The organism is Haladaptatus sp. SPP-AMP-3, assembly GCF_049568665.1.
Classification (GTDB): Archaea; Halobacteriota; Halobacteria; order Halobacteriales; family Haladaptataceae; genus Haladaptatus; species Haladaptatus paucihalophilus.
In genome coordinates this window covers 57,672-115,342 of the sequence record NZ_CP145901.1, presented here as the reverse complement: position 1 = coordinate 115,342, position 57,671 = coordinate 57,672, and the positions used below count along the sequence as shown (strand labels likewise).

Annotated in this window: 45 protein-coding genes; 16 read left to right on the top strand and 29 right to left on the bottom strand. The window is 58.3% G+C overall.

Features of this window, described 5'->3' with window-relative positions; genetic code table 11:
* Positions 1-378 precede the first annotated feature (378 nt).
* The 3 genes from V5735_RS20760 to V5735_RS20750 all read left to right on the top strand — a co-directional run bounded on the left by V5735_RS20760 (position 379) and on the right by V5735_RS20750 (position 3,533).
* On the top strand, positions 379-1,194 hold the full coding sequence (locus tag V5735_RS20760; protein WP_423747053.1) for an IclR family transcriptional regulator: 816 nt from the start codon (positions 379-381) through the stop codon (positions 1,192-1,194).
* Between the two features lie 353 nt (positions 1,195-1,547).
* A complete protein-coding gene (locus V5735_RS20755) occupies positions 1,548-2,135 on the top strand; it encodes a zinc-binding dehydrogenase (RefSeq protein ID WP_423747052.1) in 588 nt (195 codons plus the stop codon).
* Positions 2,136-2,537: 402 nt separating this feature from the next.
* Positions 2,538-3,533: a PhoU domain-containing protein gene (locus tag V5735_RS20750; RefSeq protein WP_423747051.1), complete on the top strand. Its 996-nt coding sequence runs from the start codon at positions 2,538-2,540 to the stop codon at positions 3,531-3,533.
* A gap of 53 nt (positions 3,534-3,586) precedes the next feature.
* On the opposite strand, the gene V5735_RS20745 is transcribed toward V5735_RS20750, so the two are convergent.
* Both V5735_RS20745 and V5735_RS20740 read right to left on the bottom strand, forming a co-directional pair.
* Positions 3,587-4,015, bottom strand: a complete 429-nt coding sequence (locus tag V5735_RS20745; protein WP_423747050.1) for a GlcG/HbpS family heme-binding protein — start codon at positions 4,013-4,015, stop codon at positions 3,587-3,589.
* Between the two features lie 199 nt (positions 4,016-4,214).
* Positions 4,215-5,381 (bottom strand): glutathione-independent formaldehyde dehydrogenase, encoded by a 1,167-nt coding sequence (locus tag V5735_RS20740; RefSeq protein WP_423747049.1) that lies wholly within the window; start codon positions 5,379-5,381, stop codon positions 4,215-4,217.
* Positions 5,382-5,682: 301 nt separating this feature from the next.
* On the opposite strand from V5735_RS20740, the gene glyA reads away from it, so the two are divergent.
* A complete protein-coding gene (gene glyA, locus V5735_RS20735) occupies positions 5,683-6,927 on the top strand; it encodes a serine hydroxymethyltransferase (RefSeq protein WP_423747048.1) in 1,245 nt (414 codons plus the stop codon).
* 54 nt (positions 6,928-6,981) lie between these two features.
* Here the strand turns inward: glyA and V5735_RS20730 are convergent, their stop codons facing one another.
* The 4 genes from V5735_RS20730 to solA all read right to left on the bottom strand — a co-directional run bounded on the left by V5735_RS20730 (position 6,982) and on the right by solA (position 14,227).
* Positions 6,982-8,712, bottom strand: a complete 1,731-nt coding sequence (locus V5735_RS20730) for a BCCT family transporter (protein ID WP_423747047.1) — start codon at positions 8,710-8,712, stop codon at positions 6,982-6,984.
* 424 nt (positions 8,713-9,136) lie between these two features.
* Positions 9,137-10,375, bottom strand: a complete 1,239-nt coding sequence (ilvA, locus tag V5735_RS20725; RefSeq protein WP_423747046.1) for a threonine ammonia-lyase — start codon at positions 10,373-10,375, stop codon at positions 9,137-9,139.
* 99 nt (positions 10,376-10,474) lie between these two features.
* Positions 10,475-12,985 carry a GcvT family protein gene (locus V5735_RS20720; protein ID WP_423747045.1) on the bottom strand — a complete coding sequence of 837 codons (2,511 nt, stop codon included), beginning with the start codon at positions 12,983-12,985 and terminating at the stop codon, positions 10,475-10,477.
* Positions 12,986-13,084: 99 nt separating this feature from the next.
* On the bottom strand, positions 13,085-14,227 hold the full coding sequence (gene solA / locus V5735_RS20715; RefSeq protein ID WP_423747044.1) for an N-methyl-L-tryptophan oxidase: 1,143 nt from the start codon (positions 14,225-14,227) through the stop codon (positions 13,085-13,087).
* A 180-nt stretch (positions 14,228-14,407) separates the two neighbouring features.
* Between solA and V5735_RS20710 the strand changes: the two genes are divergently transcribed.
* The 4 genes from V5735_RS20710 (at position 14,408) to V5735_RS20695 (ending at position 17,646) form a co-directional block, all read left to right on the top strand.
* On the top strand, positions 14,408-15,547 hold the full coding sequence (locus tag V5735_RS20710; protein WP_423747043.1) for an aromatic ring-hydroxylating oxygenase subunit alpha: 1,140 nt from the start codon (positions 14,408-14,410) through the stop codon (positions 15,545-15,547).
* 6 nt (positions 15,548-15,553) lie between these two features.
* Complete coding sequence (locus V5735_RS20705; RefSeq protein ID WP_423747042.1) at positions 15,554-15,916, top strand: hypothetical protein; 363 nt, start codon at positions 15,554-15,556, stop codon at positions 15,914-15,916.
* Between the two features lie 187 nt (positions 15,917-16,103).
* On the top strand, positions 16,104-16,757 hold the full coding sequence (locus V5735_RS20700) for a helix-turn-helix domain-containing protein (protein WP_423747041.1): 654 nt from the start codon (positions 16,104-16,106) through the stop codon (positions 16,755-16,757).
* Positions 16,758-16,845: 88 nt separating this feature from the next.
* Positions 16,846-17,646, top strand: a complete 801-nt coding sequence (locus tag V5735_RS20695; protein WP_423747040.1) for an aldo/keto reductase — start codon at positions 16,846-16,848, stop codon at positions 17,644-17,646.
* A gap of 111 nt (positions 17,647-17,757) precedes the next feature.
* On the opposite strand, the gene V5735_RS20690 is transcribed toward V5735_RS20695, so the two are convergent.
* The gene (locus V5735_RS20690) at positions 17,758-18,477 is read right to left on the bottom strand and encodes a DUF4386 domain-containing protein (RefSeq protein WP_423747039.1); all 720 of its coding nucleotides are present in this window, start codon (positions 18,475-18,477) and stop codon (positions 17,758-17,760) included.
* 228 nt (positions 18,478-18,705) lie between these two features.
* On the opposite strand from V5735_RS20690, the gene V5735_RS20685 reads away from it, so the two are divergent.
* A complete protein-coding gene (locus V5735_RS20685; protein ID WP_423747038.1) occupies positions 18,706-19,089 on the top strand; it encodes a nuclear transport factor 2 family protein in 384 nt (127 codons plus the stop codon).
* A 22-nt stretch (positions 19,090-19,111) separates the two neighbouring features.
* On the opposite strand, the gene V5735_RS20680 is transcribed toward V5735_RS20685, so the two are convergent.
* The 6 genes from V5735_RS20680 to aglF all read right to left on the bottom strand — a co-directional run bounded on the left by V5735_RS20680 (position 19,112) and on the right by aglF (position 24,648).
* Entirely contained in the window at positions 19,112-19,471 is a 360-nt protein-coding gene (locus V5735_RS20680) for a DUF7344 domain-containing protein (RefSeq protein WP_423747037.1), read from the bottom strand.
* A 448-nt stretch (positions 19,472-19,919) separates the two neighbouring features.
* Positions 19,920-21,146, bottom strand: coding sequence for an AI-2E family transporter (locus tag V5735_RS20675; RefSeq protein WP_423747036.1), 1,227 nt, complete (start codon positions 21,144-21,146; stop codon positions 19,920-19,922).
* Positions 21,147-21,228: 82 nt separating this feature from the next.
* Positions 21,229-21,426, bottom strand: coding sequence for a hypothetical protein (locus tag V5735_RS20670; RefSeq protein WP_423747035.1), 198 nt, complete (start codon positions 21,424-21,426; stop codon positions 21,229-21,231).
* Between the two features lie 142 nt (positions 21,427-21,568).
* Positions 21,569-22,492: an NAD-dependent epimerase/dehydratase family protein gene (locus V5735_RS20665; protein ID WP_423747034.1), complete on the bottom strand. Its 924-nt coding sequence runs from the start codon at positions 22,490-22,492 to the stop codon at positions 21,569-21,571.
* Between the two features lie 377 nt (positions 22,493-22,869).
* Positions 22,870-23,781, bottom strand: coding sequence for an NAD-dependent epimerase/dehydratase family protein (locus V5735_RS20660; RefSeq protein ID WP_423747033.1), 912 nt, complete (start codon positions 23,779-23,781; stop codon positions 22,870-22,872).
* A gap of 132 nt (positions 23,782-23,913) precedes the next feature.
* A complete protein-coding gene (gene aglF / locus V5735_RS20655; RefSeq protein ID WP_423747032.1) occupies positions 23,914-24,648 on the bottom strand; it encodes a UTP--glucose-1-phosphate uridylyltransferase AglF in 735 nt (244 codons plus the stop codon).
* 87 nt (positions 24,649-24,735) lie between these two features.
* Here aglF and aglM point away from each other — a divergent pair, with 87 nt between their 5' ends.
* The 5 genes from aglM (at position 24,736) to V5735_RS20630 (ending at position 31,285) form a co-directional block, all read left to right on the top strand.
* Positions 24,736-26,028, top strand: a complete 1,293-nt coding sequence (gene aglM / locus V5735_RS20650) for a UDP-glucose 6-dehydrogenase AglM (RefSeq protein ID WP_423747031.1) — start codon at positions 24,736-24,738, stop codon at positions 26,026-26,028.
* A gap of 219 nt (positions 26,029-26,247) precedes the next feature.
* The gene (locus tag V5735_RS20645) at positions 26,248-27,522 is read left to right on the top strand and encodes an O-antigen ligase family protein (protein ID WP_423747030.1); all 1,275 of its coding nucleotides are present in this window, start codon (positions 26,248-26,250) and stop codon (positions 27,520-27,522) included.
* Between the two features lie 96 nt (positions 27,523-27,618).
* Positions 27,619-29,067, top strand: a complete 1,449-nt coding sequence (locus V5735_RS20640) for an oligosaccharide flippase family protein (protein WP_423747029.1) — start codon at positions 27,619-27,621, stop codon at positions 29,065-29,067.
* 77 nt (positions 29,068-29,144) lie between these two features.
* A complete protein-coding gene (locus V5735_RS20635; RefSeq protein ID WP_423747028.1) occupies positions 29,145-30,272 on the top strand; it encodes a glycosyltransferase in 1,128 nt (375 codons plus the stop codon).
* Between the two features lie 209 nt (positions 30,273-30,481).
* Complete coding sequence (locus tag V5735_RS20630) at positions 30,482-31,285, top strand: hypothetical protein (RefSeq protein WP_423747027.1); 804 nt, start codon at positions 30,482-30,484, stop codon at positions 31,283-31,285.
* Between the two features lie 35 nt (positions 31,286-31,320).
* Here the strand turns inward: V5735_RS20630 and V5735_RS20625 are convergent, their stop codons facing one another.
* The 8 genes from V5735_RS20625 to V5735_RS20590 all read right to left on the bottom strand — a co-directional run bounded on the left by V5735_RS20625 (position 31,321) and on the right by V5735_RS20590 (position 43,094).
* A complete protein-coding gene (locus V5735_RS20625) occupies positions 31,321-32,481 on the bottom strand; it encodes a glycosyltransferase family 2 protein (protein ID WP_423747026.1) in 1,161 nt (386 codons plus the stop codon).
* 245 nt (positions 32,482-32,726) lie between these two features.
* Positions 32,727-34,172, bottom strand: a complete 1,446-nt coding sequence (locus V5735_RS20620; RefSeq protein WP_423747025.1) for a sugar transferase — start codon at positions 34,170-34,172, stop codon at positions 32,727-32,729.
* 751 nt (positions 34,173-34,923) lie between these two features.
* Positions 34,924-35,748: an undecaprenyl-diphosphate phosphatase gene (locus tag V5735_RS20615; protein ID WP_423747024.1), complete on the bottom strand. Its 825-nt coding sequence runs from the start codon at positions 35,746-35,748 to the stop codon at positions 34,924-34,926.
* 457 nt (positions 35,749-36,205) lie between these two features.
* Positions 36,206-37,441 carry an O-antigen ligase family protein gene (locus V5735_RS20610; RefSeq protein ID WP_423747023.1) on the bottom strand — a complete coding sequence of 412 codons (1,236 nt, stop codon included), beginning with the start codon at positions 37,439-37,441 and terminating at the stop codon, positions 36,206-36,208.
* Between the two features lie 428 nt (positions 37,442-37,869).
* A complete protein-coding gene (locus V5735_RS20605) occupies positions 37,870-38,532 on the bottom strand; it encodes an AIM24 family protein (RefSeq protein ID WP_423747022.1) in 663 nt (220 codons plus the stop codon).
* A gap of 162 nt (positions 38,533-38,694) precedes the next feature.
* Positions 38,695-40,398 (bottom strand): L-lactate permease, encoded by a 1,704-nt coding sequence (locus V5735_RS20600; RefSeq protein WP_423747021.1) that lies wholly within the window; start codon positions 40,396-40,398, stop codon positions 38,695-38,697.
* Between the two features lie 809 nt (positions 40,399-41,207).
* Positions 41,208-41,468 (bottom strand): hypothetical protein, encoded by a 261-nt coding sequence (locus V5735_RS20595; RefSeq protein WP_423747020.1) that lies wholly within the window; start codon positions 41,466-41,468, stop codon positions 41,208-41,210.
* A 192-nt stretch (positions 41,469-41,660) separates the two neighbouring features.
* Positions 41,661-43,094, bottom strand: coding sequence for a PQQ-binding-like beta-propeller repeat protein (locus V5735_RS20590; RefSeq protein WP_423747019.1), 1,434 nt, complete (start codon positions 43,092-43,094; stop codon positions 41,661-41,663).
* Positions 43,095-43,473: 379 nt separating this feature from the next.
* On the opposite strand from V5735_RS20590, the gene V5735_RS20585 reads away from it, so the two are divergent.
* Positions 43,474-44,889, top strand: a complete 1,416-nt coding sequence (locus tag V5735_RS20585; protein WP_423747018.1) for an acyl-CoA thioester hydrolase/BAAT C-terminal domain-containing protein — start codon at positions 43,474-43,476, stop codon at positions 44,887-44,889.
* Between the two features lie 85 nt (positions 44,890-44,974).
* On the opposite strand, the gene V5735_RS20580 is transcribed toward V5735_RS20585, so the two are convergent.
* The 8 genes from V5735_RS20580 to V5735_RS20545 form a co-directional block, all read right to left on the bottom strand.
* Positions 44,975-45,748 carry an alpha/beta hydrolase gene (locus tag V5735_RS20580; RefSeq protein ID WP_423747017.1) on the bottom strand — a complete coding sequence of 258 codons (774 nt, stop codon included), beginning with the start codon at positions 45,746-45,748 and terminating at the stop codon, positions 44,975-44,977.
* A gap of 182 nt (positions 45,749-45,930) precedes the next feature.
* Positions 45,931-48,171, bottom strand: coding sequence for a TrmB family transcriptional regulator (locus V5735_RS20575; protein WP_423747016.1), 2,241 nt, complete (start codon positions 48,169-48,171; stop codon positions 45,931-45,933).
* 216 nt (positions 48,172-48,387) lie between these two features.
* Positions 48,388-49,038, bottom strand: a complete 651-nt coding sequence (locus V5735_RS20570) for a hypothetical protein (protein ID WP_423747015.1) — start codon at positions 49,036-49,038, stop codon at positions 48,388-48,390.
* Positions 49,039-49,041: 3 nt separating this feature from the next.
* Entirely contained in the window at positions 49,042-49,914 is an 873-nt protein-coding gene (locus V5735_RS20565) for a carbohydrate ABC transporter permease (protein ID WP_423747014.1), read from the bottom strand.
* Entirely contained in the window at positions 49,907-50,833 is a 927-nt protein-coding gene (locus V5735_RS20560; protein ID WP_423747013.1) for a carbohydrate ABC transporter permease, read from the bottom strand. The genes V5735_RS20565 and V5735_RS20560 overlap by 8 nt, the downstream gene beginning before the upstream one ends.
* A 10-nt stretch (positions 50,834-50,843) precedes the next feature.
* Positions 50,844-52,214, bottom strand: a complete 1,371-nt coding sequence (locus V5735_RS20555) for an extracellular solute-binding protein (RefSeq protein WP_423747012.1) — start codon at positions 52,212-52,214, stop codon at positions 50,844-50,846.
* Between the two features lie 98 nt (positions 52,215-52,312).
* On the bottom strand, positions 52,313-53,452 hold the full coding sequence (locus V5735_RS20550; RefSeq protein WP_423747011.1) for an ABC transporter ATP-binding protein: 1,140 nt from the start codon (positions 53,450-53,452) through the stop codon (positions 52,313-52,315).
* Positions 53,453-53,565: 113 nt separating this feature from the next.
* Positions 53,566-55,722 carry a GH32 C-terminal domain-containing protein gene (locus tag V5735_RS20545; protein WP_423747010.1) on the bottom strand — a complete coding sequence of 719 codons (2,157 nt, stop codon included), beginning with the start codon at positions 55,720-55,722 and terminating at the stop codon, positions 53,566-53,568.
* Positions 55,723-56,319: 597 nt separating this feature from the next.
* Here V5735_RS20545 and V5735_RS20540 point away from each other — a divergent pair.
* Positions 56,320-57,279, top strand: coding sequence for a DsbA family protein (locus V5735_RS20540; RefSeq protein WP_423747009.1), 960 nt, complete (start codon positions 56,320-56,322; stop codon positions 57,277-57,279).
* Positions 57,280-57,671 lie beyond the last annotated feature (392 nt).

Here is a 57,671-nt window from a genome sequence, read left to right as displayed (position 1 = left end):
TTCGACCGATTTCAGTCCGTTCTCTCGTCGCTTCGGTCGTTATTCCTATCGAGAACAGTGGATGGATTCGGAATCAACCACACAGGGCGTGAAACGCTTGTTTTCCACGGGATAGCAGTATCCGTTTCAGATAACGGGTAACACAACTCGCAGACGGACTAAATGTCCTCAGTCAGTTTGCACGTATTTTGAACGGAAGCCCAAAAATGATGAACTGCTGTGACTCCAATATCGGCCGTTCGAGCCGAAATCGAGGACTTCGAGAATCGGCCCGGTCGTCTATCGGTTTCGACCCCGATAGCCGCTATCGATTCTTGATTTCGGAAATCTTTGCTCCATATACAAACGCTTTTATCGCTCTATTTGGTATCGGTTAGCATGGCAAATTCGACCGAAACCGGCTCGTCGCGGACCCTAAAGACGGTCACGCGGGCGTTCGACGTGATTCAGGCGCTGGAGGAATTGGACGGCGCGCGCGTCACGGAACTCGCCGACCATCTCGGGATGTCGAAAAGCGCCGTCTACAATCACCTCACGACGCTTCGGGAGAACAAGTTCGTCGTCCAGGAGGGAACCACCTACTCGCTGTCGTTGCAGTTCCTCCTCCTCGGCGAGTACGTTCGCAACCAGAACAAACTGTACAGCATCGGAAAGCCCGAAATAGAAAGCTTGGCCGACGAAACGGGGGAGTACGCCCACCTCGCAACCGAACAGCACGGTCTCAGCGTGAACCTGTACAAGGTGCGAGGCGAGAAAGCGGTCGGGAGCAACTATCAGACGAGCAAACTGCAGAAGCCGGACTATCTCCACTTCTCGGCGACCGGGAAGTCGATTCTCGCATCGCTCCCGCCCGAACGCGTGGACGCCATCATCGACCGCTACGGACTGGTTCGTAAGACGGAAAACACCATCACCGACCGAGAGGAACTGGATTCGGAACTCGAACAGATCCGAGAGCGGGGGTACGCGTACAACGACGAGGAGGAGATAGAGGGCCTCAAAGCCATCGGCGCGCCGGTGCTCGACAGGAACGGTCGCGTCCTCGGGTCGGTGAGCGTTTCCGGACCGACCAACCGGATGAACGAAACGGAGTATCACGACATGATCGTCGAGAAAGTGACGAACGCGGCGAACGTCATCGAGGTGAACATCAACATGGCGGAGCGAGAGGCGGACCATCCGAAGTTCATCTGACGATACCCGTCTCCGTTCGCGCCGAGAGCGATGTCCGTAATAGAACCATTACAGAATTACGGCTGTAATGGTGGGTACACCGCGGTGGCTCCGGACGACATCGTACAAGATCAATGAACCACATTTGGCTATGCCAACTAATGAGTCGGAAGAGGGTCCCGACTGTCGGAGCGCGATACGGTCGGCGTGCTGTCAGCCCCGAAAAGTAAAGCGGTGAAAAACGGAGTTTTCGGAGCACCTATCAACGAAACGCCGAAAAGGTCCGTCGGAAACGTGACCGCGGAACGTTCGCAATCGGGACGCTCGAACGCGGTCATCGACGAGACGACTGCGGTCGTCGCACGGGAGATATCTTGAAAGCCGTTACAGCGACCGAATTCGGTGGTGTCGACTCGCTCCGTATAGAATCCGCTCCGAAGACGGAACCCGCAGCGGACGAAGTGTTGGTCCGTGTCCGTGCGTCCGGTGGTGGCGGCCACATCGCGGTCCAACTCGCGCGGTGGAACGACGCTCACGTCATCGGAACCGCGTCCGGACCCAACGCAGAGTTCGTGAACGGAACAGGTGTCGACGAGCACGTCAACTACAAGGAAGAACGGTTCGAGGACGTCGTCGACACCGTCAATGTCGTCGTCGTCGATGCAGTTGGCGGGGACGCACTCCGGCGGTCACTAGAGGTGCTCCGGCCGGGCGGGTACGTCGCCAAGCTTCCCTGTCCGCTCACCGGGGAGGAGACGACGCTGTTCGACGAACACGGGTCCGACGGGTCGTATCCGGTCGTGGGGTGGAAACCGGAGCAGCTACGCACCCTCTCCCGACTCATCGATGCGGGAATCGTGGACCGTTCGCGTCGGCCACGTGTTCCCGCTGGACGCGGTGAGGGAGGCACACGAACTGAGCCGGTCACGCCACGCCAAGGGAAAATCGTTCTCGAACTATAACTGTGCTGCCCAATCGAATATTTTTACCAAACACTTATAGGAATATATTGTGGTACGATGGGGTTGCCGTTTCTACGGACGGAACGGGTCGAGTACCGCGAAGCCGTTCGAAAGGGCTTCGCTAACTCGAGATTACGAGGTGTCGGTGTCGTCTCGGTCCACGTGGCTAGCGGCGGTTCACCGCAACTCATTTTGGATTTATATCATCGAAGAAAGTATTATGTGTGGGGGGAAGAAACGGTTCGCGTCGCAACGCGCGCTGTCGGGGATTGGCGAGATGTGACGGAAAACCGAACCGAAGACGTCTCCTAATATCGCACCCAACATAGCCACACATCTATATATTTGAATATAATATATAGTTTAGGAAGTTTTTATAGTCTCCACTGGAAATATGGGGATATGGAGACACGGAAAGTGCAGATCACGGGTGGGTCGACGTACACCGTTTCCCTTCCGAAGGGATGGGCGACGGAGAACGAGGTATCTGAAGGCAGTGCGCTCGGTATCTACCCGGACGAGTACACCCTCATCCTCACGCCGAATCATCGCAACGAAGCCCTCGAAGGGCACCTCGACGGCACCGGTCGTAGCGGTGACGAACTCGTTCGCACTGTAATCGCCATGTACGTGAGCGGGTTCGACGTCATCACGATCGAAACGAGCCGTATCACGGCCGACGACCGACGCGCCATCCGTACGGCCACGCGGACGCTCGCAGGTTTCGAGGTGATCAAAGAGGGGGACAGAACGTTCGTCGTGCAAGTTCTCTTCGACTCCTCCCAGTTTTCTCTCACCAACGCGGTCGAGCGGATGCACGTCATCGCCCTCGAAATGTTGAAAGACGCGATACGTGCACTCACCGACCCCGACGACGCGCTCGCACAGGACGTCATCGACCGCGACGACGACGTCGATAGACTGTGGTTCGTCGTCTCACGGCTGTTCCGAAAGACGCTCCGAACGCCCGCCGCGGTCGAGGAACTCGGCATCCCACGGGAGGTCTGTTTCGACCTCTTCACCGGCGCCCGCCAACTCGAACGCATCGCCGACCACGCGGCGAAGATCGGTCGCGTCGTCGTCGAACTCGATTCAGTCCCCGAACCCGTATCGGCATCGGTCGTGGAACTCCTCGAAGAAGCAGAACGCATCATCGAGACCGCCACGGAGGCCCTCCTCGCCGACGACCGTGAAAACGCCGTTCGACTGGCGAACGAGGCTCGCCACGCGGTTTCGGAAGTTGACCGGCACGGCCGCGCTATCGATGACCACCTCCGCGACCTCGGTCCCCGCCAAGCCCAGCAACTCCGACTGAGCATCGACTCCCTGTCGCGGTGTGCCGACTACGGTGGGAACATCGCCGAGGCGGCGCTGCAAAAGGCCGCTCCGCGGCCGTAGCTCACGGGTATCAAATAGTACAATTTCTGTTCCGACGCCTCGGCGGTTGCCCGTCAGTTATTCCGGTTCCACTCCTCGACGCCTGCCTCGGCGACTTCGCGGTCCTGTTCGACCGCGCCGCCGGAAACGCCGAACGCACCGACGACCTCGCCGTCGCGTTCGAGGGGATAGCCGCCGCCGAAGACGACGATTCGGTTGTCGTCCGTCGTCTGGAGTCCGTAGAGCGAGTTCCCCGGTTCCGACGCTTCGGCCAGTTCGTGCGTCGGCATCTCCAGCGCGGCGGCCGTGTAGGCCTTGTTCCGCGAGATGTTTACCGACGCGAGCCACGCGCCGTCCATCCGATGTTGGGCGACGAGGTTTCCTTCGTCGTTCGCAACCGTGATCACCATCGGATTCTCTATCTCGTTCGCTTTCTGTTCTGCGGCTTCGATGAGCGTCTTGGCTTCGGAAAGTGAAATCGATTCCATCGTGAATAATTCCATGGAGGAAGGGAATAACGATTCACCACGGTATAGAAACACCATTAAATGCGGTTACGTAAATCGGATAGTCGGGGAGAATGTAACCTATCTCGGTTACATCGCGTCGTCGAGCGCGATGGGAGAAACGCGGTTGGAGAACGCGATTGATGCGGAAAACGGTCGGATAAGAGGCGATTTGACGACGGAATCGAACGCCGGTTCAGGGTTCGAGCAGCACTTTCGTGAACCCTTCCTCGCGGTCGTCGAATCGGTCGTACATCTCGGGGGCTTGTTCCAACCCGACGCGGTGAGAGACCACGAAGCTGGGGTCGGCACGGCCGGAGATGATGAGGTCGCGGAGTTCCCGGTTGTACTCCTTGACGTTACATTGGCCGGTACCCAGGCGTTGGCCCTTCTCGAAGAGCTTTCCGAAGTCGATACCGAGACGGCCCTGTGCGGCCATCTCGTCCGGTGCGCCGGGGTCTTCCGGAACGTACAACCCGATGATTCCGAGCTTTCCGGTGGGGCGGACGGTCCTGATCAGCTGATTGAGAACGACCGCGGGGTTCTCTCGTGCCGGGTCGTACGCATCGTCGGCCTGTTTGTCCGGGTCGACCGCCTGATAGCCGACCGCATCGACGCCTTTGTCCACTTCGCCGCCGTGTTCGTCGATTATCTGTTCGACGGGGTTGCCCGCTTCGAAGTTGATGGGCGTCGCATCGCAGTGCTCCTCGGCGAGGTCGAGGCGGCTCTCCACGCGGTCGACGACGTAAATCTCCGATGCACCTTTGATTTTGGCGCTGTAGGCGGCCATCAGCCCGACCGGGCCGCCGCCGAAGATGGCGACCGACTCGCCGGGTTGAAGGTTCGCCAGTTCCGTCCCGTGCCATCCCGTCGGGAAGATGTCCGCGAGCAGCGCGAAGGAGTCCTCGTGTTCGTCGCCGTCGGGGAGTTTCAGCGCATTAAAGTCCGCGAACGGTACGCGCATGCGGTCCGCCTGCCCGCCCTTGTACGGCCCCATGCCGACGTATCCGTACGCGCCACCCGCCGGTACGCTCCCGGTGTCGTTCACGGTCTGGCAAAAGCCCGTGTACCCGTTCTCGCAGTTCTCGCAGAACCCACACGCGACGTTGAACGGAATCGAAACGCGGTCGCCGACCGAGAGGGATTCGACGCCCTCCCCAACCTCGTCGACGATGCCCATCGGTTCGTGCCCGAAGACGAGGCCGGAGTCGGCCGCCGTCCGCCCCTCGTACATGTGGAGGTCGGAGCCGCAGATACAGGTCGTCGTGACGTCGATGATGACGTCGTTGGGGTTCTCTAGCTTCGGTTCCTCGACTTCCTCCACGGCGACCTCGTGTTCGCCCTTGTAAACTACGGCGTCCATTGACATTTGGTATACAACCTCCCGTTAACCACGAACGCAAAGCCACATATAATCGCGTCTGTGGACAGTAACATGTTTAAAAGGAATTTAGAAATAATCCGGCCGGAATCCGTCTTCGAGACGATCGTTTCGTTCCGCGTTCTCGGCGGGCGACGAGGTGATGAAGACGGGTGGGAACGTTGCGGAACGCGAATGTCCACAGCAGAGACGGAAGAGTCCATTCGTCTCGCCGACCTTCAAAAACATCCGGCGTGAGACACCCGAAAAACTACGCCGGACAGCGTATGTAATCTGTTCACACATGTCGGAGCAACTCGAAGGGAGAAATTCGACGGTCGAAGCGGCGATCGAAAACGAGCGCGACAGACAGGAATCGACGCTGGGGATGATCGCCTCGGAGAATCACGTCTCCGAGGCGGTGATGAACGCACAGGGAAGCGTCTTCACGAACAAGTACGCGGAAGGCTACCCCGGCGGCCGGTACTACGGCGGTTGTGAGCACGCGAACACCGTCGAGGAGTTGGCGGTCGAACGCGCCAAACGGCTCTGGGGTGCCGAGCACGTCAACGTGCAACCCCACTCCGGGACACAGGCGAACATGGGCGTCTACTTCGCAATGTTGGACCCCGGCGACCGAATCCTATCCCTCTCGCTGAGTCACGGCGGCCACCTCTCCCACGGCCACTCGGTGAACTTCTCCGGGCAGTTGTACGAGGTCGAACAGTACGAAGTCGACCCCGAAACCGGCTATATAGATTACGAGGAGTTCGCTGCCCACGCACGGGAATTCGACCCCGACCTCATCGTCAGCGGGTCGTCGGCGTATCCGCGGGAGTTCGACTTCGAACGGTTCGCCGCCGTCGCCGAGGAGGTGGATGCCTACCATCTCGCGGACATCGCCCATATCACGGGACTGGTCGCGGCGGGCGAACACGCGAATCCCGTTCCGCACGCCGATTTCGTCACCGGGTCGACGCACAAGACGATTCGTGCGGGACGGGGCGGAATCATCATGTGCGACGAGGAGCACGCCGATGCCGTCGATTCGGCGGTCTTCCCGGGCGCACAGGGCGGTCCGCTCGTGCACAACATCGCGGGCAAAGCGGCCGGATTCGGCGAGGCGCTCGAACCCGAGTTCGGGGAGTACGCGACGCGGGTCGTCGAGAACGCCAAAACGCTGGCGTCGGTGCTTCGAGAGCGCGGATTCTCGCTCGTCTCCGGCGGGACGGACAAACATCTCGTCCTCGTCGATCTTCGTGACTCGCACCTGGATCTCACCGGAAAGGAGGCCGAAACCGCACTCGACCGCGTCGGCATCGTCGTCAACAAGAACACCGTTCCCGGGGAGAGTCGGTCGCCGATGGTGACGAGCGGCATCCGAATCGGCACGCCCGCCGTTACCACTCGCGGGTTCGACGAGGAGGCGATGCGAACCGTCGCAGAAACGATTGCGGACGTGTTGGATGCGCCCGACGACGAGGCCGTCCTCGAACGGGCGCGCGGAGACGTTAACCGTCTCTGTCAGGAGTTCCCGATTTACGAGTGAAAGAACGAGGATTGGAAAACGGAATTTTTCTGTTCGGCTCGAAAGGAATGGACGTCAGTCGTCCTCGTCGCTCTCGGCGGGACGGACGGACGCCGCACCGCTCGTCCCGCCGCCACTGCTACTCCGACCGCCGAGTAGCGTATCGTCGTCTCGGATGGACGCCCCCTCCTGAACGAGGACGCGTCCTTTGAAACTGCTGAACTCTTTCACCATGCCGTACACGCCGATGAGACCGATGATGGCGACCGGTCCGCCGGTGATGATGGCGGCCTGTTGGAGCGCGTTCGTGCCGCCGATGACGATGAGGACGGCGGCGACGAGCCCCTGAAGGACGCCCCAGATGAGGCGGTTGAGTTCCGAGGGGTTCTCCTCGCCGCCGGTGGTCAGCATCGCGATGCCGAGCGTCGAGGAGTCGGCCGACGTGACGAAGAACGTGATGACCAGCAGGAAGAACAAGCCCGACAGCAGGGCACCCGCTGGAAGCGCTCCGAACAACGGATAGCCGGAGACTGCTTCGTTTCCACCGTAGTTCGTGAGGACGCCGAGGATGTCCGCTTGACCGAGTTGTTGCATCCGCATCGACATCCCGCCGATGACGAGGAACCACGGAACCGTGGCCAGCGTCGTGGCGATGACACCGACGAACGTCACTTCGCGGATGGTTCGCCCGTACGAAATCCGCGCGAGGAAGATGCCCGAGAAGGGAGCCCACGAGAACCACCACGCCCAGTAGAAGATAGTCCAACTTCCGAGGAACGACGAATCGGTCGCCGCTCCGGTGAACAGGCTCATCTTGACGAACTGGTCGAAGTACTGGCCGATGGCTTGCGTTCCCAGGTTGAGCACGAACGATGCCATCCCGTTGTAGATGCCGATGAAGAAGACCAGCACCCCGAGTAGGACGAACACGATGACGTTCAGTTGGGAGAGCCGCTTGATACCCTTCTCGACGCCGCTGATAACGGAGAGCGTGAACACCGTGGTCACGCCGATGATGACGAGGATGATGCCGAGGTCGCCGAGTTGGACGCCGAAGATGTCGAGCGGGAGTGCCGACGCCGACGCCGACGGCGTTCGGACCGACCCGAACTGGTAGTCCATCCCCATCAGCAACTGCTGGCCGATGAATCCAAGCGACGTGGCGATGCCGCCCATCGTCCCGAACACCGCGATGAGGTCGACGAGTCGCGCGAAGTAGCTGTCGTCGAGGTTATCGACGCCGACGAGCGGCGCGATGACCGTCGAGAATTTGAACGGCGCACCCTTCTTGTGCGCGAAGTAGCCGATGGGCACGCCGACGATGAGGTAGGCCGCCCACGCCGAGATTCCCCAGTGGAAGAACGTGTACTGGAGCGACCCCAGCATGCGCTGTTTCGCCGGGGCGTCAGTACCCGCGAGTGGGGTTCCGCTCCCGTAGTGGAAGATGGCTTCGGCGGGACCCCAGAACACGATTCCGGCGGCGATTCCGGCGGAGAAGAACATCGCAAAATAAGAGAGGAAGTCGTGTCTCGGTTCCGCGTCGGGGGGACCGAGTTTGATCTTTCCCCACGGGCCGAAGATGAGGAACGTCGTGAAGCCGACGAATATCAGCATCGCCCAGAGGTAGAACCACGAGAAGTTGGTCCACAACCAGTCGTTGATGGCTTCCATGGTGGTTCCTGCTTGGTCCGGGCCGACGAGTAAGACGTATCCGAGGAACGTTACCGCGGTTAGAATCCCGAATCCGAACACAAGCGGATCTATTTCGTCTACGAACTCGCGTACGATTCCTTGTTCTTGGCTCATGTTTCGCTCATATGATCTCCTGCTAGTGTTTTCTGTACCGCACGGAACAGCGAAGCGGCCGTCCGTTCGAGCAGTTGACGACGAAATCTCCGACGCTCGACGACGTGTCGTTTGAACTCGACGGTGATTTCCCAACCCGTTGTTGTCTCGTTGTCGTTCGATGTCCCGACGTCGTGAGTCGAGGATGCGGATTCGAATTCAAATTCAGCACCAGATCCGTGTTCCGAGACACCATGACACAATACCACATACTTCTCTCTTGAGAATCGATAATAATAGCTCGTGTTTCTATGCTGTGGTGTATTTAATGGACGGACAAAAATTTAATCACCGAAGTATTTTACAGCAACGTCATCGAACGCACTACGAACGAAAGCGAGAACTCCTCGATTTCGACGATGGCGGGCACGCGTCCGAAACCGACTCAGGAGTTGACGTGGATGACCTCGTAGGAGTGACTGCGGATCGAACGGATGATGTTCCCCGCCTGCCCGGCACCGCTCGTCTCCACCTGGAAGACGAGGTAGGCCTCGCCGACGTCCAGTTCCGGTGCCGAGCGGTCGTGCCGGACGTTGCGAATGTTCGCCCCGTGGTCCGCGATGATGCCGGACACCTCCTGCATCTCCCCGGGTTGGTCGTGGATGCGCACCCGAAGCCGAAGGAGTTGCTCGCGGTTCGTCAACGCGTGCACCAACACGGTTTGCAGCATCGTCATATCGAGGTTTCCACCACAGAGCAGCGGCATCACCGTCTCCCCCTCGACGTCGAGGGCCTCGCCCATGACGGCCGCGACCGAGGCCGCACCGGCACCTTCGACCACCTGTTTCGCCCGTTCGAGGAGGAAGAGAACCGCACGCGCGATTTGGCTGTCGGTCACGGTGACGATTTCGTCGACGTGCTGTTCGATGAGCGAGAGGGTCAACTCGGAGATGCCGCCGGTCGCGATGCCGTCCGCGATGGTGTCCACCGAATCGAGCGTTTTCGGAATCCCTTTGTCAAGACTGTCGGGGACGGTCGCCGCGCCCGTCGCCTGGACGCCGACGATACGCGTCTCGGGGGACAGTTCGGCGAAAGCCATCGCGATACCCGAGATGAGGCCGCCGCCGCCGATGGGAACGACCACGGTATCGACGGTCGAGAGGTCCTCGTACATCTCGACGCCGAGCGTGCCCTGTCCGGCGATGATGGCCGGGTCGTCGTACGCGTGGATGAGTTCCGCGGAGCCGTCCTCGGCGAGGGACTGTGCGTGATTCATCGCCTCGCGGAAGTCCTGTCCGACGAGTTCCACCTCGCCGCCGTAGCCCCTCGTCGCGTCGATTTTCGTCTGCGGGGCGGTTTTGGGCATCACGATGGTCGAATCGATGCCGAGTTTCGTCGCCGCGAGCGCGACGCCCTGCGCGTGATTACCGGCGCTCGCGGCGACGACGCGCTCGGTGTCCGTCCCCACCACGTCGCGCTCGATTTTGTTGTACGCGCCGCGGGTTTTGAACGACCCCGTCCACTGGAGATGCTCCATCTTCAGGTGCACCTCGCCGCCGGTTCGGTCGTCGAGCGACGTGCTCCGTTCGACTGGCGTCCGCTTCACGACGGACGGGTCGTCGAGTCGTTCGATGGCCTGTTCGATGTCCGAAAAGGAGAGTCGTTCCGTCGTGTTGGTAGTCATCTGTGTGGTCGTCGTCGTGCACCGCAATGACAGGTACGGTTTGGCGCGAGGGTCCGCCCCGAACGGTTCGATATCTGTGTCGTCATCGTGACACTCGAATCAGCGCAAAATCTTCTCCCGGTCGGGGTCGAACAGCGGTTCGTTCCGCACCGTCGCCGGGAACCGCTCGCCTTCGTACTCCACCTCGACGGACTGCCCGGCGTCGGTGTAGTCGGTCGGCAGATAGGCGTACGCGATACCGGCGTCGATGGTGTAGCCGTAGTCGGCGCGGGTGGTGTAGCCCAGAATCTCGTCGCCGTCGACGATGGGGTGGCCCGTATCGACAACCGCGCCCGGTTCGTCGAGGGTCACGGGAACGAGCCGTCGTTCGATGCCCGACTCTTTGGCTTCGGCCAACGCTTCCTTTCCGATGAAGTCGGTCTCCATGTCCACCGCAAAGGAGAGGTTCGCCTCGTAGGGGTTGTACTCGGGCGAGATGTCGGTTCCCCACAACCGGAACCCTTTCTCCATGCTCATCGAGTTGAGCGTCGCATCGCCCATCGCGAGGACGCCGTGCTCCTCGCCAGCGTCCCAGACCGCGTCCCACAGTTGCGCACCGTACTCCTGCGGGGCGTACAGCTCCCAGCCGAGTTCGCCGACGAACGAGACGCGGAGCATCGTCACCGGAACGCCCCCGACGTGCGTCTCCTGACAGGAGAAGAAGGGGAAGGCGTCGTGCGAAATGTCCGTCTCGACCAACCCTTCGAGGGTCTTGCGCGCGTTGGGTCCCCAGACGCCGAGGCCGCACCGAGCGGAGGTCCGGTCGATGACCTCGACGGTGCCGTCGTCGGGGGCGTGGTCGCGAATCCAGCGGCCCTGCGTCGTCCCCGAACTGCCGCCGCCGGTCAGAATCAGGAACCGGTCCCCGCCGAGCCGGGAGACGGTCAGGTCGGCCAGTATGCCCCCGTCCTCGTTGAGCATCGTCGTATAGCGCACCCGCCCCGGCGACACGTCGATGTCGTTCGAGAGGAGTCCCTGCAGGAACCGCTCCGAACCGGACCCGCGCACTTCGATGGCGGTGAAGGAGGTGAGGTCGTACAGCCCAACCCGGTCGCGGACCGCTTGGTGTTCCGCCCCGTGTGCCTTCGACCAGTTGCGACCGATCCACCCCGGTCTGTCGGGGACGTCGTACTCGTCGAGCAGCGCCTCGTTCGCTTCGTACCACTGCGGCGACTCCCAGCCGTCGCTCGCGTAGAACTCCGCGTCGAGGTCCTGCTGACGCGGATAGTACGGACTTCGACGCAAGCCGCGTCGTTTCTTCGGCTGGTTACGGGGATGGGTGAGCTGATAGACCTCGCGATACTGCTGTGCGGCCCGGTCGCGGACGAATCCGTCGGCACCGTGGTGGCCTTGGAACCGGTCGATGGACGCGCCGGTCGCGTCCACGCGCTCGCCGTCGAGTCGCGGCGTGCCGTTTTCCATCCACTCGGCGATGACGTTCCCGACGCCGCCCGATTGGGTCACCCAGACGGCGAGCGCCCACCAGAGGCCGTCGATGTCCTCGGTTTCGCCGAGAATCGGCATCCCGTCGGTGGTGAAACAGAACATCCCGTTCATTTCGGTTTCCCAGTCGCACTCCTCGAACGCGGGAATCAGTTCGCTCGCGGCGTCGAACGCCGGTTGCTCGTGGTCGGGATGCGTGTTCTCGACGAAGTGTTCGGCCGTGAACTCGCGGAGCGACGGGTACTCCAGTCCGAGGTCGTCCAGTTTGTCCGGGCCGTAGATGTCCTCGGGTTCGACGAGGAGGGGGTCGTGGTTGTACGACCCGATGCCGTAGGCGTCGCCGTGCTGGCGGAAGTACAGCGAGCGGTCCTGATGGCGGAGTATCGGCTGTTCGATTTCGCGCTCGGCACCGGCCAGTTCGTCGATGGAATCCGAGACGAGATACTGGTGGGCGCAGGGTTTGAGGGGCACGTCGACGTCGACCATCTCGCCGAACAGCGGCCCCCAGATGTTCGTGGCCAGGAGCACCTCGTCGGCCTCGATGCGGCCGTGTTCGGTCACGACGGAATCGATTTCCCCGTCGTCTGTTTCGAGGTCGACGACCTTCGTGTTCCCGTAGAACTCGGCTCCGCGTTCGCGCGCCAGATTCGCCATCGCCTCCGAGGCCTCGACCGCGTGGGCCTTCCCGTCGGAGGGGACGTGGAACCCGCCGTGGATGACGTCCGCGTTCATCTGGGGGACGCGCTCTGCGACCGCCGACGGGGAGAGCAGTTCCCCGTCCTCGACGCCGAACGAGCGGGACCACTCGCGCTTGCGTTTGAGGAACTCCCACCGGTCTTCCGTGTAGGCCACCTCGATACCGCCGCACTTCCGGAAGCCGCCGAGGTCGTCGTAGAGTTCCCGCGTGTACTGGGCCATCTCGGACATCAACTTGTTACCGGCGGTCTGAAACACCAGACCGGGGGCGTGCGAGGTCGAGCCACCCGTTTCGAACAGCGGCCCTTGGTCGACGACGACGACGTCCTCGCGGCCGAGTTCGGTCAAGTGGTACGCCGCGCTACAGCCGACACACCCGGCACCCACGACGAGCGTCCCGGCTTCGTCGGGAAGTATGCTACTTGTACTCATTTACCACATTAACATCGACGGGAACGTGTGAAAAGGGTCATTGTGAGATAGCACAGGTATTGAAAAAAGGTCACCCCTCGATTCGGCGGGGACGCCTCTTCAATCGAACCGGTCCAACTCGAACATGTCTATCGGATGGTCGGTCTCTCCCTCGACGGCGAGGTCTGCGAGGATTTCGCCGATGACGCTCGCGAACTTGAATCCGTGACCCGAGAACCCGGCCCCGACCGCGACCTGCGGATGGTCCGGAAGGGTATCGAGGATGAAGTGTTCGTCCGGCGAGTTGGTGAACATGCACGTCGCCAGTCGCATGGTCTGGCCCGCCGCCTCCGGGAAGTACCTCTCCGTGAAATCGCGCAAGAGCCGTTCGTCGGCGGGACCCGGTTCGGTGTTCCATTCGTCGGGGTCGACCTGTTCGTCGAGGTGATGGTACTTGCCGAGTTTGAACCCGGGAACGCCGTAGATGGGAAGGCCGTAGAACCGCCCCTCCGGCGAACTGATGTTCCACACGGGAAGCGAGTCGGGTTCGAACAGCGACGGCGTTTCGGGTTGGAACCACGCGAGGACCTGCCGTTCGGGGATGGCGAGGCCCTCCAGCGCGTCCGCGAGTTTGTAGTTCCACGCACCGGCGGCGAGCACGAGGCTGTCGGCTTCGTAGGACGCGTTCGCGGTTTCGACTCGCACGCCGCCGTCCGGCGTCTCCGTCCAGTCGAGGACCTGCTGTCGGGCGCGAACGTCAGCGCCCTCTTGCTGTGCGGCTTCGACGTGGCCGATGATGGACTCCTCGGGGACGATGAACCCGCCGTCCGGTTGGTACAGCGCCTTGTACTCGTCCGGGAGTCGATAACCGGGGAACCGCTCGTTCAGTTCCGCGCCGGTGAGGATTTCGTGTGGGATATCGTGTTCCTCACAGGAGCGCAGCGAGCCCTCGAAGACGATGTTCCCCTCGGGAGCGGCGTCGATTGACCCGGTCCGGTGGATGACGGGCCTGCCCGTCCGCTCGGCCAAATCGTCCCACAGCTCGTAGGCCCGCTCGATGAGCGGGATGTAGGACGGGTGTTCGTAGTACGCGCGGCGGATGATACGCGTGATGCCGTGCGACGAGCCATGCGTGTGCGGAATATCGAACCGTTCCAATCCGAGGACGTCGAAACCGCGTCGGGCCAGGTGGTACGTGGCCGCACTCCCCATTCCACCGACGCCGATGACGATGACGTCCCTTCGATTGTTACTGTCACTCATACCCACCAACGATGTTTCGAATCGACCATCTTCAGAGTTTTCCCCGGAAAAAACGAGCGAATTGGCGGGGGTATCGACAGGAACTGGCGTCCCCGAACCGGAGCGCGAACACCGGTACACTTGAATGGGGGAGCTATCTGTGGTTCATTTTTATACCCCAAGGACGAGACAAGTTGTCACATGACACGATGGAACGACGGAACGGATCAGGTCGAAGCGGTCAGCCCGGACATCACCGACGAAACGAACGCCCTCCCGGCGGAGTACTTCACCAGCCCGGACGTCTTCGAGATGGAGAAGGAGAAGGTGTTCTCGCGGTACTGGGTGTACGCGGGCCACGCCAACAGCATTCCCGAGGTCGGGGACTTCTTCACCCGGACGGTGGGCGATAAGCAGGTCATCGTCCTTCGAGACGACGAGGACGACGTTCGCGCGTTTTACAACGTCTGTGCCCACCGCGGGTCGAAGATAGTCGACGACACGCCGATGACCGACCCCGGCAACATGAGTCGGATTCAGTGTCCGTACCACCTCTGGACGTACGACCTCGACGGGGACCTCTCGACGACGCCGAAGAGCTTCGAGGAGGCCAGTCTCAATCCCGACTTGGGCGACGAGGACGTGTCGGAACTGGACGCCGAGAGGAACGGTCTCATGGAGGTCTCGACCGACCGCATCGGACCGCTGGTGTTCGTCAACTTCGACGCCGACCCGATGCCGCTGTCCGAACAGGCCGGAAAGATGGCGACGGAACTCGAAGCGCTCCCGCTCGACGAGTACGAACACGCCGCACGATTCGTCTCGGAGGTCGAGTGCAACTGGAAGACGTTCGGGGGGAACTACTCCGAGTGTGACCACTGCCAGGCGAACCACCAGGACTGGATAACGGGAATCCAGCTCAACGACTCCGAACTCGAAGTGAACGACTACCACTGGGTGCTCCACTACACCCACGAGGAGGACGTGGACGACGACCTTCGAATTCACGACGAGCACGAGGCGAAGTTCTACTACATGTGGCCGAACTTCACGGTGAACATGTACGGCACCGCGGACGGCTACGGCACGTACATTATCGACCCCATCGACGAGGAGCGTTTCCAGCTCATCGCCGATTACTTCTTCAGGGACGCGGAGATGACCGACGAGGAGTTGGAGTTCGTGCGAACGAGTCGCCAACTGCAGGAGGAGGACTTCGAACTGGTCGAGCGACAGTACGAAGGGCTGCAATCGGGTGCGCTCGCGCAGGCCCAACTCGGACCGAACGAGCACACGCTGCACAAATTCCACCGACTGGCCCAAGAGGCCTACAACGCCTAACCACCGATGACAGAACAGGAACGAACACCCTTCGTCGCCAGCTGTCCCAACTGTGGGGAACGAACGGAAACGGAAACGCCCAACGAAGTGATAGCGTTCTACAGACGCCACCGGGCACTCACGGGCCACGACGTCGAGTGGGAGATCGTCGACGACGAGTCGGTTCGGAAAACGACGGAAGGCGCCGACCTCAAAGCCGTCGTGCTCGAACTCGGCGAGGACTACGAGGATGGAGTTCCGCTCGGCCTCGTAACGGCGGCGATGGGCGAGCAGGGCCGAACCGTCGGCGAAACGCTCGACGACCTCCGCGAGCTACGGATGACTGGTCACGTGTGGGAGCCAAAAGACGACCACGTGAGCGCGTTTTGAACAGGGAGTGAACGCCGCCGCGGTTCGGCCGCGACTGAACCGGATTCAGGGTTCGCTCAAATCGAGTACGGGAGGACGGTGCGAAGACCGGATGGTTTCCACTGCGAAAACCACCGTGGTACCGAATGTTTAACATGGATGCCAACGAGAGTGGGACACGTAGCAAATCAACGCATTACAACCCACTATGACGTTTATTTCACACGTCACGGTTCAACACCCGGACCTCGCGCTGGCACCCACGATAGAGGCGGTATCGAACGTCGCTATCAAAGTCGTCCCGACGACGGGAACCGACCCCGAGACGGGGATGTTCTTCTTCCTCGTCGAGGCGGACAATGGGGACTTCGAGCCGTTCGAGAACGAATTGGGGGACGACTCGACGGTCGACCGATGGGAGATGGTCGCCGACCACGGGGACACCCGCATCTATCGCCTCTGTTATACGCCCGGCACGAAACTGGTCACGCCGAAGACCACCGAGGTGGGCGGGATGATGCTCGAAGCGCGGTCGGTGAGGCAGGGGTGGCTCCTCCGAGTCCAATTGCCCGACCGAAAGTCGCTGTCGAAACTGTGGAGCTACTGCCGGGAGGAAGGCATCTCGTTCGAACTCGACCGGCTGTACCAACAGGAGAGCCTCACCGCCGACGGGAAATCGCTGACCGAGGCGCAGCGAAAGGCCCTGTTGACCGCGTTCGAGGAGGGATATTTCGAGGAACCGCGACAGACCTCCCACAAAGCGCTCGCCGAACAGTTGGACATCTCCTCGACGGCGGTCGGCGGCCGAATCAGGCGCGGAACGTCGCGGCTCATCGAGACGACGCTCGTGCAGGACGAGTAGCGGTCGAGGTTCGACTGATTTATCACGAAAAATCGAACGACGGCGCGTGGGCCACATCATTCAGGTGCGTTCGTCCACACGGGAACGTATGGACGAACCATCGCAAATCGGACTCGGAACCTACAAAAATACCGACCCGGAACGGTGTTCGAAGATCGTCTCCACCGCGCTGGAGATGGGATACCGTCACATCGACACCGCACAGGCCTACGACAACGAGACGTACGTCGGCGAAGGTATCGAACACGCGGACGTCGACCGCGACGACGTGTTTTTGGCGACGAAGGTGTGGGACGATACACTCGCGTACGACGACGTGCTCTCCAGCACGGACGAGAGTCTCGACAGACTCGGCGTCGAGGGGCTGGACCTGCTGTACGTCCACTGGCCGCGCGACACGTACGACGCCGAGGAGACCCTTCCGGCGTTCGACGAACTTCACGACGAGGGGACGATCGAGCACGTCGGCCTGAGCAACTTCACGCCGGAACAACTCGACGAGGCGCGCGACACGCTCGACGCGCCGATATTCGCCCATCAGGTCGAGATGCACCCCCTTCTCCAGCAGGAGGAACTCCACGAGTACGCCCGCGAGGACGACCACTGGCTCGTCGCCTACGCGCCGATAGCCCGCGGGGAGGTGACCCACGTCGACGAGATCCAGGAGGTCGCGGAGAAACACGATACGACACCCCATCAGGTGTCGCTGGCATGGCTCGCCGCGAAGAAGAACGTGGTCGCCATCCCGAAGACATCGAGCGAGGACCATCTTCAGGAGAACTTCGAAGCGCAGGAACTTGCGTTAGATGAGGACGACATCGAGGTGATAGACGCCATCGAACGCGAAGAGCGTCTCATCGACCCAGACGACGCACCGTGGAACCAGTGACGCACGATTGAATCGGTCGTTCGCCGTTTAGCTTTCGTCGAAAAGTAGTGTCGAACGAGGCGCGGAGGGGCTACCATCTCGACGACAAGTCGACGGATTAATAATAAATATTTAGTCTATATCTCGGATAGGTTCTGATGTCAGGTTTGACTCGGATAGACGAAACCCTTTGATAATCAACCAAAATGCGAGAATAACTTCTTGTAAGACCAATGGTGCCGATAACGCGATGAATTCGCGGGATATCACGCTGATAATCGAAAAGAGGATTAAAAAGCTAGCTACTATCCCCAGTATATTTCCAACAAAACCGAAGATGGATAACCACCTCGGGATCAGTTTTGTCTTGTAAAACACATAGTATAAAATCAAGTTACCCAAGCCCGTAGACGACATTACGCCAACATGGTTCACTAAGTCGCGTCCCAGTCGCAATAATTCTCCAAAAGTTTGAATATACAATCGGTCGGTAGTTGCAGCAGTTACATATTCCTGGCTCAAGAATACAAACAATGGTAGAAGTATCACGCCGATTAGTTGAAATACTTGAGCAATTATCCGAAACCCGACGAACCCGATCGCTAAACTTTCGCTGTACTTACTCACGATTGGATACAAAAGAAGCGCAAATCCCAGATATATCGGAATTAAAATAAATTGGAACAATGCTCCCATCAGCACTCGATTCTGGTTTTCAGAGGCTTCGGTGAGATAATTCGGACTCTCCACAGCGGGGACGATACTAAACACTCCCACAATAATTCCGAGAAGAATCAGAATCCCCGAAAACAGTGCGATCTTTCTGCCTTTATACATCTTTTTCATCTTCATAATATTCTCCTCATATTTATATTTATAAACTCTTTGACCAGCGTTCTCGATTCGAAGTAAAGACACTCCCTACGACGATGAAATGACTTTCAATGAGCTATCCCGTGTGTTATCGACTCGACAAAATCACCTCCGGTGCGACGACACTCGGTCAATACGAACCCGTACTCCCGTCCAGAGCGAGTGAGAAGAACACCTTTGGGACTCCCCGACGGATGATCGTTCGCCATGGAAACCGACGATGCTGAAGCCACGGTCCGTGAGTACTACGAATCGCTTCGTCGAAGTGAGCCGCTCTACCCGTATTTCGCGGAGGACGACGAACTGGTCAAGTTCGGAATCTCGGAGCAACTCGTCGGGTACGAGGCCGTCGCGGAGGGGTTGCGCGAGCAGACCCGTCAGTCGGATGACTGGACGGTGGCGAGTCACGAACTGCGAGTGACTCAACGCGACCGTCATGCATGGTTCAGCGACACGGTTGCTATGGCGTGGACGGACACGACGAGTGGGACGCGTCGCGGGTTCGATACCCGGTGGAGCGGTACGTTGGCCAGACGAGAGGACGGCTGGAAGTTCGTCGGGATGCACGTGAGCGCTCCGCACCAGTTCTAAGCCGCTCACGACGACTTCGAAATCAATCGGTGATAAAGAAGTGGGCGTCGAGACTGTTGATCGACGGTGTCGGCGTGACGATGTTCGAAAGCGTATCGTACGTTACCATGCCGATATCCGCGAGTCGCGGAACGTCGACGTGATGGAGTGTCAGACGAGTTCGTCGCTCGTCGGAACGGGTCGGCCCGCGCCCCTCCGCGTTGGCTTTTTCGCGAGCCAGAACGGAGGCGAGTTCTGACAACTGCACCGAACCGTGGTCTTGGAGATACGTGAGGACGGCACGACGTCGCCAGTGTGTGATCACGGACGCCATCTCGGACGATGACGGGTCGAACACGGTTACATCAGTTCCTTCGTCACGAAGTGTGGAGTTCGAGTTCATGTGTGATTCGCCCCGAGTCACTGTCGATGGCACCGAACGGTCGTTTCGGCGGTGCCGCGAGTGACCAGGTCACATGAGTGGAGGAACGACTGGAGGTTATGATTTCTCACCGATGTCTCAAAACACTCTATGTCGGGTAAAACCGGTCGGCCGCGGACTGCGGGCAGAGCGAGGTAAAAATTACGAAGTCTTCGAGTCGATTAGGATGCCGACTACGCCGATGGCGACGGGTCGTTTCCGCCGCTCAGAATCCGGTCAACTAAGTCATCGAGGTCGGGTACTTTTTGACCGTTCGGATCCTCTTGCGGGAGGTCTTCATCTGGTGTCATCAGTATTACCTCCGATAAGGGTTTGTGCTTCCGGAAAGTTAACAGTTGGCTCGGTGCGGAAACGTCCCCTATCGTCAGGCGGGGCGAACGAATCCAATTCGAGAGCGGTCACAATCGCCTCATTCCCCTCCGTCGGGTGATTCGGTAGATGAGTCGGTTTTCGATTGTTCGGTATCGACTGTATCAGAGGCAGTCGTATCCTCACTCGTTTTCCCGTCCGGATCCGGAATCGGGTCCGCGGCGGTTGCGAACGGCGTTAACTCCCGGCCGTGGAGAAGGTCCGGAAGGATGATTCGTGCGCTGTGAACCAGCAGTACCAACAGGAGCGGTCCGAGGAACAATCCGTACCATCCGAAGAGGAGCGGGCCGAGAATGTAGGCGAACAAGACGAGGCCGACGTGGAGATTCCGACCGGAGATGTACGGCCGCAACAGCAGTTCGGTCACACCGTCGACGATAACCGCGGCAACCAGTAGGAATGCGATCGGAAACCAGATCGATTGAGGGGAGGTCACCAGGGAGCGACCCGCGAGGTAGAGGCCTATCGGTACGTACACGATCTTCATACCTACGACGGGAATTAGACTGCCGAGTCCGGTCAAGAGCCCCAAGAGGACCGCCGCGGGAATGCCCACTTGGGGCGGTGCGATGCTATCGAGTGCCGTGTAGGTAATGGCCGCAACGACGGCGACGACGAACGCGTTCAGAATGTTTCCGAAATAAATCGTTTCGAGGTCGGTGTCGACCTCCGTCAAATAAGCGTGCGTCGCGCTGTTCTCCCCGCTGATCTGTGATGAAAACCAACCAGCGAGTTTTTGGTCGTCTCGGAGGAGATAGAACGCGATAATGAGCGCGATGAAGACGTGTATGAGTCCGGATGCGGCGGCACCGAGATAGCCACCGGCCGACGTCACTACCCCGCTCGCCGTTCGAGGATCGAGATACTGCGTGAGTTGTTGAGGATTCGAAAGGATTTGATTGATTGCGTCTTGGGGGTTTTGCTGTCCAAGAACTGTCTGTATGTACGGTCCCAATACGGACTCGTACTGCTGGAGATCGATTCCCGCGAGTTCGCTCAATTGCTGGATACTCACGAACACCGTGTACGCGATGAGGAGGATTCCGGGGAACGCAAGCACTCCCAACGCAAGCCCTGCTGCGAGGCTACGTGGTTGTACGCGATGGCTCAACCTTCGGTAAATCGGCCGCGTCGCGTAGTAGACGAACAGGCCGAGGACGATCGTTCCGACGTACGAGTAGAGGATAAACGCGATAATCAAGCCGAGTACACCGAAGATGAGCCACCAGGCGACCCGCTCACGATTCTGTGTGGGGTCGAAGTTCATGTGTCAAAGCTCGGGAAGACTCGCTCTAAAGTCCTTTGCCCAATATGTGAATGGTTCGTGAGGGAACCGAACGGAAGGAACGTCATACTTGCGAGTAATCGATTTTTCCTTCGTCTTCGCTCATTCGTATCCAGTAAAGACGAGTGTACGGAATGTGCAGATACCCGTCTTCTTCGAGATTCACTCTGATACCCTCTACTCGACCGGAGTCGGAGATGGCATCCGCATCGATTTCGCGTTCGTTGGTTCCGTCCGGTCCGTCGTACACTATTTTCGCCATACTCTACAGTCAAGCCCCAGTTCAATAAGCGTGATTTCCACCGACATCCGCTTTGGCAAGTAGAGATCGGCCGAGGTTTTCGCTCGATACGACGAGTGGTTAATATCCGAGCAATAAAACAGAAGACGGATGTCGTCCCCGTCTATCGATACTGCTGGCAGACCGAATTTATCCCTTCCTCGAGGTCGATTTCCGGCTCCCAGCCGGTTTCCGCGTGCATCTGGGAGTAATCCGCCATCGTATCGTGGACGTATACCGAGTCCGGAATCGGATTGTCGATGAATTCCGGTTCGATGTCCGTACCGAGTTCGTCGTTGAGCAGGTCGACGAGGTCGTTGAACGAGATCTGCCTCCCGGTACCAAGGTTGTAGACGCCTGTGAGTTGGTGCTCCGCCGCGAGAACGAGTCCGCGGACGATGTCGTCGACGTGGGTGAAGTCACGCGTCTGCGTGCCATCCCCGAACAGAACAGGAGCCTCATCGTTCGCCATATCGTCGGCGAACTGCGCGATGACGTTAGCGTACTCCTGTTTGTGCTCTTCCGCGCCGCCGTAGCCCTGATACACCGAGAAAAAGCGCATGCCAGCCATGTTCATATCGTAGTGGTTGGCGAAGTACTCGGCGTACTTTTCGCGCGCGAGTTTCGATGCTTCATAGCCGGTGTTGACGGTGACGTCCATCGAGACGGGCGATGGCTCAGTACGGTCTCCGTAAATGGAGGATGTAGAGGCGTAGACGACGGTATCACAGCCATCGTCACGTGCTTGTTCGACGGTGTTGACGAAGCCTTCGACGTTCACTCGGGCCCCCTTGGTCGGGTTTTCCTCGTGCATCTTATACGAGGAGAGGGCAGCGATGTGAAACACGACATCCACGTCGGTCGGCAGGTCGTCATCGAGAACACTCTGTTCGTGGAACTCGACGGCGTCATCGAGATTTTCGGGTGTCCCGAGATAACCGTCGTCGACGACGACGACGTCGTTTTCGAGAGCGAGACTGTTTGCGAGATTCGAGCCGATGAACCCTGCACCACCGGTAACGAGAACGCGCTTATCTGTTAGTTGCATTTGCAACACGATATCTTTATTCCTATCAAGTATTGACTTATAGTGTTCGGTTGGCGGAGAGAGGCGGAGAGATGTAGGGATGGACAGTCACCAAGAAAATCTGATGCCGAGGTAACATCATCTCAAATCAAAAACCGTCTTCTTCAAGCCCGATAAGCTCAATCACCGGAAAAACACGGAAGCGCGATGCCAACAGCCCTTATCTCGAGAGCGCTATCGTTTCGTTCCATAACGTCCCTCTGGTCGAATTTTTGTGCTGCACTGGTCAAGTCCGGTCGAGCGCCGACACCACCACCGATATTTGACCGCTTCAGAGGCGAGAAAATCCGAATACCACAGTGCTGTGGACAATGGTACTGTCGAAGCCGACTACACAGTCACAATAAGGACGAAAGCCCCTCGTCCAACGGAATCGTCGGTTCGTAGCCTAACTTCTCCGTGGCTTTCGAGATGTCGGCCTCGCTTTCGTCGATGTCCCCCGGACGCGGGTCCGTGTGAACGATATCGGACGACGACGCCGAAACGTCACGGATCGTCTCGGCGAGTTCGCGTATCGTAACGCTGTCGCCGGTACCGATGTTGTACGCTTCGCCGACGTGTTCCGTCGTCGCGGCCAGTAGATTGGCCCGGACGATATCGTCGACGTGGACGAAATCACGCGTCTGCTCGCCGTCGCCGTCTACGGTTATCGGGTCGCCGTTCGTCGCTTGGCGTTTGAAGATGCTGATGACGCCGCTGTAATCGCCGCTCGACTGTCGCGGCCCGTAGATGTTGAAGTACCTGAGGGCGACGGTTTCTAGCCCGTACAGTTCCTCGTAGAGGCGAGCGTAGTGGTCGAGCGCGGATTTCTGCAAGCCGTAGGGTGACGACGGCGAAAACGGTTCGTCTTCGGAAATCGGAACTTCGGTCGGCTGTCCGTAAATCGCACAACTCGATGCGAGGACGACGCGAGCGTCGAGGTCCCGCGCTCGCTCGAGAAGAGCGAGCGTCGCGTCGAGATTTACTTCGTTCGCGCGCATCGGCTCCTCCACGGACTGCTGGACGCTCACGACACCCGCTTCGTGGAATATCAGGTCGACGTTCTCGGTTGCGCGGTCGAGGGTCTCGGAATCGCGGATATCACCTTCGATGAGTGTCGCCGCTTCGTTTACGTTGGAGCGCTTTCCGGTGCTGAAGTCGTCGAGGATTCGAACGTCGTTCTCCTGAACGAGCGCATCGACGAGGTGACTGCCGACGAATCCCGCACCTCCGGTGACGAGGACTGTTTTGGAGACTGGTGTTTGGACCATTCATCTTTTTATGAAGTAGCCTCTATTAAATCCGTTTCTACTGTAGGATTGCCTGGACGGTGGGGTTACGGTACGGTAGCGACTCCAGAAGTCGAGGGCTACGTACCGAAGCGACGATGGTGCGAGGCGGTCTTATGCGGACGGGCTGGCCACTTCTTCGTCCGTGAGTCGCTCTTCTGCCTCGTCGCGGTCCTCGGGATACCCGACGTCGATACGCCAGCCGTCCATGCGAATCGCGTCGATGGTGCGACCGCTTCTGATGAGGAGGTCGATGGCCTCGCTGATCTCGTACTCGCCGCGGTTCGAGGGCTGCACGAGATGGCAGGCGTGGAAAATAGCGGGCGTGAACGTGTAGAACCCGGTCATCACCAGGTTCGATGGTGGGTCGTCCGGCTTTTCGACGACATCTGTGATTTCGCCGTAGTCGTTGGTGTCACAGACTCCGAATCGGCTGGCGTCCTCGTATGGCACTTCCTCGGTGAGGAACGCGGCGTCCGCGCGGTCCTCCTGTTGCCGACGAACCACGTCTTCGAGATTCGCCTGGAAGATGTTGTCGCCCAGAATCAGCATGAAGTCGTCGTCGATGTGCTCCTCGACGGTCAACAGCGCGTGTGCGAGTCCCTTCTGTTCCCGCTGATGGGTGTACGTGATGGGAATCCCGTCGAACTCGTCGTCGTAGTAGCTGATGATGTCTTCTTTGCGATAGCCGACGACGACGATGAACTCCTCCGCGCCGAGTTCCGCGAGTTGCTCGAAGCAGTGGGTGACGATGGGTTTGCCGTTCACTTCGACCAATCCTTTCGGCTTGTCGTCGGTGAGCGGTCGAAGGCGGGTACCTTTGCCAGCTGCCAGGACTACAGCTTTCATACTTTTGAACGGGGATGCCAGTCATAAATACTTTTAGACCGAAGCATATGCGAAGGTTCAAGGAAACCGGGATTAGTACCGTTCCTAATGGAACTTAGCATCGTCGGGAGTGGCTACGTGGGAACGACCGTCGCCGCCTGTTTCGCCGACCTCGGACACTCGGTCACCAACATCGACATCGACGAGGACATCGTCGAACGACTCAACGACGGTCGGGCACCCATCCACGAACCCGGATTGGACGAACTCGTCGCCGAACACGGGGGAGACCGACTCACGGCGACGACCGACTACGGTGCGGTCCGCGAGACGGATGCGACGTTCCTCGCATTGCCGACCCCTTCCCGCGCGGACGGTAGTATCGACACGTCGATAATCGAGGCGGGAGCCCGTTCGCTCGGCGAGGCCTTGGGGTCGAAGGACGACTACCATCTCGTCGTCGTCAAGAGCACGGTCGTTCCCGGAACGACGGAGGACGTCCTCGGGTCCATCATCGAAGATGCGTCGAACAAGGACCGAGGGGAGGATTTCGACGTGGCGATGAACCCCGAGTTCCTCCGTGAAGGAAGTGCGGTCGAGGATTTCCTCGGACCGGACAAGGTGGTCCTGGGAACGGAGAACGAGCGTGCGAACGAACGGCTGTCGGCAGTTTTCGAACCGCTCGTCGAGTCGTCCGCTCCCGCCGTCGTCGAAACCGGCATCCGCGAGGCGGAGATGATAAAGTACGCGAACAACGCGTTCCTCGCGACGAAGGTCAGCCTCGTCAACGAACTCGGAAATATCTGCAAAGAGTACGACGTGGACGCCTACGAGGTCATGGACGCCATCGGTCTCGACGACCGTATCGGCGAGCGATTCCTTCGCAGCGGCGTCGGCTGGGGAGGCAGCTGCTTCCCGAAGGACACGGCCGCGTTGGTCGCCGCCGCACACGAGGAGGGATACGAACCGTCGCTCGTCGAAGCCGCCATCGAAGTGAACGAAAAACAACCGAAGCGGTTGCTCGAACTGCTCGAAGAGCACGTTCCCCTTCAGGGCAAGCGCATCGCGGTACTCGGACTCGCGTTCAAACCGGGGACCGACGACGTTCGCAACTCCCGTGCGATTCCGGTCATCGAAGCCCTCCAAAACCGCGGTGCGACCGTCGTGGCCTACGACCCCGTGGCGACCGAAAACATGCGCGAACAGTTCCCCGATATCGAGTATACCGAATCCGCCACGGCGGCTCTCGATGGCGCGGACGGGGCACTCGTCGTGACGGATTGGGACGAGTTCGCCGCGTTGGACGACGAATTCGAATCGATGACGGACCGGGTCGTCGTGGACGGGCGTCGAATCATCGAACGACGCGAGGGAATCACGTACGAAGGTCTCACGTGGTGACATCGGTGAAATAATCGGGATACTCCACCGCGACGCGCAATTTGGATGGTTTATTTTCCGATGATTTTTGGCACAGTTTGAGCAGATATATTTTGAACAGGTCCTAAATTATTAATACATGTTTTCCCAATAGCCCACAAGTTTTTATTATCTCTGTTCGTTGCTTGTAGATGACTACGATTCGAGAAAGTTCTTCAAAACATGAGTTCTCATAAATTGATGGATGACGGGCGGATTGACTTGGGGATTCTAAAACAAAATCTGTTCTCCTTCGAAGCGCTGTTCACCCTCTTTCTCTTCGTGGGTTTGTATAAACAAGCCCCGATATTGGATAGGGTACCGGGGAATTTGACGGCCATTCTGGCGGTGATTTCAGCTATCGTCGGCGGATACGTGTTGATAACGAAAGCGGAACGACCGCCGAGAAGCGGACTGGTTCTGACTGTCCTCTTGGGGGCGTTCATCTGCTACGCGTTGTTGAGCAACCTCTGGACACCGAGTTCCGAGTATGCGACATCGAAGTCGCTAGAACTCGCCACCGTCACGTTCTGGTCGCTAGGTGCCCCGGCCCTCATCATATCGAAATCCAGGAGACGACTGCGACGCTTTTTGACCGCCACCGTCATCTTTTCCGTCGTTATCGCGGCGATATCGATCTTTCAATTCGTCGTCGTGGCGGGTGAAAGCCAACTCAGACCGTTCGATGCCACGTATCTCCTCGTCGGGAGGGTCATCGGGATTGCGTTCCTCATCACGGTGGCGTACACGCTGTACGAAGCGTCATCGAAGATGCAACGGCGAGTGGGAATCGCCCTCAGTGGCTTGTTCGGATTCATCCTGCTCGTGAACGGGGCGCGTGGCCCACTGCTCGCATCTTTCGGTGCGGGTCTCTGGCTGGGAATCGGATATTTCGACCTGTCCAAGTCCCCGCGGGAATTGGCCCAGACGGACCTCGCGAAAAAAATCGGAGCGGTTGTACTGATAGGCGCTATCGTCTTCGTCGTCCTGCTCTATCTCGACGAACTCCCGAACACCATCCAGCGCATCGTCGCAACACTCTCCGGCAAAAGCACGGGGTCGGTAGAAGGACGAGTCGACTACTATCTGGCGTCGATACCGATGTGGCTGTCGGCGCCAGCTTTCGGCCACGGCATCGGAAGTTGGCCGATTCTGTACGGTATGGGCGATGTGAAGTACTACCCGCACAACATCGTCTTGGAAATTCTCGTCGAATTCGGACTCTTCGGTCTGTTGCTGTTCGGTTCGTTGTTCGGTTGCGCCGCGTACTTGCTACTCGCGCCGAAACGGCCGCTCCATCGCGACCCGTATCGGATTCTGTTCGTCGCGCTACTCCTGTTTATGGGGTTCAACGCGTTCGTGACGTCCGATATCCCCGATAATCGCTATCTCTTCACGATGCTGGGGCTGACGGCGTACTGCTATCGAGCGACGTCCGTCAGGACGCTGAAAAATAGGAATGACAGCCACTATTGAATGAACCATCGATACGCCAACCGCGACGAGATAACTATCGATGGAGTTTAGGAAACTTGATTGAAGCACTAACATCAGGGAATCGTTGGTCGATACATGAAGAACAATATCGCTAAATTCGCCTCCATCGCCTTTGTCGGCGGGATTGTCGGTCGGGGTCTTCGATACGCGATAAACGTCGTCATCGCACAGGGCTTGGGACCTGACGCGTTGGGACTGTTCGCGTTCGGAATGGTCGTCATGAAGGCCGGAAGCATTCCCGCCCGCCTCGGACTGGACACGGCGGTACAGAAGTTCATTCCGATATATCGAAACGACGAGGAGACGTCGAAGGTGAGCGGGACGGCGCTCCTCGGGTTGGTGACCCCCCTCGTCATCGGGTCGGGTCTCTCGCTGCTCCTGTATTTCAATCGAGGGGCCATCAGCGCCTTCACGGGCAACCGGTTCGGGTCCGCGGTACAGTTGTTCATCGTCGGGATACCGTTGTTCTCGACGATGATGGTCGCGAGCAACGCGACAAAGGGACTCAAGGAGACGAAATATTTCGTTTACACGCGCGACATCGGCCAATCGACCGTCGCCTTCCTCCTCGTGGTTGTCGGCGCGTTCGTCCTCGACGACCTCCGGCTAACTATTCTGGGCTACGTCGTCTCGTTAGGGGTCGGCGTCTTTCTCGCGGTCTTCTTCCTCTTGCGACGCGGCGTCATCTCCCTCGACGTCCGTCCCCAGTTCGAATTCACGGAGATATTCCTCGTCTCCATGCCGCTCACCGTCGCGCTCGTCACGCAGTATCTGGTCTCGTGGACGGACATCCTGATGTTGGGTTTCTTCGTTTCACCCGCGAGGGTCGGGTGGTATCAGGCGGCGTATCAAACGTCGATGTTGCTACTCGTGGTCCTGCAGGCCGCGAGTTCGATATTCCCGTCGCTCGCCGCCGACCTGTATCACAACGGCGAGAAAGACCGGCTGGAAATGGTGTACACGGTCGTCACGAAATGGGTCTCCTTTTTCACCGTGTTAGGGCTGATATTCCTCGCGACGTATGCCGGGCCGGTGCTCCGAATATTCGGAACGTCGACGGAATCGGCCCGTCTCGCCTTGGTCATCCTGGCGTTCGGGCAGACGACGGCGGCGATGGTCGGACCGTCCGGCTACCTGCTCATCATGTCCGGGTACGAAAAGCTGCAGATGATCAACTCCGTGGCCGTCTGTGCGATGAACATCGGTCTGAATTTCGTCCTCATTCGCCAGTTCGGTATCGTCGGCGCGGCCGCCGCGACGAGTAGTTCCATCGCGACGCTCAACGTCCTTCGTCTCGTCGAGGTTCGGTATCTCCTCGGGATTCAGCCGTACTCCCGACGGTTTTGGAAAGGGGTAATCGGCATCCTCGTGAGTTCCATCGTGTTGGTCGGCGGCCGTCTGATGGGAATCGATAGTTTACTCGGTACCGTCCTTATCGGTGCGGTCGCACTCGGCGTCTTCGGCGTCGTCGTGTATCTGCTCGGCTTCGAGAACGACAAAGTGCTCGTCGAGGCGATAGATTAGTATAATCTGAATTTAGTATAGTTTCGAGCGTATCTGAAGACAAAAGATATATCGTTCGCACGGAACCGTATTCAACTGTGACCTCCGTCTGTATCCTCACAACGGTTCATACGCCCTTCGACACCCGTATTTTTCATAAACAGGCCCGGACGCTCGTCGATGCCGGGTACGAGGTGGAACTGCTCTGCCACCACGACGAAGACACCACGAAGGACGGAATACGGATAACCACACTCGGCACCGTGGACTCCCGAGTCGAGCGGTGGTCCCACCTCGTGAAGATGTATCAGATGGCGATAGAGGCCGACGCGGACGTCTATCACTTCCACGACCCGGAACTTCTCACGGTCGGTATCCTGCTGAGTCTTCGAACGGATTCGAAGGTCGTCTACGACGTTCACGAGGATTACGCCGATGCGATTCGGGTGCGAGAGTGGATACCGGACGAAATAAAGCCCGTTCTCGCTCGCGTATTTCCACAGATTCAATCGCAGTTGGCGCGAGCGATGGACAGCATCGTGACAGCGGACCTGCCGACCGCGAACCAGTTCGCGAACCGTGGCCACGATTCGGTCGTCACGGTTCGGAACTTCCCACGCCTCGAAAACGTCGAATTCGGGGAGGTGGACGGAGAGAACGATTCGGAATACACCCTCGCCTACGTCGGTGGTCTCGACAGCGAACGCGGTCTCCAGCGGATGTTGAAACTGACGCATAAGCTTCGCCAGCACGATATCGACGTCACCCTCCGACTCATCGGTCCGTTCCAGAACGACGACGTGGAGCGGAACGCCAAATCGTACATCCGCCGTCACGACCTCGAATCCGCCGTCGAACTCCTCGGCTACGTCGATTACGAGGACATGTTCGCCTACCTTTACCAGTCGGACCTCGGCCTCGTGCTGGTCGATACGGAGCGATTCGAACGGAACGTTCCCACGAAGATGTTCGAGTATATGTACGCCGAACTGCCCGTCGTCGCGACGAAAAGCGGGTCCACCGAGCGATATTTGGATTCGGACGACAGCATCTTCGTCTCCGAATCCCTTCGAAAGTCGGACATAGATGCAGTCGCGGAGCTCCTGCGAGACGAAGAAAAACGAAGCGAGATGGGAGACGCGGGACGTCAGAGAGTCGTCGACGAGTACTGTTGGGAAGAGGAGAAAGACAATCTCGTGGAGCTGTACGATGAATTAACTCATTAACAACGGTTACGAATAATCCTAGTCCCCCACATCTATATTCCTGTATTCCCAACTCCTATTTAATGGTAGATTTCGGCCGATATAACGCGTCTAACGTGAAAAAGCTCCTCCAAAATCCGCGCATGTCCGTGGGCGAATGCAGAAAAGTCGGAATAGCGGTCAACAAGAAGGTCCATCAAAAAGCGGGAGGCGATATCGGCGTCGACGTCATGAACGAAGATTGGGATACGCTGGTCATACTCGACGGAACGCGATACGACACCTTCGCGGAAAACAACGTTCTGGACGGGAAACTGGAGTTTCGACGGTCGAGAGGGAGCCAAAGTTCGGAGTTCATCCAAGGGAACTTTTCCGGCGAGGAACTTCACGACACGGTATACGTGACCGCGAACCCCTACGTCACGGAGTTGGAGGACGGCGTGTTTCACTCCGTCATCAACCTCCTCACGGAGTGGGACGATGACCTTCAAACCGTCGTCCCCGAAACGGTCGTCGATGCGGCGATGGACGCCTACGAGCGGTACCCGGACAAGCGTCTCATCGTCCACTTCATGCAGCCCCATTACCCCTTCATCGGCGAGAAGGGACGGAGTATGAACCACCGAGGATTCGCACCGAACGACGACTCGAACCTCCGTAGCGACCGGTCCATCTGGAACGAACTCCAGTACGACATCTCCGAGGACACGCCCGCCGAGGTAAAGGAGGCCTACGAGGAGAACCTCCGACTGGTGTTCCCGCACGTGCAGAAACTCATCGACGAGATCCCGGGAAAGACCGTCGTCAGCGCGGACCACGGGAACCTGTTAGGAGACAGACTGTCCCCGATTCCGGTACGGGCGTACGGACATCCGCGCGGCCTCCGCGCTCCCGAACTCGTCAAAGTGCCGTGGCTCGTCGTCGAGGGCGAAACCAGACGGGACATCAAATCGGACTCGCCGGAGGAGGAAGACCAATCGTCGCTCGACGAGGATATGGTCGAAGACAGGCTACAGGCGCTCGGTTACAAATGAGAAAACGGACGAAACGAAGCGAGGCCTGACAGCGATTATCCTGTTCTGTCCGCCGTTTCCCACGTGACGATGTTTTGGCCTTTCAGGAATTTCCACAGTCCGAGGACCATCCCGACGTTGGAGACGATGAAATAGTACGTGACGTGTACCGGTCCGGGTATCGCCACGTCGTATCGCTCCGAAACCCATCCCAGGACGGCAGAGAAGTAAAAGAGGACCTGTACGGCGAACGAAAGCGTGTAAATCGGGTTGGCGTCGAGGAGCAGAAGGACGGCGTTTGCGACGAACGCGGTTCCGAGCAGGAGCGGGGACAACCAGCGGAGGATTTTGTGCGAGATGAACTGGAAGGCAAATCGGGGATACCGAAGCGGGTTGAGGAGTTCCGTGAACTCCGTGACCGTGTTCCAACAGCGGGTCACGATTCGAATCCGTCGGGACATCTCGGACTCGACCGACTCGCCGGTTCGCTCCCACGCGACTGCGTCGTCAGCGTAATCGATTTTCTCGCCGTTGCTGACGACGGCGAGCGGTTCGGCGAAATCGCTGATACCGCCCGGTGAAAGGGGAACGTACGACGAGCGTCGAACGGCGTAGATGGAACCGTTTCCGGTGACGAGGGAGTGAAACCGGGCTTCGAGCTTTTTGATGGCTTGCTCGTAGCGCCAGTACAGCGACTCACCTTCGACGTCGCTGTCGTCCGAGTAGCGGAGTTCGCCGACGACGCATCCCACGCCATCGGAGAACCGAGCGATCAACCGTTTGATTGCGGCGGGTTCGTACATGCTGTTCGCGTCCGAATAGACGATGAAGTCCGAATCGAGCCTCGACGTGACTTGGTTTTGGCATTCCGTCTTCCCGACGCGCCCCTCGATTCGCATCAGTTCGACGCCCTCGTCGGCGTACCCTTTCACGAGGTCGTCGGTCCTGTCCGACGACGCATCGGAAAAGACGACGATATCGAACTTGTCGTCGGGATAGTCCAGTTCGAGGCTGTTTTCTATCTTCTCCTCGATGACGTCCTCCTCGTTGTACGCCGCGATGACGAGCGTCGTGGAAGGCCATTCCGATGGGGACCGTACGGGTGGACGGTCGCTCGTGAACGCGCGAAGTAACGCGGGATAGAAGAGATACGTCTGTAGAATTCCGAGCGAACTCGCCCAGAATATAACTAACGCCGCAATTGATAGTAGTTCCATTTGTCTCTACGGATTCGTGTGTGCGGGAGGAATAAAAAACGATTGTTGCCGAACGTCTCGCGACGTTACTGAAGAAACACACGAGGGACACGATTCTCGGCGAAATCGGTTCGCGTCGGGGAACGCTCGAAACAGAACGAGAGGTCGAAGAAGAACGGCCCAACACACGTGCGATTTTTCGAACGGTCGGGAAACGCAGCACGCATCGTGTACAAAATTAGCGCGGTCTGACGTGGGTCGCTCGCTTACTGTTCTTCTTCTCCGCGGACGAGATGACCGACGTCCCCGACCACCTGCCAGAGTTGGCGGGTCACGATTTGGACGTCGAACCAGAACGACTGTCGACGGATGTACTCGACGTCGTACCGCAATTTTTTGGCTGGTTCGTGTCCGGTGGCGTCGCTGATTTGTGCGAGTCCGGTCAGGCCCGGCTTGATGAACCACCGCTTTCGCCATTCGACGACGCCGGTCTCGATGTCGGAATCCAGTTCCGGTCGCTCCGGGCGGGGTCCGACGACGCTCATATCTCCGATGAGAATGGACCAGAGCTGCGGGATTTCGTCCAGATGGGTCCGCCTGAGAATTCGACCGACGCGCGTGACCCGGGGATCGACCTCGCCCTTGTCCTCCTCGCTGACTTTGGCCCCTGTTTCGGCTTCCGCGTCAGTGACCATGCTCCGAAACTTGTACACTTGGAACGTGCCGCCGAACTCCGCGGTCCGAGCCTGACTGTAGAAGACCGGGCCGGGACTGTCGAGTTTAATTGTTAGTGCGATGACACCGAGGAGCGGCGCAAACGCGAGGAGGCTGGCCGCGGCGAACAACACGTCGAACATCCGTTTGAACACGTAATCTTGCCAGTCCCACGGTTCGAGGGCGACTTCGACGAGTTCGTCGTCCTCCGTCGCTTCCGTCTTCGTGAGAACACTATCGATGTGCCGACTGGGAGCTTTCGCCGTCACCCCGTGCTTGTGACACGTATCGAGTGCACCGAAGAACTCCGCTCGGTCCGTGGTCGAGAAGGCCAAGATGGCAGTGTCGACGCTGTTTTCGAGGATGACGTTTTCCAGGCGAGAGAGGCCGCCGAGACGTTCGACGCCCGGGAGCGGCTGTTCGGTCCCACCGTCCGTAACGACTCGTTCCAATTCGTGCTCGCGAACCTCGTTTCCACTCGGCGGCGAGACGTATCCTAATACGGGCGTGTTGATAGCTTTGAGAACGTCGGCGACGTAGCGAACGTCGTCACCAACGACGATTGCAGGCGCGTTGGTATCGGTCGGACGTCGGCGAATCGAGACGAATAGCGCCGGAAGGCCGACCCCGAGCAGTGCGGTGATGATGATGAGCGTCGAGCGAGGGAGACGGTACGAGTAGTCCGCGTAGCCGAGCGTGGCGAGCCCTAAAACGGCGATGAACAGTCGCTTTTCCGTGACTGAAATCGTGTCCAATACCCGTCGAGGACGAGGTTTGAACATGGGTATGAGGCTCGCCGTAACGACGAAGGCGGTGATGAGGCCCGCAATTCCGATCTTCGGTACCGGGAGTACCGTCGAATGAAGCTGATCGAGTACCGGAAAGCTCGTGGTAACGAACGATTGGACCGCGCGTTCGTTCGCGATGAGGACAGAAAGTACCACGAGCGAAATGGTTCCAGTAACGCTAGCGAAGCGATAGCGGAATGTGGAGAGCACTATTTGATTAAAGAGATATGCAATATCATAAATGCTACGTCCGATATTGACCAAAATAACCAGATTAAATACTAAATAAATGCAATATAGTGAGAAAAATACAAAATTAAATTGCCAAATAAGTCGTGGAATGGGACATTCAGTTTCTGCAGATGATAGTTCGAATCAGGAGTAAAGAGATACTGAAGAAGTGAAATGGTATCTTTACGGACGGTAGAGGCCTCATTACAATACCGTGTACGGTTGAGGAAATAGTATGGATGGGAGAGTCTTCCGGGCCGATAGGACACCTTCGACGGACGGTACCGTTCGATCGAGCGAACGGAGAGTGCCCCTGGTGACAAACAGATGAACTCGTTTTGGAGCGGATACCTCGTTGCAATACTCCTCTCGGCCGCCGTCTGGTTCGGAATCGTTCAGACACTGCTATTCGTCCTCTAAAGAATGCAGTCGTAGATTCTAGAGGCAACCGACCGGAAACGGTGGCTCGGTACGGCGGTGGCACGACACCGCTTGCCGGAACGCTCACAAGTTGACAAATCCCCCTCCTTGCGTTACGAACCATCAGACTTCGTATAAAAGAATGTATTGTTTAGGAACTATAACTCGAAGATGAGAAAATGACGAAAGACGAAGCCATGATTGCGGCCGGTATCCTTCTCGGGACGTTCGGAATCGGCTACGCATTCATCGGCTTTTGAATACCGAGAAAAACGGACCGCATAAGCGTTAGATTTCGACGCGCGGGAGCTTACACGACGAGGAGGAAGACACCACCCGCAATCGCTAGCGTCCCGATTCCGACACAGACCGCCCAGAAGGAAACATGTTCGACGACCCGCAACAACGCGTCGATCGTGATGTATCCGACGATGGCACTGGTTGCAAGCGCGATGAGTGCAACCGTGGGGGAGACGGAGGGGAGGCCACCGGTTTCGAGGACGACCAATGCGCCAGCACCCGCGGCCGCGGGAATGCTAAGCAGAAACGACAGTCGAAACGCGTCAGCGCCGTCGTATCCACGGAAGAGGAGGGTACCCGCTGTCGTTCCCGAGCGCGAAACACCCGGAAGGATGGCCAAACCCTGCATCCCGCCGACGAGAATCGCATCCGTCAATGTAGGAGTCTCCCGATTCCCTAACTCGAACCGGTCTGCAGAGTGGAGCAACACTCCGGTCCCGATTAGCAACACGCCGATGAGTGCGACGAATCCGCCACCGGCGAGTTCGGAGACGACTGCATCCAGGGTTTTGTAGGCGAGAATTCCAACGATACCTGACGCGAGCGTGGCGACAACGAGGAACGACAGTTCCGCCTGTCGATTCTCGAAGGCCGAATCGGGACGCCACCCCCGAAGCGAACCGAGGACGCCTTCGAGTTCCCCACGATAGTAGACGGTTGCGGCGATCGCGGTTCCGGCGTGGAGGAACAGTGAAAAGCGGAGTGCCGCTTCCGGTTGGCTTCCCATCGCGCGGAGGAACAGAGTGAGATTACCCTCGCTCGAAATCGGAAGCCACTCGAAAATGCCTTGGAGGATGCCCGCGACGAACGCGATCAGAACGGACTCGTCGACCATGTATGGGTGTCTCGGGCGAAGGAGAAAGGCGATTCGGTTTCCGGTTTGATCAGTTGATTTAATTTTCGTGCAAGTATGTTCCCCTATTTACCGTTCTTGAGATAGGAATTCGGCGAGAAAGAACCCTTATTATATGATAATAATTGTAGTGTGTAAAGATGCGAAAATCCCCCACCATCGGAAAACTCCATTGAAAGACCCAGAGGAGGTAGTCGAAGAGACGTATGTCTATTTAATGACTGTCCATCTGAACCCAACACTAATTACTCCGTGAGGACCAATGTGAAGTAGAAATGGCCATCGCTGGCTCGACTATCCCGGACTTCCCCGACTTCTCGGACTTTTGGATCGCGTTTTTACTTGCGAGCGTTATCTCTCTCTTCATGTGGGCGGCGATCATCAAGCTGATTTGAGGTCGGCGTCACGAAACACGGACGCGGGAAGAAACGAGTCGATTCTACCGTTCGTATCCGCAGATGAGGTAACCGAAGACCAGCATCGCGAGTATCGAGGCGACGGCGTTGTTGAACATCGTGTACACCGCAAACGTTTGGTGAACCGCGAATGCGAGGGCGAACCCGAGCATCGGTACGTCAACCGAGTCCCATCGAACGATGCCCTCGACGATACTACCGAGGACGATTACGAGATACGCTAACCCACCGACGATGCCGACTTGCAAGAAGATTTGGACGTACGAATTGTGGGGCGAATACCCGCGGAAGTGGGGGTCGGTGACGAACGGTTCGATAACGGCGTGCGTGTTGACAACTCCGTAGCCGAGGGCGGAGGGGGCGTTTTTAATGGCACGAAGTCCGGCCATCCAAAGCGGTGCTCGCCCGTGTGCATCTATCGGTCCGACCGCGAAGAGGATTGTGAGAAGTAAGACCGCGGATGCTAGCGCGAGCGGAACGACCGTAAACGGAACGCTCCGACGACCGAACAGAACGTACCCGGCGTACACGACGGTGGCCAACGCGAGGGCCAACCACGATGCACGTGCATGCGTCAGGTACGTGGCGAGTCCGTTGAGGAAGAACAGTACGGATGCAAGCGACACAAGGAGGAACCGCCGTTGGAAGACGTTTTCGACGGCAAGAACGAGCGCTGCAAACGCTCCGGAGAAGGTGAGGACGGCGAGGATATTCGGATTGTCGAGCACGGATTGCAGGTAGTGGAACTCCGTCCCGAGCAGTGGAATGGTGGCCGTGGCCTCGAAGAGTTTGGGCTGGAACCACCAGAGGTCGTACGACCCGATAACGTAGACGGGGAGTCCTATCACGACGAAAAACCCAGCGACGAGTGACAGACCCCAGAAGAAGACGTTCCGCGAGACGTACCTCGGGATGAAGAAGACGCTTACCCCGAAGAGTAACGCCATATAGACGACGAACGACGCTTTCGTCGAACCGGCGGCCATCGAATTGACGTGGAAAAAGAACACCCCTAGCATGAGGACGTACGCGGCCACGTATACCGCTCGACTTCGGAGGAACGCTACGATATCGTATCCGATGAACGGATAGGCTGCGTACAGAAGGAAGACCAAGGCAACGTGGAGGGTGCGTCCGTCGCCCGGGATGTACAGGTTGTGCTGTCGGAGGAGGACGAAGGTCAGAAGAATCAACAGAGACGTCTGTGCGACGTGTATCCACAGCCCACTATCGGTCCGATAGTACGTGTGCGCGAGCAACAAAAGGGGTGTAACATAGAGAAAGAGAAGGTCGAGATGAAACGAACCAAACCATTCTGGAGAATTCTGCGCTCTGTAAAGAATCCCGATGAAGAGAAGGGGAATCAGGAGAAGCTGAACGAGGGCGAACGGACGGAACTCACTCGTAAACGGGTTCAAAAACGAACGAGTAGAAGCGTTCTGATTGTCTTGTAAATTCATGGGGGCCATTCCGCGTTAGCTAAAATAGGTTTAGTACCATAGCATAAAAAGGATATTTATTTTTCCTTTTTAATAAAGTATATTGTATTTATGGATTCGAGCGTGTTTTTTGGTTCCGTGCATCGAGCCGGAGTGTTCGAAGGTCCCGTCCATCAACCGGACGAGAGAACGGAAAACGAGATGTCGTGGTCAGGGAGCGGTCGTAGCGAGCGATCGAACGAAGTGGGTCACTGTTCGGGGTGTACTTCCTCGTACGGTTGGATAATGACGAATCCACCCTCTTCGGCGAACTGAAGTTGGTACGACTCCCCGGAGGAGCGACCGATGAAGCTCTTGAGGTTCAAATCTCGCTTCGAACTCGGAGAGACGTTGCTACTCCACGCGACCGTCGCACTGGGGTCGGTGCTGACCGGCGTCGGGACGACGAGCGGTTCGCCGTGCGTGGTAATCGCGATATATCCCGGTCCCGAGAGATACACGTTGAACAGACCGCCGGAGGTCGCTCCGGCGATGCTGCTCATCATCTTAATGTCCCAACTGACGCTGTCCTCGAACGCCAGCACGTCGTTGCCGTTAACGCTGATCTCGTCGTCGGCGTTCAGTTCGAGCAGTTGGACCTCTTTGCCTTGGTCGGCCAGATACAGATGGCCGGTCCCCGTCGCCTTCATCATCACCGCGCCTTCTCCGGTGGCTTTCTGTTTCAGCATCCCTTTCAGTCCACCGGCGGACTTCTGTTCAAACGAGATTTCGCCGGTGTAGCCGACCATCGACCCGGCTCGGGCCATGACGCTCCCGTCCACCGAAACGTCGAGTAGCTTCGAACTTTCCAGTTCGAACGTGTTTTGCGTCTCGTTCGGTGCGTGGGAGGTTACAAATTCGTCGAGATTCATCGATTGATACCCAAGCGAAGTATCTAATCACATTCGTTTGTAGTTACCGTCCGAAATTTGACCACGTTGTGAAACGAGTTCACTATGTGGAACGAATTCACTCGTACCATCGTCGTTTCCGCATCCTTCCCCGGTGGTGCAAAACGAAAAAGCTCGACGGTCTCAGAAGACGCCCGGGAAAATAACGTAGACGAACAGCATCGTCAGGATGCCAGTCATGGTCGCATAGTAGGCCAGCGGAAGGAGTTCGAGTCGGATGACGCGTCCTTCCTGTCCGACGAGGCCGACGACCGCGAGGGCCGCGACCACGTTGTGAACCGCGATGAGGTTTCCAATCGCACCGCCGACGGCCTGTGCGCCGATGAGGACGGTGCGCGGGACGGCGAGATTCTCGGCGACGTTGTACTGAAACGTCCCGAACAGGATGTCGCTCACCGTGTTTGAACCTGCGAGGAACGCGCCGAACGCGCCCACGAGCGACGCGAAGAACGGATAGACGCCACCGGCGAAGTTCGCCGTCGCGTCGGAAAGGACGACCAGCATGCTGTCGATGTCCGCCGCTTTGCCGGATTGAATCATGATCTGAACCGTCGCCACCGCGAACAGCAACGCGATGACAGCGGGGATGACATTCTCGGCCGTTTCGACCCACGAATCCTTGATCTGGCGTCCGTTCATGCCGTGTAGCGGAATGGTGAGCAGGTGAACGAACACGAACACCGCCCCCGGGAGGTAGAGTAGTGCGAAGTCGTTATCGAGGCCAGTTCCGAGGATGTTCGTCCACTTGAGGACGAGCGTACTGGTCAAGAAGTCGGTCAGTGGCGTCCAGACGCGGGTAAGAACGAGCAGCGCCGCCAGCAGCGCGTACGGCGTCCACGCCTTCCAAAGGGACATCTGTTTCGTCACGACGCCACCGTCGGCGGCGACTGGAGTGTCGCTCGGGGATGTCTCACCGGGCTCGATGTCGCCGACCCAGTGTTCCGGCCAGAGTTCCTGTGGTGCGAAATCCCACTCTTCGTCGGGGTGGAAGAACCCGGCTTTTAGCGCGCTGACGGTGAACACCATGCCGCTCATCGCGCCGATGAGGCCAGGGAACGTCGGTCCGAGGAAGTACGCGGTCAGCCAGTACGGAACCGCAAACGTAAACCACGCGAACAAGGTGAGCGGGAGCACTTCGAGCGCGGGTTTGATGGAACGTTCCTCGCCGAAAAACCGCGTCATCATGGCGACGCCGATAAACGGTAACAGCATCCCGACGATAACGTGGAACGACGCGGCCCACACGCCGATTTGGGCAACCCAGCCGGGGACCGTCGTTCCCGCGGGCGTCGCCACGTTCGCCGTCGCGAAGGTGTCCTGCAATCCGATGATGAGCGGCGTCCCCACCGCGCCGAAGGTGATGGCCATCAGGTTTCCGGTGAGTGCGACCACGACCGCCGCGAGCGGTGGGAAGCCGAGACCAACCAAGAGCGGACCGACGACGGCCGCTGGCGTTCCGAAACCAGCGGCGGCCTCGATGAACGACCCCATCAGGAAGACGAGCAGGACCACCTGAACGCGTCGGTCCTCGCTGATGGAGGTGAATCCGGCGTTGATGGTATCGAAGGCGCCGGTTTGTTTCAGGGTGTACAACAGGAGAATCGCACCGAAGACGATCCAGAGGATGTTCGTCGCGGTGATGAAGCCGTTGATGGTCGCGGCCGCGACCCACCTCGGCGTCATACCCCAGCTCACGAAGCCGACGACGACGGCGGACAGCCACGCGAGCGGCATCGCCCGTGTGGCGGGCCAAAACCGTCCGATCATGAGGTATGCGATGACTACCAGCGGCAGGACCGCGAGAACTATTTCGAGGGCACTCACCATCGCGACCCACCACCTAGCTTCGTCTTCGTTAGCTGGGTCGGTCGTTCCTCGGCGCTCCTTCCAGCCGGTCTGTTTATCGATACGGCGTCCGAACTCGGACGGTATCGTCTCTGCCGTGTCATCGCTACTCCCCGTTGGTCGGTACCACCTGCCATGGACCGTAGGTCCACAGAACAGGGTATATAATTAACGTTTTCTCTAATAATATTAATATAAAAAATTGGGAACGGCCGGGTGCCGTGAGGACGATTCCGGAGGTGTTCTTCGAATCCGACACGAGGGGGCGACCGTCCGCCGAACGACGACGCTATCACTCGGGCGTAATGGGTTCTCCGGTCTTGTGCACCAAACCGGCACTAAAGGAGAAGATTCCTCGACATCCGGCGTCCATCATCATCTATCATTGTACACCCGTCAGACATATTTCAATGATATTCAAAAATGTATTTATCGATACTGCCGGTACAGAGGGAATATGTCTTACGATAACCCATCAATGAACACTATCGGGCAGCCGATCTGCGGGCGCACTGACGAAGACTCGAACGGGCCGTGTCAGTGCGTCGTCCCGTTTCCGGGGAGGCCCTGTCCCCATCACCGGGAATAAGCGTTTCACCGTCCGCTCATAGCACTACTTGGACGATTCGAACTCGATGAGAAGTCTATGCGTTCGCGATTTTCGATCGACCCCTCGAAATCACACCGAGGCTCGCTATTACCAGGTCGAGGGAAAGAATCGACAGTTACTGCGGTGGTAGACGGAACGTCAGGGACGCTTCCAGGCCGACCCGAGTGAGGAAGGAAGCCGATCACAATTCTCGGACGACGATTTCTCCGTCCCGACTGATGGTAACGTTCAGGCTACCGACCCAGAAGGAGGATTTCCACTTTTGCTGTCGATTGAGCATCGAGAAGTGATCGTCGATATCGTGACGGCAACGCTGATGAACGAGCGATTCCGCTTCGTCTCGAGAACCGTCGGTGACGAATGTGATAATATCGATGAGACACTCCGTAAGTGTCGTCTCACCGTCGATATCGTACTCGAACCGATATTCGTGGACGAACATTCGCTTATCTATGGAATCGTCCACTATCGATTCAGCGTTGATTGAAGCGGAGTTGGACATAGCTACATTCTTCGGTTGCACAATAATAAGTATGCGGCATATACTACCAAGAAAGAATCAATTGAAATATTGTGAACGACGGTAAACGTGGTGGTGGTTTCGGAGGACGATGACCTCACGGTCCCAGAGATATCAATTACAGCGGTCGTTCTCCGTCTCCTCGTCCGTATCCTCCGAACCGTCTGTCGAGTCGTCAGCGTCGGATTCGTCCCCGTTGGATTCGTTTCCGTTCGAATCTTCATCGTCCGTCTCATCCCCGCCCGATGCATCGTCATCAGCGGGCGATTCGTCCGCCGTGATTCGATAGAGGATTTCGTCCCGGGTGTATCCATCACTCTCGTACCAAAACGGATCGACGTCGTGCGGTGACGATGAAACGAGCAGCGACCCGTCCACCGCGACCGGTGTCGTCGCTGTGAGTCCATCGAAATTGTCCGTCTGCTCGGTCCGGGCGGGGAGTCGAAGACTCCACGTGGGTTCGCCGGAGGCCGGGTCGATGGCAAGCACGACCGCTTCGTCCGTCCCGTCATCGACCGCTCGTCTACCGCCGACGTAGACGATGCCGTCGCCGACCGACAGGCCGGACAGGGCCGAAAGGGGTTCGACGCTCCACCGTTCTTTACCGCTGGTCGCGTCCAACGCGGTCGCCCTATGGGTATTCTCCTCTTCGGTGACGACCAACAACTGCTCGTCACCGAGTGCGAACTGACCGAATTCGCCCTCGATCGATGTGGACCACTGGCTGGCTCCATCGCCGACGGACCACGAGTGAACGGTCCCCTCTGTGGTGCCGTACGCGGAGCCGTCGGCGACCATTTCGATGGACCCTTCGACGCTCCACTTTTTGCTCCCGTCTGACGCATCTACCGCGGTGCCGTCAGTAGTGTAGACGGTTCCGTCGGCGTACGCCACGTCACCCTCCACACCCCCGGTTTTCCACACGGTATCACCGGTGGCGGGGTCGAGCGCGTACGCCGACCCGGTAGAGACGTTCGTCGTGAGGAGCCCCTCATCCGCGAGTATCGGTTGTGTCCACACCGGTTGGCCGTACGTTACGTAGTCGGTACGCGTCCACGCAACCTCCCCGGTTTCGATGTCCAGGGCGAAGACCCCGCCGTCATCCGGGTCCGGGGATTCCGGAGCCGACGTGAGGAAATAGACCCTGTCAGTGCCGACGGTGGGCGTATGCGGTGCGGGGGTCGTTTGTTTCCATTTTTCGGTGCCGGTTTGGAGGTCGTACGCGGCAACGAACCCGGCCGTCGCGCCCGGACCATCGCTTTCCCGGACGGCGAGATACACCGTGTCGTCGGCGACGACGGGCTCGCCGATACTACCGTCCGGATTCGTCCATTCGATCACATCGAGGTTTCCGGCGTCCGTCGGCCCACCCATGCGAGTGGCACCTGTCCGGCCGTTGGTTCCACGATAGAGCGACCACCCAGCAGGAGGGTCGTCCGTCTCGGTGCCGTCCGTCTCCTCTGCGAGTACGATGTTTCCACCAATTCCGAGTGCAGTTGCGGTGACGCCGACTCCCTTCAGGAAGGTTCGTCGTGTATTGTTATTCATGCAACAATTACCGGAAGACAATTGCATATGATAAGTTTTGTGGACATGTATTTGAAAATAAATAAATAATCCATCCGAAACGTGAGAAGTTATTTTAACTCTCAATGAAAATGGATATGATGTATTCATTTAATGATTTGGCAAAGGGTCGGGATAAAAACGATAGACGTTCACTATCCTGTACGATACGCGTTGTATCCTAAAGTGATCATGCGAGTCGAGGCCGAGAACGGAGCAACCGAGTCAACGTATCGTTGACAAGCCACGACTCCGGGAACCGACCGAGCGAGGTCGAATCCGGTACCGGGTGGCACAGTTCGGACCGGAACGCGTCCCGCATTTTAAGACGGTGAAAGGTGAACATTCGCTAACCGGTTTGGTGACTTCGAGACGAGTTTCCCGACGTGAGTGGCTGGCGTCGTCGCTCGCCGTCGCTGCGGCCGCTACCGGCGGCTGTCTCGATACCGCACTCGTCGATGAGAACGCGGGGTCGATCGACCGTCCGGCCCGAACGAAGGTTGGAACCCCGCTTCGACTCCGAGTGAGTGGCTTCGAACCACGGACCGTCGTGACTCTTGAGTGTGAAGCCACCGATGAAGCGGGCCGCGACTATACGGGTTCGTGGTCGCTTCGAACGGACGAGAGCGGCGCGGCGACGCTCGTAAACGAGGATTTCACCAACAACGCACCGAAGTCGAATTGGTATGGATCCGAGCGAGGCCGCCGGATAGCGGAACGGTTGACGGTCTCGATGATCCTTCACCGTCTCTCCTTCGAGAGCCTCTTTGCATCGTCGCCAAATTTCTTCATGGGAAGTCGGAATTCTGTCACACTCTCGTTCCACGCCCACTCCGGGCTCTTCGGCACTTCGACGCCGTCCCGCTCACAGTCGCGCGTACTCGTCGACCCGGGAGTTTCACGACGGTCGGTCGAAGCGAACGGACTGGTCGGATGGCTGTACGAACCGGCAACGCGGGGACCGCATCCGGGAATCGTTGCACTCCACGGCGCGTCGGCCTCCGTTCCGCATCGGTTGAGCGAGATGTTGGCGACACACGGGTACGCGACCCTTGCACTGCAGTACTTCGACGCGCCGGGACTGCCGGAATCGCTCGAACGAATCCCGCTCGAATACTTCGATACCGCGATTCGGTGGCTGACGGGGCGGCCGACGGTTCACGACACGGGAATCGGTTTATTCGGAATCTCACGCGGCGTCGAGGCCGCGTTACTGACGGCAACGGGGTACGACGGGCCGGTGGCGGTAATCGGGTACTCCGGCGGCGGTGTCGTCCGGCACGGAGTCGCCGGAGTACCCCCGACGAGATACATCGACCGCCCCGCCTGGACTCGCAACGGCTCTCCGGTTGCGAACCCGGACGCCATTCGAGCGACGTTCGACGCGATCGAAGATCACGGTCGACACGACTGTCGCGCCGCATTGCTCCCGAACGCGATTCGGTCACGGACTCCGGAGCGGCTTCTCGAGCAGGCACTCGTTCCCGTCGAGGAGATAGACGGGCCCGTGTTACTGTTCGCTGGCGGGGACGACCAGCAGTGGCCATCGACCGCGGTGGCGGCGCTGACGGTCGACCGGTTGCGCCGACGAGACCATCCTCGCCCGTTTGGCCTTCGGACGTACTGCAATTCGGGACACATCTTTGGAGTGCCCTACGCCGATTACACCGGTGTCCCGACGAACGATACCAACGGGGGAAGCCCGAAAGCGAATGCACGGGCCGCGGCGGACTCCTGGCCGACAGTCCTCGATTATCTGGAGAATGGGCTGAGATAAGTGATATTTCATCCGGTAACGATGGTTCAAAGCACGGGCATGGGGACAAGACGAACGGACTGACCGAACTGGTTGACAAGCCCGGCTACGCAGTCGCAGTAACCGATTTGCTCAGCCACGGAACGAGGATATCCGCTAGCCGTCGGTGGGCGACGGCGTACGAGATGGTCGCCCGTGAGTCCCCTTGCTGGCCGCGATACGAACCGAATTCAGTGTGGTTCATTCCGGTGATTTCGCGGAACGTCGCGTTCTGCGGAAGGAGATTCCTACTCTCACGGTAGGCCTCCCGGTCCAAAACGGTATCCCTGCTGCCAGAGACGGTCAGTACGTCTATCGGACGTTCGCTCACGTTGGTATCGCAATACGACGCGAACTGCACCAGTCCTCGGACGTCGTGTGAGCTCGCATATCGACAAGCGGCAACGCCCCCGAGCGAATGTCCGCCGACGAACCACGTCCGAATCCCGGAATACCGAGACCTGACTTCCCCCGCAGCGCCCACATCGAGAAGGGCGACGTTGAACGGCATTTTCGGGACGAAGACCGTCACGTTGGCACGTCGTACTAACGGTGCGAGAGAGGCATAGTAGGCATCCGGTGCAACGCGCGCGCCGGGATAGAAAACGAGTCCGACGGTCGAAGTCCCGTTCGTGGGGGAAAGAACCGTCACGCCATCCGTTTTCGAAATCGAGACGTGTGGGTCGTTTGCCACCGACTGCACCGAGGCCGACGTCCCGTGATGTGGAAGCGAGAAGTACACCGCGACACCACCGACGACGATGAGGATGAGCGCCAGAAGGATACCGACTCCCACCTTCCAGCGACGGCTGGTCAATCGTCGTAGTCCGCTCTCGACCATTGTACCGTAGAATGAACGTGATCGAGGGGAGTAAGTATTCGCCTTCAGGAACCGGCGGCCGATACGTCGAAGTTCACAAACCGAATTCCGTGTCGGCGTGAAACGGTCAGTCTCGTCGAGTATGGTTGCTTCCGCCCGGTATCGTTCGTCTATGTCGAGCGTGGTGTTCGGTCGATGCGGGGCTATTGCGTCTCGAAGAGGGTATCGTATTGGTCGAGGAGGTGACGGATAGATTCCTCGGTCGGCGGAACTCCCTCGCGCATGAAACACCCCGCGACAGTGTTCGCGAGGATGAGTGACGTCCCGTCGGACAGCCCCTCTGCGTGGCCGAGCGTCAGCCCCGTATCGAAGTGAGCATCGGAGTTCGTGACCTGTTCGGGGTCCGGTCTGGGTGCTCGCGCGGTCACGATACCGGATTCTCGGGCGAGCGCCGCCTCGAGAAGCGTGTGGACCACGAATTTGGAAACACCGATTTCGTCACGGAGGGTCATGGCCGTGTTCGAAAGCGAACTGTCCGTCCTTTCCTCGTCGAGGACCGTGAGAAGACGCTTTGCTTGTGTCCGGTTCGTCGTAACCGTCACGGGAACGACGTCGTCGAGGGCGCGGAGGGACTGGAGCCCGTCTTTGACGAGGTCCGGTGACATCTGCTGGATGTCCGCGGGCGAGATGACGACCGAGTCCGGCGGGTGTTCGAGGAGCGGCCAAATCTCGTCCCGAAATCCATCCCAAACGGACGGAAGCGACGGAATATTCGACCACGACCCGAAACCGAGGACGGTCGTCCCGTCGACGGACTCCGCGAGCGTCTCGGTACCGATATCCTCGACCACCGTGTCCCAATCCACTTGGTCGAAGTTCGGCTCGCGGAGGATGAGCTTCCCATCTTCGAACAGGATGTAATCGGCGAAGGTCGGCTCGCCCGCACTGAGGACATCGTGGGTCGAGAACACGTCTTCGAACACGGAATGTATCGGGTCGCCGAACGTTCCAAAGACGGTGAGGTCGTACCCGAAGTCGTCGAAAACTTGCCCGAGATGGACCGTGTGTCCACCGGGAATCGTTTCGGTGGGGACCCACTCGATGACCGGGACGCTGTCGCTCGCCTCGAATTCGATGAGTAACTCTTTCAGGTCGCCGAACTTTCGCATCGATTCGTAATCACGGGACCCGTTCCGTTCCTCGACGAATTCACGCATTCGGTCGACGAACGCATCCATCCCGAGTGCGATTCGACCGTCGCCGAACTCCTCGGGAATCTCTTCTCGACACCGCCGGAGGTGACGTTCCGTTTCGTCGTCGATGGTGGCGGGATGGTCCTTCCCGCTCTTTTCCCAAACGGTGAGACGACGTGCTTGGTAGTCTTCGTACGTCGCTTTCCACCCGCCGACGGTAACGACGTCAGCTGTGCCGGAATCGTATTCCGGGTCGAGTTCGACTTTGAGCGTCGCTCTGATGTCGAATTCGGTAAAGTAATACCCGGCGACCGTTCCACGCTTCGTCACCGCTTCACCGGTTCCGGTATCGTAGCCCTCGAATTCCACCTCGAAGGACTCGAGCGCCCGTTCTCGTGTCACGCGTTTGAGGTCGGAAAGACAGTCTTTGAGTCGGATGTATTCCTTCGGGAACGTGGGCCAATCGGGTTCGCCCGTCGGGTTCACCGGGCGAGCGAGCGGCCAGATGGAATCGGAGAGGAATCTATCAAAAAGGAATCCTAGCTCCGGGTTCGTGATGTAGAATCCCTGCATTTCGGACGTCATCTTCCGTTTCGAGCCGTGAGTCCAGTAGAATGCGCGTTCCCGATCCGCGCTCACCATGAGCGGTTCGTTGGAGGTGACCCCGTGAATGTCGTCTGCAAGGGCCGAGAGTGATTCGTCCAAGTAGATATCGTCGCCGTCGACATCGTCTTCGGGCAGGTCGGAAACGATGAGGCGAGAATGAACGTCGGAGGGCAGAGCCGTCAGGTCGTCTCGAAATGTGTCCAGGTGTTTCCGCGGAAGAAGGAGAAAGAGGCTATCCTCCGCCGATTCGATCACCTTTCGTATGTATTTCTCGATGGTCGGTTCGCTCTTGAACAGCGCGACACCGCCCTCGACTTCCTCGACCGCTTCGTGTAGTTCGTCGAGTCGTTCCTCCGTTCGCGTTATCTGTTGCTTGATGGGCGAGAGCGCTTCGGACGGGTCGATGGCGTAGGCTTTCCGCGGATAGTCGTCGATGACCTCGACGAATCCCTCGTTCCGAAGGTCACTGACGGTGTCGTAGACTCGCTGTTTCGGGACGCCGCTCGACTCCGAGATTTCCGTCATCGACTGCTTTCCGCCGCGGATAAGAGCGAGGTACACACTGGCCTCGTACTGAGACATCCCGATGTTCTCCTCGAGCGTCTCCTGGAGAACCGTGTCTTCCGCCTCGACCTGATCGTCCATGCGTCTACAATATTACCACATCCTAAAGGCAGTTTCGAGATGCATCACACGGCGAAATATTTTCAAGTAAAATTTTATAAAATAATATATTTATTTCCGTCTACGTCACGTAAATCGCTTGAATATCACACAAGCACGCGATAATCCTCACACGAGCGCAGGTCTCGTCCCGGTCGATACGATACCGAACGGACGGTGAAGACGAAGCGGGGGTGCTCACACGGCCGCCGGTGCCGAAGCCCGCCCGTTTTCGTCCGTGTACGTGTCGAACTCGTCGGTGACGATGACGTGCAACGAGAAGGCGATTCCAGCGAACAGGAGGGGGAACGCGACCATGAGCAACGCGGTCACGGCGAAGGTGACGACCGTGAGAAGCGCCATCGAGAGCACGGCAGTCGGGTGGGAAGCGACCCACCGAATCCCGTAGCGAAGCGCACTCACCGGAGAGACGCCCCTCGCCATGGCACTGAACGTTGGAACCAACACCAACGCGGAATACATCGCAATATACCCGGCGATGAGCGCGATGATTTCGCCGAGCAGCATGCTCCGCGAGAGCGCCGGAATTCCGTAGAGAACCGAGATACCGCCGAAGACAACCGGGACGCCGCTGAAGATGACGCTCGCAACGCCGTTCCGTCGGAGAACCGACCCCAAGCGCGAGGCATCCACCGCGTTCCGCTCCGACCGCAGGTCCTGAACGGCCGCATACGCGAGCAGCGTCGCGGGTCCGACCGTGATGACCGGAAGCAGACAAATGACCCACGCGACGCTCAGGACGACCAATCGAAGTGCGTTGCCGTAGACGAAGCTCGGCACCGCCGTGAGCGCGCTACGAAACGCGATTTGGTCCGTCGTTTCGGCCATGTGTTATCCCGTCCCCGCTTGCATCTGGACGCTCGAGATGAGTTTGTCCTGGAATAGGAGGAAGACGATGAACAACGGCATCGAGGCGAGCGCGAGCGACGTCATGATGAGGTTCGGCGAGAGCGCGTTCACCGAGCGGAGCGTGACGACGCCGATGGGGAGCGTGAAGAGCGCATCGTCGTTCAGAACGATGAGTGGCCAGAGGAACTGATTCCAACTCCAGATGAACACGAACAGCCCCAACGCGGTCAGGATGGGCGTCGATAGCGGGAGAATCATGTGCGTGTAGATACGCACCGACGAGAATCCGTCGAGCCGCGCCGCTTCCTCCAGTTCCTTCGGGATATCGCGGAAGAACTGCACGAGCAAGAATACGCCGAGCGGTCCGGCCGCGAACGGCAGGATGATGGCCCAGTAGGAGTTGATGAGCCCGAGGTCGTTGACCAACGTGTAGAGCGGAATGATGTTCACGTATCCGGGAATCATGAAGCTGGCCATGATGACGCCCAGCACGATGCTTCGCCCGGGCCACTCCAACCGCGTGATGGAGTAGGCGATCATCGAGTCGACGACCAACACGATGAACGTCGTGATAGAGGAGATTAACAGCGTGTTGAACGCCCACTGGTAGATGATGGGCTCTTCGATGAGGTATCGCTTCCAAATCGCGAACGTGATTTCCGGCGGGACGAGGTGAAATCCACCCTGCGAGATGAACTTCATCGGCGTCACCGATAGCTGGAACATCCGCCAGTACGGGATGAAGAACAGTGCGGCCAGCCCGTACATGACGACGTACAATCCGATGCGGTAGAGCCGTTCGCTGTCGAAATATTCGGCCTGTGATTCGTCGGCGGTAGTATCTGTATTACTCATTGTTCGTCCCCACGATGACGTAGTTCAGAATCGAGACGCCGACCAGGATAGCCAACAGCGTGTATCCCACCGCTGCGCCGAAGCCGAGGTCGCGCGTTTCGAATCCGAGTTGATAGAGGTACAAGACGAGTGTCTGTGTGTGTCCGGCCGGACCGCCCTTGGTCATGATGTACGGCTGGCCGAATATCTGGAACTGGAAGATAGTCGATGCGACCAGCACGAACAGGACGGCGTTTTTCATGTGCGGAAGCGTGATGTCCCAGAACATACGCCACGGCCCCGCGCCGTCGAGACGCGCCGCTTCGTAGAGTCGAGAGGGAACGTTCTGGCGCGCCGCGAGCAACACGGCGAAGTAGAACCCGGATTGCCACCACACGGTCGTGACGACGATGACGGGCATCGCCCAGAACTTCGAGTTTAGGGGCGACCCATCGAAGAGCCAGCCGAGCAACAGCGTCCCGATGCCGTTCTGTGCGAACATCTGGAGCCAGACGATACCGACGACCGAAACGGTGAGCACGTACGGGCTGAAGTAGATGAACTGGAGGATTCGGCTCCCCTTCAGTTCCTTGTTCAACCCCAGTGCGAGCACCATGCTCACGACGAGGATGAGCGGAACGGTCATCGCGACGAACTGAATGGTGTTCCAGAACGCGTTCCAGAACATCGGGTCGTTCAACAAGCGAGCGTAGTTCGCCGCCCCGACGAACGTCGACTGCGACGGGTCGAGGAAGTTCCACTCGAAGAGGCTCATGTAGAGCCCCTTCAGCAGCGGATACAGCAAAAAGACGCTGAACAACAGCAAGTACGGGGCCGCAAACAGGATCCCAGCGAGAAGCTGGCGTGTCGACTGACTTCCGACCTGCTCTCGGATGGACCCGAATCGCCCCGCGGTTGTAGATGTATCGACGTTACTCATGATGAACCACCTACTGCCGATCTAAGGCTTGCTGGAGCGACGTCGCACTGTTTTTCACACCCTTCTTCACGGACGTATTGTGAAGATACATGTCGATGAACGGACCCCAGAACTTGTCGCTGTTGATGTGAATTCCGGTCCGTGGCTGGTACCGAACCTGTTTGTCCTTCACCATTTCGTACATGGTCGAGATGGTGTCGAACTCCGTCCAGAGCTTCGTGTTCTTGACTTTCTTCGAGGTCGCCACGGATTTCGCGGCCGGGAGGTGACCGCCAGCGGACGCCCACAGGGTGTTGTTTTGGGTCGCGAATTCCGCGAACTCGACGGCCGCTTTCTTCTCCTCCTCGGTGTGGTTCGAGTTCGTCGGGAAGTACAGCGAATTCGACTCGGCCCATGCAACGTCGTCGCCCTCTCCGGGGAACATGAACGGTTTCTGGAACGTAAAGGAGAGATCGGACGGAATTTCGCCGTTCTCGTTTTCGAAGTTGTTGACCGACCACGTTCCGGCGATGAACATGCCGAGTTTGCCCGAGACGAAATCCTCCACGCGCGCGGATTCGCTCTGGAACTTCTGGGAGTCCCAGCCGAGCTTCCCGGTGATGTCGGTCATGAGCTGGGCCGTTTCCATCCCTTTCTCGTTGTCGAATGCGACTTTGTAGTCCCCCGGCTCACCGGTGAGGACGTTACCGCCCGCTTGCGTGAGGGCGATGATGTATGCGCGGTACGCCGCTTGCCCCGCTTTCCAGTTGATGAACGAGAAGGGACGAGCGTCGGTTTTCTTTTTGATGGTGTTCGCAGCGTTCGAGAACGAATCCCAGTCGGAAAAGTCCGGGTCGACACCCGCTTTCTCGAGGACTTTGTCGTTCGTGTACAGCCCCTTGCCGTGAACGTCGATGGGAAGTGCGTAGGTGTCCCCGTCTATCTTGGTGTTCTCGCGTGCGATATCGAAGTACGCGCTCTTCGACTTCGACGAGAGGTAATCGTCGATGGGGTCCGTTATCGGTTTGAGATGCCGACCGTACGAGGCGTAGTAACTGGCGATGTGCGGTGCATTTCCGGAGTTGACGGCGGTAAACAGTTTGTTGAGGAAGCTTCCGAACGGAACGCTTTGCGCGTTGATGTGGATACCGTTGTCCTTTTTGTTGAATTCGTCGACCAGTTCCGTCATCTCCTTCTTTTCCTGCGCCCCGAAGTACATCCAGTAATCCACGTTGACATCACCGGATTTCCCCGAGTTATCCGAATCCGACCCGCCACCGCCGGTGAGTCCGCTACACCCCGCGAGCGCGGTCGTCAACACCGCACCACCCGTCCCGATAGCGTGGCGACGAGAGATTCGGTTTCCGTTCGATTCGGTCGTGTTGGCGTCGTTCTGCGTCATTGTATCGATTTCCGTTTTCGGTTCGTAGTCGAGCGTTCGTCACACGGTTCTGCAGATTCCATCCGCGGCGGCCGGTGGAGTCCCGTCGACCATCCCGCTCATGCAGGTGCCGACGAGTCGGGTCGTTCTTGAAGCGGCCGCTCACGGAGCAATAAATTCTCACCGGTGCGTTTATCGAACACGTGGATGTGTTCCGCCGGGAGGTCGAGAGCGACCGTCGTTCCGCTGTCGTATCGGACGTTTCCGTCGACGCGGACCGTCCATTCGTCGTCCCCCTGCGAGAGATACAGGTAGTTATCGCTCCCTTCGTGTTCGAGGACGTCGAGTCGCGCTCGAATCGGGGCCGACTGGTCCGTCGTCGCTTCGATGTGTTCGGGGCGAATGCCGAGGACGAACTCGTCGCTCGTTCCGTTCTCGCGGATCTGTTGTGCCCACTCCGATGAGATGTCGTACTCGAAGCTCGGGGCGACGAGCGTCGTTCCCTGGAGTGAAACGTCGAAGAAGTTCATCGACGGCGAGCCGATGAAATCCGCGACGAATCGGTTCGTCGGTCTCGCGTACACTTCCTCGGGCGTTCCGACCTGCTGAATCGTTCCATCTCGGAGGATGACGATGCGGTCGGACATCGTCATCGCCTCCGTCTGGTCGTGGGTAACGTAGACGGACGTGGTTTCGAGTTCGTTCTGAATCCGCTGAAGCTCCGTTCGCATGTGGAGTCGCAGTTTCGCATCGAGATTCGACAGCGGTTCGTCGAAGAGGAACACTTCGGGCTGACGGACGATGGCGCGGCCGGTCGCGACGCGCTGTTGTTGTCCCCCGGAGAGATTGTTGGGCTTCTTATCGAGGTGCTCCTCGATGCCCATCATCTCCGCCGTCTCCTCGACGCGACGACGGATTTCGTCGCTACCGAGGTCGGTCGTCAACTTGAGACCGTAGGACATGTTCTTCCGCACGCTCATGTGCGGGTACAGCGCGTAGTTCTGGAAGACCATCGCGACGCCTCGATGCTGCGGCGGGACGTCGTTGATAACCGTCTCACCGATCTGAATACTGCCGCCGGTGATGTCCTCCAACCCGGCGATCATTCTGAGCAGCGTCGACTTCCCCGAGCCAGATGGTCCGACGATGGTCAGAAATTCTCCATCGCTCACGTCGAGACTGACATCGTCGACAGCGGTGACCGTCCCCGTGTCACCGTTGTACTCTTTTCGCACCTGATGTATCGATATGCTACCCATTAACATCATTGTCTTTCACCCTACTACTTGAACGTTTCTTAACTACAGTGATTAATCTTTAATTTAGATTCGTTGACATAGCGCCGACCGGTCGAAAAAGAACCCGTGCTTCGTCAGGGCGTTGCCGTATCCAGCTCCCAAACCTCGAGCGAATCGACGACCACGTCTTTCCGCGTTGCGAAGAGATCGACGTTGACGCTGTCCGAGCGTGTCGGATAGATGCGACTGGTGAGACACTGCGCGTCGTTCGCGAAGACCTCGAGCACGGAGCGGTCGAGGAAGACGTGTAAACGAATCGTCCCATCCTCCTCGAGTTGAATCGGCATCGTCTGTGAAGCGTCGTTGGTGTTCGGATTGGTACTCGAATCGCTTCGGTCGACGGTGAGCAATCGACGCGGGACGTCACAGCGAACGACGGTTCGCTCGGTGTCGTCCGGTGATTGCCGGAGGACGATACCGAACTCGTGGACGTCCCGTGCATCGACGGTGAGTTCGACCTCCAACGTGTCACCCGATATCCCCTCCAGATATCCCGTTTCGGACGGTGTGACTCGGATATCCTCGTATCGGTGACATTCGTCACGCAGTTGTGTGATTTCTTCCGCCACCGTGATGCGAGGATACTGCTCGTCCGTCATCGTAACGACCCGAGGGAGTGACATCAAGCCCGACCAGCCAGCGTCCCACCGTTCCTCGCTGTCTCTGTCTTCTTTCACCCAACCGAACGAGATGGTCCGTCCCCGGTTGTCTTCAAAGGACTGTGGCGCATAGAAGGAGCCGTAATCTAGTATTCCCCGATGCGTCGGATCAAATCGGTGTGCCGTCTCGTCATACTCCCCAGTGAAGTAGACGACGTTTCGATAATCTGAAACGTGCAGGAGGGCCCCCTCGTCGAATCGAAGGAGTTCCGGACACTCCCATACCGGTCCCGTCTCCCGCCAATCGCCGACGAGGAGTGGATAGCAAAACTCCCAATCCCGGAGGTCCTGAGATTTGAATAGAAGCGCCGTTCCACCTTCATCTTCGACCCCCGACCCGATGAGTTGGTACCACGTGTCGTCGACGTTGTAGACGCAGTGGTCACGAAACTCCGCGCTCCAGTCGACGGTAGAGAGGACGTCGACCGACCGTGGAACGGATTTGATGATCGGATTCGATGGCTCCTTCTCCCACGAACGAAGACCGTCGTCCTCCGAGGTCGCTAGACACGGCAGTTGGTCCTCGTGTTGCCCACCGGTGTACAACAGCCGAGGGGTTCCGTCGTCGTCGATAAAGCATCCTGACCAACAACCGTGTTCATCCGGTCCCTCCGGGGTCGGCGTGAGGGCGATCGGTTCGTCCGTCCAATGAACGAGGTCGTCGCTGACCGCATGGCCCCAGTGTATCGACCCGTGGAACGGTCCTGCCGGATTGTACTGATAGAACAAGTGATAGCGACCGTTCCACTGAACGAGGCCGTTCGGGTCGTTGAGCCAGTTCGCTGGCGGAGTGAAATGATACGCTGGCCGGTGGCGGGTGTCCCGTACGACCTCACGCATCGCCTCGAACTCCGCTTCGCCTTTCGGACGCCCCAACGTCGGCGGTACGTCTCCATCGCCCGCGAGATAGGACAGTGCGTTTTCGAGCAACCGTAGACGGGAAGACGAATGCGGGTCCTCGTCCGCGGACGCGTGCAGTCCGTGCCCGATACCGATGACGCGTCCCGCACCGACCCGCCAATGGAGGAGCGATTTCCGAGCGGGATGCCGCCGTGCGGATTCGACACTCGCGGCCAGTACGTCGCCGTCGTGCGGCGAGCGCTTTTCGTACCGAACGACGAGTCCCTCCGACCGGGACGTCGTGAGGAGTTCCGGTTCATCGAACCCCTCGAAGACGGGATGGTCTTCGTGGAGGGTTCGTATCAAAAATCCGCTGGAATCCATCGACCGTCGACGAACGACATCGGGACGCTGCGTTTCGATGTCCAGGGAGACGGCGGCGAGGACGGCACCGTGACTCAGGAGAAGACCCCCACCGGATTCGACGAACGACCGTATCTCTTCGGACGCTTCGGTTCCGTCATCGAGTGGTTCCTCGCTGTGCCACCACAGAACGTCGTACGCGCCCAAATCGGTCTCCGCGATATCGCCGAGCGAAAGCAACTCCGGTCTCGACGCCGTCGTCTCCCATCCGTGCGACTGCAGTGTTTTTTCGCCGTCTTCGGCGACGATGTACGCGACGGACTGTTGGCACTTACCATCACCATCGGTAACACGGCCATTAATATTCATCACTCCAGTGGTTATTTTGATGGGGGTTAATGGTTCCGCATGGTTCTAGATATGTGACACCGATATCGTTTTGGAAAAGAGAATCGACCGAGAACGAGTTCAATCGTCCTCAATAAGAACGGAGGTGGATATAGTAATAATATACAGTATACTGAGTAGTAATACGAAACGGTTGCAACTCAGAGGTAGGTCCAGAGGTCTCGCTCAGGAACTCACTATAATTCCTCGAAGACGACCGAAGACTAATCTTGATTCGTTACCGTTCCACACGCCAAGAGAATACAAATTCGGGTCAGGGATGGATAAACGGAACGAGATATACAGATTGGTATTTTTGGTAGATGTAAACAGAATTGTACAATAAGAACTAAATTTATGTTCTCCAACTAGTTCTTGCTATTATTTTTTGTCTGGTGTTTCAAGATATAGCCGAAAATTACCAACGAGATTCGCTTCGGTTTATCGACTCCCACATCTTCGAAACAGTTCGGAAATCGTCGGAATTGGGGTGAACATTTGAACGGTCTCCCAGCATTTTACTCCCCCCACCATTGGAGTAACTCGATGGCGCGACAGACCTCAACGCGACGCACGTTCATGAAATCAGTATCTGCGGCGACGGTCGGACTCGGGGTGGTCGGAACCGCGAACGCAACACCGTCCGTCGGCGGTGTTCCGGTTCCGGACGACACGGACGACCTCACGTACGCGACGATGGGAACGGATGCGGACAACCAGACGGCGACCGTCTTTGGCAACTTCAAGTGCCCGTACACGCAGAATTTCGTCAACAACAACCTCAAGGACGTTATCGACGAGTACGTCACCACGGGCCAGCTCAACGTCGAATTTCGCGCGCTCGCCTATCAGCCACCGGGGACGACCTCCCACGGCTCATCGACGTACTATATCTCCAGCAGCGACCCGCGGATTTCGGAAGTCGCACTGAGTGCGTGGAACGAGCGACCGGCCGAGTACTGGGACTTCTTCGAGACGATGTTCGACGAACTCGTTTCGGGGACGGTTACCTACGGGGAGATGCGAAACCATCTCGAATCGGCAGGCGTCGGCGACCGCTCTGAAATCGTCGGTAACGCGAAAGATGGTGACTACGACAGCGCAGTCGAACGAACGGCCGACATCGGCGGTACCGTCGGCGTTTCGTTCACCCCCACGTTCGAACTCGGCGGAGATACGACGCCCCCCCACCACGACGCGGATTCTCTCCTCGATTGGATCGGCTCTCGTCTCACCGGGTCCTCGTCTTCCGACGCTTCGTCTTCGTCGACGACAGAAAGGACGATCACCATCGACGGAACCGGGACGGAACGATGGAGCGAGTACGAACTCAGCGTGGACGGGACGGTCGAAAAGAGCACGGCGATGGACGCTTCGAAGGACTGGTCCGATAAACTCTCGGGGACGACCGTCAACGGCAAAGTCGGTCCCTGGCGGGACAGTTACACCATCACGGGAGAGATCACCCACTTTAGCATCGACGACGGTGCAGTCGTCTACCGAGATGGGGAAACGGTCGAACCGCACCAGCTAAGATAGAGAAGCGAACTGACGGCCGTTTTCGGTGTCAATACGTACGGGATCGCTCGAACCGAGTCGAACCAGTCCGGATTTGCGTTCGATGTACCTTCTGCCAGTAGTATCCACTGTCCTCGTCTTCGGTGAGAGCGAAAATAGTTACCTCTCCAGATACTTTCTTATTTTCTAAGAGTACCACAAAGCATTTACCGAACGTCGATCACGGTTCTAACGTTGCGTGGTTGCAAAGCGGGCTTGAACAGTCCCCGGGTCTGGCGCCATCACTCCTGATCCACCCAACCACGCCATTGCTTCCCGTCGAGATACGAACGCCGGTAGCGACGGCTCCCCATCAAAGAAGTTCGATATGCGCTGTGGACACATTCTCGAAACGGAATCGAACTCCGGGAACG

What these genes read in the sequence shown, in the direction of transcription:
- V5735_RS20760 (WP_423747053.1), top strand. Translation starts at nt 379, where the DNA reads ATGGCAAATTCGACCGAAACCGGCTCGTCGCGGACCCTAAAGACGGTC.
- V5735_RS20750 (WP_423747051.1), top strand. Translation starts at nt 2,538, where the DNA reads ATGGAGACACGGAAAGTGCAGATCACGGGTGGGTCGACGTACACCGTT.
- V5735_RS20745 (WP_423747050.1), bottom strand. Translation starts at nt 4,015, where the DNA reads ATGGAATTATTCACGATGGAATCGATTTCACTTTCCGAAGCCAAGACG.
- V5735_RS20740 (WP_423747049.1), bottom strand. Translation starts at nt 5,381, where the DNA reads ATGGACGCCGTAGTTTACAAGGGCGAACACGAGGTCGCCGTGGAGGAA.
- glyA (WP_423747048.1), top strand. Translation starts at nt 5,683, where the DNA reads ATGTCGGAGCAACTCGAAGGGAGAAATTCGACGGTCGAAGCGGCGATC.
- V5735_RS20730 (WP_423747047.1), bottom strand. Translation starts at nt 8,712, where the DNA reads ATGAGCCAAGAACAAGGAATCGTACGCGAGTTCGTAGACGAAATAGAT.
- ilvA (WP_423747046.1), bottom strand. Translation starts at nt 10,375, where the DNA reads ATGACTACCAACACGACGGAACGACTCTCCTTTTCGGACATCGAACAG.
- V5735_RS20720 (WP_423747045.1), bottom strand. Translation starts at nt 12,985, where the DNA reads ATGAGTACAAGTAGCATACTTCCCGACGAAGCCGGGACGCTCGTCGTG.
- solA (WP_423747044.1), bottom strand. Translation starts at nt 14,227, where the DNA reads ATGAGTGACAGTAACAATCGAAGGGACGTCATCGTCATCGGCGTCGGT.
- V5735_RS20710 (WP_423747043.1), top strand. Translation starts at nt 14,408, where the DNA reads ATGACACGATGGAACGACGGAACGGATCAGGTCGAAGCGGTCAGCCCG.
- V5735_RS20705 (WP_423747042.1), top strand. Translation starts at nt 15,554, where the DNA reads ATGACAGAACAGGAACGAACACCCTTCGTCGCCAGCTGTCCCAACTGT.
- V5735_RS20700 (WP_423747041.1), top strand. Translation starts at nt 16,104, where the DNA reads ATGACGTTTATTTCACACGTCACGGTTCAACACCCGGACCTCGCGCTG.
- V5735_RS20695 (WP_423747040.1), top strand. Translation starts at nt 16,846, where the DNA reads ATGGACGAACCATCGCAAATCGGACTCGGAACCTACAAAAATACCGAC.
- V5735_RS20690 (WP_423747039.1), bottom strand. Translation starts at nt 18,477, where the DNA reads ATGAAGATGAAAAAGATGTATAAAGGCAGAAAGATCGCACTGTTTTCG.
- V5735_RS20685 (WP_423747038.1), top strand. Translation starts at nt 18,706, where the DNA reads ATGGAAACCGACGATGCTGAAGCCACGGTCCGTGAGTACTACGAATCG.
- V5735_RS20680 (WP_423747037.1), bottom strand. Translation starts at nt 19,471, where the DNA reads ATGAACTCGAACTCCACACTTCGTGACGAAGGAACTGATGTAACCGTG.
- V5735_RS20675 (WP_423747036.1), bottom strand. Translation starts at nt 21,146, where the DNA reads ATGAACTTCGACCCCACACAGAATCGTGAGCGGGTCGCCTGGTGGCTC.
- V5735_RS20670 (WP_423747035.1), bottom strand. Translation starts at nt 21,426, where the DNA reads ATGGCGAAAATAGTGTACGACGGACCGGACGGAACCAACGAACGCGAA.
- V5735_RS20665 (WP_423747034.1), bottom strand. Translation starts at nt 22,492, where the DNA reads ATGCAACTAACAGATAAGCGCGTTCTCGTTACCGGTGGTGCAGGGTTC.
- V5735_RS20660 (WP_423747033.1), bottom strand. Translation starts at nt 23,781, where the DNA reads ATGGTCCAAACACCAGTCTCCAAAACAGTCCTCGTCACCGGAGGTGCG.
- aglF (WP_423747032.1), bottom strand. Translation starts at nt 24,648, where the DNA reads ATGAAAGCTGTAGTCCTGGCAGCTGGCAAAGGTACCCGCCTTCGACCG.
- aglM (WP_423747031.1), top strand. Translation starts at nt 24,736, where the DNA reads ATGGAACTTAGCATCGTCGGGAGTGGCTACGTGGGAACGACCGTCGCC.
- V5735_RS20645 (WP_423747030.1), top strand. Translation starts at nt 26,248, where the DNA reads ATGGATGACGGGCGGATTGACTTGGGGATTCTAAAACAAAATCTGTTC.
- V5735_RS20640 (WP_423747029.1), top strand. Translation starts at nt 27,619, where the DNA reads ATGAAGAACAATATCGCTAAATTCGCCTCCATCGCCTTTGTCGGCGGG.
- V5735_RS20630 (WP_423747027.1), top strand. Translation starts at nt 30,482, where the DNA reads ATGAACGAAGATTGGGATACGCTGGTCATACTCGACGGAACGCGATAC.
- V5735_RS20625 (WP_423747026.1), bottom strand. Translation starts at nt 32,481, where the DNA reads ATGGAACTACTATCAATTGCGGCGTTAGTTATATTCTGGGCGAGTTCG.
- V5735_RS20615 (WP_423747024.1), bottom strand. Translation starts at nt 35,748, where the DNA reads ATGGTCGACGAGTCCGTTCTGATCGCGTTCGTCGCGGGCATCCTCCAA.
- V5735_RS20605 (WP_423747022.1), bottom strand. Translation starts at nt 38,532, where the DNA reads ATGAATCTCGACGAATTTGTAACCTCCCACGCACCGAACGAGACGCAA.
- V5735_RS20600 (WP_423747021.1), bottom strand. Translation starts at nt 40,398, where the DNA reads ATGGTGAGTGCCCTCGAAATAGTTCTCGCGGTCCTGCCGCTGGTAGTC.
- V5735_RS20595 (WP_423747020.1), bottom strand. Translation starts at nt 41,468, where the DNA reads ATGTTCGTCCACGAATATCGGTTCGAGTACGATATCGACGGTGAGACG.
- V5735_RS20590 (WP_423747019.1), bottom strand. Translation starts at nt 43,094, where the DNA reads ATGAATAACAATACACGACGAACCTTCCTGAAGGGAGTCGGCGTCACC.
- V5735_RS20580 (WP_423747017.1), bottom strand. Translation starts at nt 45,748, where the DNA reads ATGGTCGAGAGCGGACTACGACGATTGACCAGCCGTCGCTGGAAGGTG.
- V5735_RS20575 (WP_423747016.1), bottom strand. Translation starts at nt 48,171, where the DNA reads ATGGACGATCAGGTCGAGGCGGAAGACACGGTTCTCCAGGAGACGCTC.
- V5735_RS20570 (WP_423747015.1), bottom strand. Translation starts at nt 49,038, where the DNA reads ATGGCCGAAACGACGGACCAAATCGCGTTTCGTAGCGCGCTCACGGCG.
- V5735_RS20565 (WP_423747014.1), bottom strand. Translation starts at nt 49,914, where the DNA reads ATGAGTAATACAGATACTACCGCCGACGAATCACAGGCCGAATATTTC.
- V5735_RS20560 (WP_423747013.1), bottom strand. Translation starts at nt 50,833, where the DNA reads ATGAGTAACGTCGATACATCTACAACCGCGGGGCGATTCGGGTCCATC.
- V5735_RS20555 (WP_423747012.1), bottom strand. Translation starts at nt 52,214, where the DNA reads ATGACGCAGAACGACGCCAACACGACCGAATCGAACGGAAACCGAATC.
- V5735_RS20550 (WP_423747011.1), bottom strand. Translation starts at nt 53,452, where the DNA reads ATGGGTAGCATATCGATACATCAGGTGCGAAAAGAGTACAACGGTGAC.
- V5735_RS20545 (WP_423747010.1), bottom strand. Translation starts at nt 55,722, where the DNA reads ATGAATATTAATGGCCGTGTTACCGATGGTGATGGTAAGTGCCAACAG.
- V5735_RS20540 (WP_423747009.1), top strand. Translation starts at nt 56,320, where the DNA reads ATGAAATCAGTATCTGCGGCGACGGTCGGACTCGGGGTGGTCGGAACC.